Raw genomic sequence first — 56,841 nt, 5'->3', positions numbered from 1 at the left:
GTGTAATTGCCGGCCAGCTCCGTTTTCGCTCCCGTTAAGCTTTCATGCTTTCCGGAGCAACGCCGCGAGAATGAGCGTCGCTGATCTGACGATCTGATGGTATAATGAATGGCAAAAGTCGAATCGACTCGAACATTCGTGGAGGCAACCTTGAACGTATCAGAGCTGTTATTCGGGCCATACGCCCGGTTGTATGGTTATGCCGGCAGTCTGGTCATGCTGACCATGATACTGGTTATGTCGGTCCGTCTGTTTACAAGCCGCCGCCGCAAAGCGTATTTGTCGCTTACGGCTTCCGTGCTTGTCTTCCTTGTTTACTACGTCGTCATGATCGCAGGTTCGCTGTTCGGAGCGCAGGACGAAGCGCGGCTCGACCTGGCGGCGCAGACGATCCATGTCGTCGCTTTCATTATGATGAACCGGGCGATCTACCAACTGTATAATTCAACACAAAAACGCCATCACCTTTATTTTTATGCATCCTTGCTGCTCACGCTGCTGCTCGCCTTGTTCCGGATATTCGTTCCTTCCTTGTTCGAAGGGGCCCCGGAGCAGCTCGCCGAGCTCGGGCGCATCGGACCGGACGTTTATTTGCTGCTGCTCGTGTTCATCTGCTTTATCTTCATTCCGGCGCAGATCGGGCAGATGAGAAGGTATCAATTCGGACTGCTCGTTTTTTTCTCCATCCATCTCTCGTATTTAATCAACCGGTATATGCTGGAGACGCCGTCGCCCGTCCTTACGTTCGTAGAGCTGTATGCACCGCTGCTTTATTACTTTATTCTGTTCATGCTTTTTTTTGAACGGATTGTCGAATTGATGCAGGCCAGCATGCATTCCGCGATTACGGACGGTTTGACCGGCCTGTACAATCGGCGCTATATGCTTAGTAAGACCAACCAATATATCCGCCTTGGGTATCCGGTAAGCGTGTTGTTCAGCGACATCGACAACTTCAAGAAGCTGAACGATACTAAAGGCCATCATGCTGGCGACGAGGCGCTCAAGGCGGTTGCCCGGATTATGATGGAGGAGAGTGAGGAGATCGGCTTCGCCGGGCGCTTTGGCGGCGAGGAGATGGTCGTGCTCGTTACGGATCCGTCCATCGATATGGGCAAATTCAGCGAGAAGGTGCGCGGCCGCATCGAAGCCGAGACCGGAGTCACCGTAAGCATCGGATACAGCAAAACCAAATCGCGGGAGGACGACGTATCCGCGGAGCAGCTTATTGCCCAAGCGGATCAGGCGATGTACAAAGCGAAGACGACCGGGAAAAATAAAGTCGTCAAATTCACGGTAAGCCTCGGCAATGCGGCCAAATAACAGACGCGCCGGTCCTGCCAGCGGCAATCGGAGCATCCACACGCCGGTTTTAACCGATAGCACCCTAATCGATCCCGAAACTATTACAGAGGAGACTACCATGACAGAGCTGCCGCAAGCTTTTATCGGACGAATACGCGACCAGCTCGGCGAAGAAGCCGAAGCTTTTCTTCATAGCTATGACGAAGCACGTACTTACGGATTGCGGCTGAACCCGCTCAAGCTGGACAACCACGCCGGGGACGAGCCGATTCGCGAACGGCTGAACGCGCTATTCCGGCTATCGCCGGTTCCGTGGTGCGAGGAAGGTTATTATTACGACGAAACCGCACGGCCCGGCAAGCATCCGTTTCATCAGGCCGGCTTATATTATATTCAGGAGCCGTCGGCGATGTCCTCCGCAGAGCTGCTCGCTCCGCAGCCCGGCGATATCGTGCTCGACCTGGCCGCAGCCCCGGGCGGGAAAACGACGCAAATCGCGGCAATGATGAAAGGCCGGGGCTTGCTCGTCACGAACGAGATTCACCCGGCGCGCGCCAAAATATTGTCGGAAAACGTGGAACGGATGGGAATCGCAAACGCGGTTGTCGTGTGCGCCGCCCCCGATGCGCTCGCCCGCAAATTTGCCGGCATGTTCGATAAAATCATGCTCGATGCGCCGTGCTCGGGGGAAGGCATGTTCCGCAAAGACGCGGAAGCGGTGAGCGAATGGTCGCCTGATCACGTGACGATGTGCGCAGCCCGGCAACTGGATATATTGAACAGCGCAGCCGTTATGCTGAAGCCTGGCGGACAACTCGCCTATTCGACTTGCACATTTAACTGCGAAGAAAACGAAAACGCGATCGACTCGTTTCTCGCCGGACATCCGGACTTCCGCCTCGTTCGCACCGAACGGCTGTGGCCGCATCTGGTGCGTGGAGAAGGCCATTTTGTCGCCCTGCTGAGCAAAAAAGGGAATCTGGAAACTAGCCGGGAAAACGATTATGCGGCGGCTAACCCGAAGAAGGAGCGGGGCGGTAAATCGTCCGGCGCCGCCGACAAAACAGTGCGGGAAGCGATGACGCTCGCCAGCGGCTTGCTCGAGGACATCGTGCCCGGCTTTACGCTGCCGCCGGGCGAGCCGGTGCTGTTCGGCGAGCAGCTTTACTGGCTTTCGGCAGCGCCCGGTTGTCCGCTTCGGCCAGCTCATCTGGACGGCCTCAAAATACTGCGTCCCGGCCTTCATCTCGCTTTGCTGCGCAAAGGGCGGGCGGAGCCGTCGCATTCACTGGCTATGGCGGTGCGGGCGGACCAATGCCGGAGCGTGATGCGGCTGGACGTGAACGCACCCGAAACGGAAGCGTATCTTAGAGGGGAAACGATTGTCGCGGGCGGTGAAGTGTCAGGCTGGACGCTCGTAACGGTGGAAGGTTATCCGCTGGGGTGGGGCAAGGCAAGCGGAGGACAGCTGAAAAATCATTTCCCGAAAGGGCTGCGCAAACAGGGGGGATAAAATCCCCCCTGTTTGGCCTGTTATATATTGGACCCACCGACTGGCTTTAGTGATACGTCTCCGTCTCATACCAGATGTCGTCGACCAGTTTATTCGCTAGAAGCATCGATAAATTTAGAGTGTCGTAATCTTTTTCCTTATCCAGCTCCCGCATGAGCAGGGCTCCGATCCATTCGCGTTTGTCCAGACTTTCCGGATCGTGAAAATCGATAAATCCCGTCAGCTCGCGGCGGCTCACGTCGATGGTCGCCTGCGCAATCGGCAAGCCTCCATGAGACTGCTTGTACAGATCGTAAGTAAGCGTATCGCCGTCGTCCCGGGTCAGAATGACCGAGTAGTCAAGGGCGCCTGTGCCAGGCTGTTCCGCTGTGTACTCGCTTAGGCCCGGCTCGTCCTCGCTCAACAGATCCTCGTGTGTCAGCTCCAGCGTTTCGACCACGACACCGTCCGCCAGCATCTCGATATAAAACGAATCCACCTCGTCAGGATCAAAATCGGCAACAAGCTGTTCGATGAGCGACTCGGCTTCTTCCTCCGACGGGCCGATCTTCCAGTCGACCTCGGCCGTCACATCGGTCCCGCTTAGCAGAGCGAACGCCTCCGCCAGCCATTCCCCATCCCCGCCATAGAAATGGTACTCGATCCGATTGCGGCTTTCACCTACGACGACAAGCTCCCCGGAGTATAGCTCCTCTTCATCGTCATCGTTCATCAGCATCGTATCGATCTCGTCCGGCTCGACATCTCCGAGCCATGTATCGTCGTCGTCCTCGAACAAAGCCCGGTCGTCCAACAGCTCATCCCCATCCGTTTGATCCCCGAATGATATCATAAGCTCGTAGGAGCTCCAGGTCACGATCACTTCACAGTCTTTGGCACCAAGCGCCTCCGTCAAATGCCGGATATAGTTTTGCGCCGCTTGTACCGCTTCCATTTTCCATTTGCCTGCAAGCGATTCCCGCTCGAGCTGGACGGAGCCGGCCAAACGCCCGTTCTCCCGGTATACCAGCGTCATCATCCCAACGAAACGCCCGTCCAAGAGCAGTTCGGTAACCTCCCCGCCGGCCGTCTTCAGAGCAGGCCTGAGCGCGATATTCGTCATGACTCCATTCTCCTCTCGAGGTTGTTGCTGCATAATATGCGGAATTGGCCCATTTTCTATGCGTCCGGGCAGCTGTCCGTATCTAAAAAGGAGGCTTCACAATATGATGGAGTATGCCGAATGCGGAAACCGGCTATCCAGGTAGCCCAAAGATAACCTTATCGGTCCGCATTCGGAAAATACCTTCATATGGGGAGGAATTGCAGGTGTCTGGTATTGGCTTCGGTACGACAACCGCCGTTATACTTGTACTGTTCATCCTGCTCGTAATCGTATCCCGCGGGTTTTTGTACTAATAACGGAACCTAGTTCTCCAATCAAATCGATTTTATAAGGAGGTTATCCTATGTCCGGAGTAGGAGGAGCATTCACGTCCACTGGTGTCATTCTCGTACTGTTCATTTTGCTCGTAATCGTATCCCGCGGGTTCTTGTACTAATATCGCGGGAAAAATAAAGGGGCTGTACGCCGGGCTTCAAGCCTGGCGTACAGCCCCTTCTTCTATATCATCAGAAAACGTACCGGTTCAGAGCGACATAAACGCCCTCTTCGTTGTTCGAGACCGTAACCGCATCGGCTGCCCGCTTCACATCCTCCGGCGAGTTATCCATTGCGATGCCGAGCCCGGCATACCGGATCATCTCGATATCGTTGTAATAATTGCCGATAGCCGCAACCTCGGTCCGGTCGATGCCGAGGGATAGCGCCAATTCTCGCAAAGCGCTTCCCTTCGTAGCGTCCGGGTGCATCAGATCGATGAAGTAGTCGCCGCTGCGGAGCACGGTAAGCGGCAGCCCCAGCTCCGCCCAGTCGTGCTCGGCCCGGTCGATGGCCTGTTTATCGCCGAACACGGTAAATTTGACCGGCCGCTCCGGCAATTCGGACATAGCGGCGATCCGGGTCGGCTGGAGCATATATTTGTCATACATACCGGCTACTTCTTCGCTGAGTTCTTCGTCCACGTACAGTTGGAACGGCGTGCAAACGTCATAATGCAATCCGTTGTCGCGGCAATAAGCGAAGACCGCGTCCAGTTCACCGATATCGAACGTATAGTTGTGAACGATATGCCGGTCCTGCGAGCGGACCGTAGCCGCCCCGTTGTGCGTAATAATCGTTCCTTCGAGGCCGAGCCGCTCAAGGATCGGCAGCGTGTTCACCGGAGAGCGGCCGGTGCACAGCACGATCGTCGCCCCTCTATCCGCAACGTCTCGAACCGCGCGAATCGTCCTTTCCGTCAGCTCGTAACGGTCGTTCAGCAGCGTGCCGTCCACATCGAGCGCAATCAAGCGATACTTCATTCCTTCCTCTCCCTCTCTCTGTACGTACGGGCTATCCTCCCTAGCTTCAAACGCCAGCCCTTTAACCGGAATGATTCTTAAGCAGCTCGAGCTCGTCCTCCGTCAGCTCCCGGTATTGTCCTTCCGCCAGATGCTCGTCGAGCAGCAGCGGTCCCATCGAGATGCGCTTCAAATAAACGACTTTTTTGCCGACCGCCTGAAACATCCGCTTCACTTGATGAAACTTCCCTTCCATTATCGTCAGTTCGATTTTGGCAACGGTCCGGGCCATGGGATCGCCTTCCTTCAAAACGACCAGCTTGGCCGGCATCGTCCGGTAGCCGTCGTCGAGTACGACGCCTTCCTCGAACGCCGCTATGTCGGCTGCGCCGACAGCCCCCTCCACCTCGGCGAAATACGTTTTGGGCACATGCTTCCGCGGCGACAGCAAATTGTGCGCCAGCTTGCCGTCATTCGTAAGCAGCAGCAAACCTTCCGTATCTTTATCGAGACGGCCGACCGGAAACGGCTCGAAGTGGCCGTATTCGTCCGCCAGCAGATCGAGGACGGTCCTGTCCCGGCTATCTTCCGTCGCCGATACGACCCCTTGCGGCTTGTTAAGCATCAAATAAATGAATTCACGGTACACGACCCGCTCGCCATCCACCAGGATCATATCCAGCTCGGGATCGACCTGCAAACCGCTGTCTTTGACCGATACATCGCCGATTTTCACCGCTCCTTGTTTGACGATGCGGCGTATTTCGCTTCGCGTGCCGTACCCCATATGCGCCAAAATTTTGTCAAGCCGTTGTTTTTTCCCCACCTGTAATCCCCTCTCTGGCCTCGCATGAACATGTATTTCGAGCTTAGCGTTCAAAAAATGATCATAATTTTAGTGTTGTACCCGGAAGGAAACAGAGGGGAGCAAGTAGAATTTTATATTTCTGTCTGCAAAAAATACTGTATCCGTTCCGGGGGGATCACGTGAAAAAGCTGCTCATTTATTTAGGCATTATCGTCGGACTATTCGTCCTACTTTTCATTGTAAATCATCAAAGCGAAAAGACAAAGGAGCAAGCCCGCGTCAGCCAAATCGATCCGGCCATGAACGACAAATCGAAACAGCTTTACGGTGTGGAAGCCGTCAAGCTCAGACCGGAGACGCTCGCTCAGCTCGGCGATGCGAACTACCAGAACATTATTAAAACGGCCGATCTCAAGAGCGATCTAAGCGCCAAAAAAGATATGTTCGTCTACTATTTCCAAACGACCTGCCCACACTGCATCGCCACTACGCCGATACTGAATCCGATCGCCAAAACGGCGGGCGTCGATCTGAAGCAGTTCAATCTGTGGGAATACGAGGCGGGCTGGAACGAGTTCAACATCAAGGCAACGCCGACGATTATTTATTACAAAGGCGGCAAGGAAGTGCTTCGCATGGAAGGCGGCATCAGCCATGACGGACAACCCGGTTATTCCGCCGACGATTTCAAAAAGTTTTTCGAGGAAGCGAAGAAAAAGTGACATGCCAACAAGCGGCCAATTCCTTTCGGGGATTGCCGCTTTTTTGTATGTAAACCGGGGTTCCGTTTACGGTTCTTGTTGTTTCGCGGGCGGAAACGCTTTAAGCTCCTCGACCATCGCCGCTAGTTCGGAATGCACAATCGCAATATCCAGATCGTAAAACTCGCACGGCTCCTCATCGATGTTCAGCAGCTTGTCCAAATACGCTTCCGCATCGGCGACCAGCTTGCCGAGATCGATCCCCATCGTCTGCCGCGGATAAAAGCTCAGCTTCTCGATCCCTTGCGAGAACAGCTTGATGGCGCCTCCGACATTGCCGTTCCGGTGGTGATACAGCGCGACCGCCACTTGCAGAAGCCCCTGGTACAGCGGATTGCGCCCTTCCTCCAGCCACAGCTCCTCCATCACCTCGTGGCACTCGAAATAGTCCCGTTCGACGTTGAAATAGTATATAAAATCGACAAACAGCAGATCAAACCCGTTCATCTCCGGCCTCCTTCGACGTGTGAAATGGAAGCGAAGCCCTCACTTTCCGGCTAACGTCCGAAAAGGGGGCTTCTGTGCCTCTGCTTCCAAGCGTGTGCGGGTACTCAGATCGTATCCGACTTTTTAGCGCGCAGCGCCGCTTCCTCTACCTGCACCGCCAAAGCCCGCATGCCCATTATATCTTCCGTTTCCCACAGCTCGTTGAATTTCAGCTGGAAGCCCGCAGCCTCCCGCACGCGATGGTAATAATACAAATCCTGAATCTGGTTCAGCAGCTTCGAAACCAGGTTCGAATTGTCCTCGAACAGCCGCTGGGCATCCATAATTTCGTCGCGGATATGCGACATTTCCTGATCGAGCGCGTAAGCCGCTTCCGCCGCCTTTTGCAGCCGGTGCTTGACGTCCTCGGGCAGCCTCTCGCGATGCTTGTAGCTCAGCGAATGCTCGATCGTCGCCCAAAAATTCATCGCTAGCGTACGCATTTGGATTTCCGCCAGCACCGTTTTTTGACCGAGCGATGTTTGGATCGGATATTCGATAATAATATGGTAGCTGCGATAGCCGCTTTCCTTATAATTCGTAATATAATCTTTTTCGTAGACGACGGACATATCTTTACGCTGCCGAATGAGCTCCGACAAGCTTTGGATATCCTGGATGAACTGGCACATGATGCGGATGCCCGCTATATCCTCGATTCCCTGCTCCAGCCGGTCCATCGGAACTTGAAGCCGCTTCGCCTTTTCCATAATGCTTGAAATACGCTTTACTCGCCCCGTCACGAATTCAATCTGCGAGTATTCTTCGCGGGCTTTCATTTCCGTGCGGAGCGTCTTGAATTTCACCTTCAGCTCCTCGACCGCCTGCTCGTATGGAATCAAAAACTTTTTCCAATCCCTGCTGTCCATACGACCGCCTCCTGAACCCGTTGTCATGCTTTTACACCGGATCCGACCGCTTCGGAAACATGCCGGAATCCGTCCCGCTCAAGCAAGCCGCGCAAGCCTTCGTTCAATTCGCGCAGAAGGCCGGGCCCTTTGTAAATAAGAGCTGTGTACACCTCCACGAGACTTGCTCCGGCACGTATTTTTTCATATGCGTCTGACGCTGTGAAAATGCCCCCCGAGCCGATAATCGGCAGCTTGCCGCCGGTCTGCCGGTATACGCGGCGCACGATATCCGTCGAACGCTCGGTTAGCGGCTTGCCGCTCAGGCCCCCGGTTTCTTTCGCATTCGGGTGGCGCAGCCCTTCCCGGCCAATCGTCGTATTCGTGGCAATAACGCCGGAGACGCCGCTCGACACAAGCGACTCTACCATATACTCCAGCTCGGTTTCCGTTACGTCCGGCGCGATTTTTACAAAAACGGGCTTCAGCGGCAGCTTGTACGTTTTGCTCGCCTTGTCCATCTCGTCCTTGACGGCGCGAACGAGGCTTTGCAGCTCGGCTCCATGCTGCAAATTGCGCAAGCCGGGCGTATTGGGGGAGCTGATATTAACGACAAAGAAATCGCCGTACGGATACAGCGTCCGCACGCATTTGCGATAATCGTCCTCAGCCTGCTCGTTCGGCGTATCTTTATTTTTGCCGATATTGACCGCAACCGGAATACGGACCCGGCCGGCCTGCTTCAAGTGAGCGGCCATCGTCTCCGCGCCTACGTTATTAAAGCCCATCCGGTTCACAAGCGCGTCATCCGCAGGCAGCCGGAACAGACGCGGCTTATCGTTACCTTGCTGCGGTCTGGGGGTAACCGTGCCGACTTCCATGAAACCGAAGCCGAGAGAAGCGAAGCCGCGTACCGCCGCGGCATTTTTGTCGAGCCCGGCCGCAAGCCCGACCGGATTCGGAAACGTGATTCCGCACAGCGATACGGTCGTAGCCGGATCGCTCTTCACGCCGCAAAACGTATGGATGAGCGAGGACATGCCGGGCACCCGGCTAACGGCTCCCAGCCCGTCCACAGTCAAATGATGCGCTTTCTCGGCGTCTATTTGAAATAAAATGGGTTTTGCCAAATTGCGGTAAATCATGCAGTACACTCCACCTTATTGTAGACTCTATCGATCAGTTTATCCGTTTCCGCGGCAAAAAGAAAGTCCAACGTTTCGGGAAGCAGCACTGAAGAACGCCTCCAACGCTCGTGCAAACCCTTTCATTGCGAATTCCGATTTGTTATACTATTCTGAAAAGGAAGAGGAAAGGTTGATCCGCGAATGGCGAACCGGAAACCGAACTACATGCAGCGCAAACCTAAAAATGAAATGAACAAAAAGGCGATCGTCTGGGTCGCCTCCGTTATCGGCGCGATCGTGCTGCTCATGATCGTGCTGCTCATCTGGAATCCGTGACAGCCGCGAGGTGGCAAGCGAAAAACTCCCTGCGCCCCCTTTCCCTGACCAAGCCTCGTCTATCGTGTTACGGCAGGTACAGGGAAAGGGGTTATTGCGCTTTAGGAAACTGTAAAGTCCGGCAATCTGCTGTCAGTCCAGCCATTTGTACGTTTTGTTAGGATTCGTCTCGTCCGCGGCCGGCGGCAGCCGCAGAGCCGCTTCGGCGCGATTCGCCCCAGAGGGAATATCCAGCTTGTCGCCGATTACAACCTTCGTTCCTTTCGGCACGAGGTCGAACAGCTCTTCGACGTCGGGCGTCAGCATGCGTATGCAGCCGAGCGACTTGTCCTTGCCGATGCTGGAAGGCTGGTTCGTCCCGTGTATAGCATACAGCGTATCCGAAAGCGTCATGCCCCTGCTTCCGAATGTTCCGTTGTCGCGGCCGTTCGGATTGCGCACCTTCTCGGTAATCGTAAACTCTCCTACCGGCGTCCGGTCGCCCCCCAAGCCGACCTGATAGCTGCGAACGACAACGCTTCCGCTAACAAGGGCAAGCGTATGGGTCGTTCTATCGATCAGAATGCGCATCGGTTCCTTCAGCGCCTCATCCGACGTCAGCAGCGGCGATGCGGCGGGCGACGACGGTTGCCCCGTTTGTCCGGCTTGTCCGGCTTGTCCGCCCGAACCTGCGCTCGCCGCTCCTCCGTCTCGCTTGCCGCCTGTAGCCGGCCCTTCTTGCCGCTGTCCCTTCCACCGATCGAAATAGGTTTTCATCGCCGGCGTATAACCGGACAGCCAGTTATCCGGATAACTCCGGGCTAGCTGCTCAATCGAATCCGGCGTTTTGCCGTTCACCGCTTCATAACCGGCTACAGCGGAACGGACGATCAACTGCTGGAGCTGGGCGCTTTGCCATTCTTTGTATCGGATCGCGGCCAATGCCCCAGCAGCCGGCTCGCACTGGCATGTCTTGGCATCGTAATAGGTCAGGCGCGTGCCGGCTGCCGTATCCGAGCGCTCTGCCAGGACGACCGGACGAACCGGCGACGGCCACAGGAGCCATTTGCGCCCCCCGTTCCAGTCGGGATCGGCGAGCAGCAGCGACTCCGCTTTTGTTTTCGCTTTATCCTGAAAACGGGTTAACAGTTCCCCGATCTGCCCCGTCCGGCTTGCTCCAGGACTGTCTCCTACCGTATAGACGACGTCGAATGCTTCGCCTCCCATATGGGCGAGCAGCGCCTGATTTGCTTCAAGTCCGGCCTCCAGCACCCCGCTCGCTTCCGAAACTGCGGATGTTCCGGAAAGCGGATCGGACTGAACCGGAATATAACTTCCGAGCAGAAGCAACAGGGCGACGACGGCCGTTTTCCACCCGGCTCGTTTGCGTCCGGTTGCCGCCGTCTCCCCGGCGCCGTTCGCATCGGCTGCTTGATCCTCCTTGGAGCAGTGCGGTAATTTATTCTCGAACGCGCTGAATACTTCTCCCGCTTGCTGGAAGCAATAATTCGCTTTCCCTACCTCGCCTTTGGCCATATATTGACGGCCCAGCAAATACCAGGCCATTTTATTGTTCGGATGCTCTTTGATGTAATCTTTCAAATATACTTTATCTTCCGGCGGCGTTTCCATTCCGGGTTCATCCCTCCTGTATGCGCGGGTCGTCCGCCATCCCGTTTCTACTATATATAGAAGCTGCCGGCGCTGTACTCAAACAAACGCAAGTAACTCTACCAGTATTATCGGTCAGGCTGATGCCGTTTTGAAGGGACCGTTTCGCCCAAAAAAAGAAGAAGCCTGTCGAAAGGACAGACTTCTATCGAAAACATAAACAGATCCGGCTTATTGGCCGTCCGTCTTGTCCCGCAAAATAACCGTGCGGGTCGATTCATTCCACTCTACGTCCAGGCCAAGCTCTTCGGCAAAAAAGCGCACTGGCACAAATGTCCGGTCATCCTTGATGTATGGCGCAGCGTCGATCTCTTTCGTAAGCCGGCTTCCGCCATTCACCGTTTTCACAAGCTCGGACTTGTCAATCGTCAGCCCGATCGTTGTGCCGCCCTTGCTTAAACTTACGCTGCGTGCTCCGGTTTCCGCCTGCTCCGCAAATTTAACGTCGAAGCCGAGCCCTTCGGCAATAACCCGGACCGGCACCATCGTACGGCCGTTCGATAGTTCCGGCTGCGCGTCGAATTCGATCAGCCGCGTGTTGTAGACCACCTTGATCGTTCCGTCCGCCTTAACCCCCGCCGGCAGCTCGTAGAAAGCGACTTTTCGGATCTTGTTATTGTAGGCGTCGGCCACAAGCAAGCTGCCGTCCGACGTCACCGCTACGTCCGAAGGATGGTGCAGTTCTGCGTTCCGTTCCGTACCGTCGCTGCTACCGGCTTGATCGTCCCCGGCAACCGTACGCACAATCCCGTCCTTCAAATAACGAATCGCGTGATTGAGACTGTCCGCAATAAGCAGTCCGCCATCTTTCGTGACGGCCAGCCCTCTCGGGAAATTGAACTTTGCCCCTGCCGCCTTGCCGTCGGCAAATTCTCCCGTTACATACAGTTCCGATGCGCCATATTTGACAGCCGTGCTGCCGGCAACGGTCGATACCGTATTGGTGGCCAAATCGATGTAACGGATTACTTGGTTGCCGGAGTCGCTTACGAACAAGTTGCCTTTCGCATCGAAGGCCAGTCCGGTCGGTTCATTAAACTTCGCCGACGAAAGGGCGCCATCTGCAAAGTCGCCGGCCGGTACGTACTGCCCCGGCGCCACCTCGACAGAGCGGGTGGATTTGGAGTTCAAGGTAGACACCGTGCCGTCAGGCGTGATTTTGCGAATCGCATGGTTGAGCGTATCGGCTACGTATAAGGTGCTGTCTGCGGCAACGGCGATATCCTGGGGCGAATAAAACGCCGCCTCCTTGCCTTTACCGTCTTTGCTGCCGAGTACTCCGTTTCCGGCCAGCGTTGTGACATCGCCATTCGTTTCGATTTTGCGGATGGCATGATTTTTCTCATCGGCCACATAAATGTTGCCTTTGCTGTCTGCGGCGAGTCCCTTCGGCTGCTGGAAAACGGCTGCCGCCGACTTGCCGTCGAGCAGAGCACCGATCGGATAGTTATAGGCATCCTTGCTGATCGTGATACCGGCGAAAGTGGTCACCTCATCCCCGGCGATTCTACGGATCAAATTACTGCGGGCATCGGCTACGAGAATCGTTCCGTCCTTCAGCGGCAGCACGCTCCACGGAGCGCGGAACGTCGACTCCGCCGTTTTGCCGTTCGCTTCACCCAAGTCGCCTTTTCCGGCAAATGTGGAAACTCCGGCGAGCAGTTGCCCTTCTCCGCCGACCAAAGCTTGGTCGATGCCGGCACCAAAGGCCGTCGTTCCCCCGAGAAGCAAGGCTGCGGCAAGCAGCGGCGCCGCTATAAGCTTCAACGATTTTTTCATCGGTTTCTCCTTTGCTCGTTTAGTCTAGTAACCGGGCGCTAGTAAATGCATCAAATCGGTTAAATCGTTTCCGTCGTGGACACCATTTTGGTCGATGTCAAAGCGATATGCGTTTTTGGCGAACCAGACCAGATCCGCCAGATCGAACTTCGAAGGATCGGGCGAACCGGGGCGGGTAACGGATACGACCGAAAGATTCGCCTCCCCGCCCTGCACCGGATCGACTACGCTTGTCGGCACGAGTGTAAAAGGGAGACCCATTTCGTTTTCATAGTAAAAATAATTCGGTATTGTCGATACTTTATTCGGCATGAAGTGTACGAACGTAACCCGCCCCAGACTATCCGAGAGGTGGGGAGTGTCGATATAGTAATTTCCCTCAATATGTTCTTTCGAGTAAACAATCTGGCCGTTCAATTGTACGTTCGATTCCGGTAAAGTCTTAGTGAGCGTCACCGTGTACAGATCGGACGGCGAGAAGATGGTCTCTTCCTCCGTAATCGTTATAAACCGTACGTCGTTCCCGTTCTGTAGGCGAAGGATTGGATTTTCCCCATACTTCGCATAATAATACAATACCTGATTTGCCGGTTGTTCGGTCACAGAGTCCTCATCCGGGTAACCATTCAAGGAGTCAACATTAGTATGGTAGTACAGATTAGCCGTCGGATCAAATCCTTTGGCTACCGTTTTGTATACGGATGAATACTCCATACCGGGAGGCCGATATCCTACAAAGAATGAATCTTCGATCAGATTGTTGTTCAAGAGGAGACCATAGATCCGATTCCCTTGTTCAATCGATATGTTCGGGATGAATGCGCGACCGTTTACGAGATTCGCTTCCCCAAGCAGTGTTCCAGTCGAACCCACAATACGGGCTGCGCTGTACTCCTGCATTTGCGATAAATAAATATCGAATTGGCTCGGAGGAGTTGTCGGATAAATCCACTGATACAACCTGGTGTCCCAAAATGTAAAAGAGTTCTTCTCCTTGTAGTAAATCCCTGGTGTATTCATCCAATAAGGCAATACGGCAAAATGAAGCTCGGCACCGAGAAAACCCTCCACTTCGAACACAATCTGGCTTCCTGTCCTAGTGATTGGCTCAATCTCTTGACTAACACCGTTTTGAACTTTAGACATTACGGTCGATTCGGGATTATAGTCTTCCGTAATATGCAGAGTCACGATGTAATTGCCTACACCGTCCAAAAGGACCGTACTTGTATTATAGCATTTCGGGTTGGGTGCAGTATTGGAATATACCGAAATATAAACCTGATTCGCTACACTGCTGCAATTGATAGTCGGCTGCTCAAAAGCACTAGCTTCTTTTGCGCCAAGCAAGCCGAGCAAGGGGAGCATCCCCAAGGTCAGCGTCAATATAAGGACGAAGGATAACACTTTCGAATGAGTCTCTAGTCGATGAATCAAAGCTATACCCCCATTCCCATTCTCGGCTCGATCCAATATTCGAGCGAAGCCGGCTGATAGTGTAGGCCCTCAAGCTTGGTTCCGTTTTTGTTCATAATAATTACTTTCTGGATCGTAATGGCGTCATGGATTTCCGGGTCTTCAATGTACATGTCGATCGCGTACAATGGTATGCGGACCAGCACCTTCTCGCCAGTAATTCCGCTTATATTGCCTGGATCGGAAGCAGCCGAGGCGTACGCCGTAACGACGTATATGATTTCGGACGTATACTCGCTTTCTGGGTTGTCATTATCCGGCCTTACGCCCATTGTGCTAGCGCTGTTGACAGTCGAGAATACGTAGTCAGTTTCCTTATCGTAATACTCCGTCATTCCAACTTCGTTAGATTCTCCAACCCATTTTATTCCTTCGCCCAATCTCAAGTGCAGCTCGATCGCATAGAAGCCGTCTGCCGCATACGGGAAATCGCTCATAACCACACCCAAATCGAACCAATCATTGCTTCTGAGCTGTAGCGGCTCTCCTGCCACAAAGCTGACCTGCTGGTTCGGCACTACCTTCAAGCCTATGTTCCGCTGCGATGCCGGTGCGTTCCGCTGAATCTCAACACCGGGTACAGACCTCGGATCGCTCTCGTTACCGGCCTTATCGATTGCCACAAGCTGCAGCGTGTACGAACCGTCATTCAGGCTGAACGGAATTTCGACGTAATCCGCTTCCGTGGTCCCTTTTCCCGTTGCCGAGCCGAGCAGTGTCTGTCCATTCCGTAATTCGATCTTAGCCCCATCTTCCCCTTTAGCCCTGAGCACAAGCGGAATACCGGAAGTGAACACCCGAGGTTGATTTTCATCCACCTTCGGCGCATCGGGTCTAATGGTGTCTACTTTGAACTGCACCGTCTTGGATGTTATCTTCCCTGTCGTGTCCATCGCCGTTACCGTGAACCTGTTGGGCCCTTCCACCAGATTCGTGACGGTAAACTCCACATCGGTCGTCATTCCGGCACCCGGCTTCGTTTCCAGTAATGTTGCATTCGGCCCTTCGCCTTTATACAGGCTAATTTGATTGCCCTGCGCCGTTCTGGCCTTAATCGTCTGCTGATTCGAGCCAACTACTGCTTCACCGTTTGGTTGTACCAAAAGCTCAGGCTCCGTCGTTACCAGCTTGAACTTTACCGTCTTCGTCGCAATATTGCCGCCTGCATCCTTTGCCTTTACTGTGAACGTGTTGAACCCTTCTGTCAGACCTGTGACGATAAACTCCACGTCAGTCGTCATTCCGGCTCCCGGCTTCGTTTCCAGTAATGTTGCATTCGGCCCTTCGCCTTTATACAGGCTGATTTGATTGCCTTGCTCCGCTCTGGCCTTAATCGTCTGCTGAGTCGAGCCAACTATTGCTTCACCGTTTGGCTGTATCAATAGCTCGGGCTCCGTCGTTACCAGCTTAAACTGCACCGTCTTCGTCGCAATATTGCCAACCGCATCCTTTGCCTTTACTGTGAACGTATTAAGTCCTTCAGTCAGACCTGCGACAGTGAACTCCACATCGGTCGTCATTCCGGCTCCCGGCTTCGTTTCCAGTAAGGTTTCGCCTTTATACAGGCTGATTTGATTGCCCTGCGCCGTTCTGACCTTAATCGTTTGCTGATTCGAGCCAACTATTGCTTCGCTGTCCGGCTGTACCGAAAGCTCGGGCACTGTGGTAATCAGCTCGTACTTTACCGTCTTCGACGTAACATTACCTGCCACGTCTTTTGCTGTTACTGTGAATGTGTTAAGTCCTTCGCTCAAGCTCACCGCAAAGCTTACTTTCACATTCGGTCCAAGTCCGGTTTTCGTATCGAGCGGTGAAGTCGTACCATCCTTAAAAATCTGTACGGTCGAGCCTTGCTCGGCATAAACGGAAATTTCCTGGGCAATACTGTTTACCGCATGTACGCCATCGCCCGGGTGGATTACGCTCAAATCAGGCGGCATTCGATCAACAGGCGTTTCTCCGCCCGTACCGTCTCCGCTTCCTTCGCCATTATCGCCGGGCGCTGTGGTACTTCCGCTACCGCTTCCACCGGTTCCTGGACTGCCGCTTCCACCGCCGGCATTGCCCGGCAAGCTTTGCGAGATGCGCTGCTGTTCAGCCGCATTTCCCTGCTGCTGACGCTCCCGTTCGGCCATCAAACGTTCCAGCAGCTCTTTGTTTTTCTGCAGATTTTGCTGCTGCTCATTCCGCCGCTGCTCGAGTTGACGCTTCAAATCTTCCATCCGCTGCTGTTTCTGCTTGAGCAGCTCCGGCTTTAAACCTAAGGACGGATCGAACGGTTTCGCATGTTCCAGATCGATCGGGTCATTTTGCAAGCTTTCATTCGCCTTTTTGATCAGTTCCTGAACTTCATTCCGAGGAAGCTTGCTGGACTGAATAGCTTCGTTCGCAATACCTGCAATCAAGCTCGTCAAGTTACCGCCGAAATTTTGTAGATCGTCTGGGTTGTCCAAAACAAGGCCATTATTCAGATCAATTTGCTTTGTCCCGTTCTGCAAATCATTCACGAACTGGCTGTTTTCTTCCCGAATTTGCTGAATCGTCGAAAGCAGCGCGCGAATGATTTCCGGCGACGCATTCGCAACGAAATCGCTGATGTCGAGCGGTGCTACATTTTCATTATAGTCGTCAGCATTTCCGAGGGATTGTAATATTTGCTGACCCGGATAAATGAAGGCGGGACCAGAGCCGGATGTCCCTGCATTCGGCGAAGCTGTCTCCAAAATGCCAGACAGCATAAGTGCGTTCAGCTGTCCCATTCTCATTTCGATATAACCGTTCGAACCGCGTACGCTCATGACCGCTGTCGGCGTCGACACTTCAAACTCGTCGTCCGCATTGACGAGCTTTTTCACTTTAAACCAAAGCGAGCCCGCCCATACGCTCAGCTTCGATTTTTTTCCGCCTTGGGCGTCTTCGACCAAGGACGATATGTACAGCTCCGTATTCGGCCCGATTGTGACCTCTTCGTCCATGTCTACGACTTTCAGCACAATGCTGGAGCCCTCTTCCGTACGAATATGATCGCCCTGATTCAGGCTCATATCGTCAAAAGCCCGATACTCGGTCGAGCCGCCTGCTTTCGTCACCATAACAGTGCCCTTAACGCTGGATACGATCGCGGCCCGGCTCTCCTTCGCCATAGCAGCCCCGGAGAACAAACCGGACAGCATACCGAGCAGCAGCGTAAGGCATAGCGTGATCGGCAGCATTTTACTTATTTTCACTGGTTCCATCCCTTTCCTTGCAGGAGTAAACTCGCACCTCTATTCGGCAGCCGCCGATTTGTCTGCGAGCACCTGATAGATCGTTATCGGCAATTCCTTCCCTTTCACCTTGATTTCTCCCATGCTTTCGATATCGAACAAATGCTTGACGCGCTCATAAACATGATCGCTGATCAAAATTTGTCCCGGCTTGGCGTTCGATTCCAAACGGGCCGCCAGATTGACCGTATCTCCGATGGCCGTATAGTCAAGGCGGAGATCTTCGGAGCCGATATTGCCGACGATAGCCGGACCGCAGTTGATGCCGATGCCGAAGCGGACCGTAAAGCCCAGCTTCGCCATGAGCCTCTCCTCCAGCATCGCCGTTTGCTTCTTCATTTCAAGAGCAGCTCTTACGGCCATCTCGGCATGATTGTCATACCGGACCGGCGCCCCGAACATCGCCATGACCCCATCGCCGATAAACTTGTCGAGTGTTCCGTTATATTTGAACACCGCTTTCGTGCAAACATCCAAGTACTCATTCAAAAACTGGATGACCTGCTCGGGCTCGAGTTTTTCCGAAAGCGTCGTAAATCCGCGGATGTCTACGAATATTAATGATATATCCATCCGTTCGCCGCCCAGCTTCACTTCTCTTCCGCTTGTCAGCATTTGGTCGACGACCGCCTTCGGCACAAAGCGGCCGAAAATGCCCGTTACCCGATTGCGTTCGCGGCGCTCCTCCAAATAATGGCTGACTATCGACCAGACGTACAACAGCATTATGGCAAAAAGCGGATAAAAGATCGGTATGTATAAATGCATGACTTCATTCACTATGACAAAAACGAACATGTAGCCTATAAACAATCCGAGGAATAAAAAGAATGCCGCTTTTCCTCTGAATCTATGAAACAGAAACGTTCCTAGCAAAACGATCAGAGCGATAACACCAATCCCGACCGGCTTGCTTGCTTCGTGCCAAAACTTGTTTTCCAGTATCGACTGGACCATGTTGGCGTGAATTTCAACCCCGAACATTTTGATCGAACTGCTCATCGGTGTCATAAATTCGTCCTGCATGCCCGTCGTATACGGTCCGATCAGCACGATATCGTTCTCAAACGATCTGGCATCCACCTTATCGTTCAAAACATCGCTGAACGAGAACGAATCGTAGCCGGTTCTCAAGTCTTTCTCCTGTCGCGGAGACGTGTAGTACTGAGTAATAATCTGGTTTCGGGCATTCGCCGGGATCACCTGCGAGCCGCGATACCATTTCCCTTCACCTGAATCCCATCTCACCCGCTCCTTCTCATCCAGCGCAAAATTGGCCAGCTTCACGCTGAACGCTTCTACAAGCTCGCCGCTTTTCTCGGGAAGTCCTATAATAAGCCTTCGAACCTTATCGTCATTGTCCGGGAATACGTTAACGTGGGCCAATTGGCTTCGCGGCGCGCGAATGGCGGCAGTAGGAACTTCGATGCGGTCGTACTCGAGCAAATGGTCAGCCTTCTGTTTAGCGGGGAAATTGAAATTAACCGGCAGCACTACATTATTATATTTGGCCATAACGGCCGCTAGCGCCTCGTCCTGTTTCGGGTCCTTGCTCGGCTCCGGGATCATGACGTCAAGCCCGATCGCCTTGGCCTTGCCTTGCTCCAGCTTTTCGATTAATCTGGCGTATACGGAGCGGTCCCACGGAAACTGACCGATCGTATCCAGCGATTTGGAGTCGATTTTAATAATTTTAATGCGCGTGTCCGGCTCGCGCTGCATAACAACCTTCGAGCTGAGCGCATCGCGCAGCGGATTCTCGATATAGTGGAACGAACCTCCCGTTCCGGTTGTATAAGTCAGAGCGGCGAACAAAAAAATAGCCGTCATCGCAACGACCATCGTTTTCCAGTTCTTTCGACTCATCCGATTCCTCCTCGTTTGGCGTGCAGGCGTATGTCGATAGGGACTATTCACCACTCTCCTACCCTAATCTATTGTAAAACCGATGACATTTTATAGCAACGCCCGATTGCGGAATACCGACTTTATTTATCAATTTTTGGGTCTTTATGTCTAGCAACATGTCGAAAATAGGCGAATTCTGAAAGTGCCGTCCAAGCAAACGATAAAAAGGGCAGGCTCCGTCAAGCTCGGAAACGTTGTCCGGCTAATGGCCACTTTCCCCGGTCTCAATTAGCGGAAGCAAAAGTTCCGCTATGGACGACGGAGTGCCCCGATCCGGAGCAATAGGGGAAGCAAAAGTTCCGCTATCGCCATCTGTTTGCCCGCGCGGAACCTGAATTTGGGGCCATAAAGGAAATATCGCTTCCTTTATACCAATGTAGACGGCCCGTAAATCACGATAACGGAACTCGCAGTTCCGCTGGGGCTGTGCCGTTTGCAGCGCTCCCCTTACCTGGAGGCAGGCGAGCGGAAGCGATTGTCGAAAATACCGATTTACCTTTTAGCGAACTTCCGCCTTCCACAATAAGAAAACGTCTATCGACGCATTTCAAGGATGAGCGATTAGCGGAAGTTATTATTGGTAAAGAAATTCGTATTTCGTGTCGCTTTAACGCTTTACCGAACTTAAATTTTCTTTAACAATCACAAAAAAACCTTTTCCTCAGGAAAAGGTTTTGGCTGCGCTTCTTAGTTAAACGGTGTGTCGGCAATTTTGATGGAATCGGTAGGACAGCCATCGGAGGCGTCTTGCAGATCGTCGTACAGATCTTCCGGGATTTCCGTTATGCCCAGGTTGTTGTCGCCGTCAAAAATGACTTCCGCAAGACCTTCGTCATCGTAGTCATAAATGTCAGGGGCCGTTGCCCCGCACGCGCCGCATGCGATGCATGTATCTTTATCTACGAATGTATACTTCGCCATGAATGATTCCTCCTCAGTTTATAACTCTATTGTCCACTATAATACAAAACGTTGTAAAGTTCAAACGTAAAGTCATCCTAATTATGCCTTCTCCTGTAAGGAAAGTTCACGAAACTTGTAATTGAAAATGGTTATCAGAGAAACATGGATCGATGAATATGCAGGGTTACTCGACCGCGTTTTAGCGGATGTTTCTCTGGGTAAAGAAAGCCCCACTTCGCTCTAAATATTGCCAGCGAAGTTAAGCTTTCTTTAACGAACAGAGAAACATGGATCGATGAATATGCAGGGTTGTTCGACCGCGTTTTAGCGGATGTTCACTCGTCCAATCCGCGCTCGCGAAGATGATCCATTTGCAGCGAAGTGCCCCTTCGCTTGTGATTGCGAATCCAGGCGGAGGGATCGTTCCCGACCATGCCGGCGGTCAGGATCGCGTCCTCTCCGTACTTGTCGCGAATGCGGTCCATCGCTTCGTTAAGCTGCTCCTTCTTCGGCTGCTTCTCGTATTCGAACAAATCGAGCTGAATGACCGTATTTTGCTTCGGCTGCAAGCTTTGCAGCGTTACGCCGAGAAGTCGCACCGGCTTGCCGACATCCCAGTGGGCCGCGAACAGCTTGACGGCTATGCGGTGAATATCGTCGGCGTTTTCCGTCGGCACCTGGATCGTCTGCGCCCTCGTGATCGTCTTCATATCCGGATCGCGGATCGTAATCTGCACCGTGCCGGCGACGAGCTTTTGCCGCCGCATTCTTCGCGCGACCTGATCGGACAAGTTGAGAAAAACGCGGGAAATGTCGGCCAGCTCGGTGACATTTTTCGGCAAAGTCGTCGTATGGCCGATCGATTTGCTCTGCTCCCGCTCCGGATTAACCGGGGAATCGTCGATTCCGTTCGCGGCCCGTTTCAGCCAAGAGCCGTATACGCCGAAGTGTTTCACCAGAAACGATTCACCCGCCGCCGCCAGTTCGCCGATGGTGCGAATATTCAGCTTGCGCAGCCTATCGCCCATCCGCGAGCCGATGCCGTACATGTAAGAGCACGGCTTATCCCATAGCAGCTTCTCCACATCCCGCTTGCGCAGCACCGATAACCCGTTCGGCTTCTTCATATCCGACGCCATCTTCGCGAGCAGCTTGTTCGGGGCGATGCCGATCGAACACGGCAGATGCAGCTCGTCGCGGATGCGATTCTGGATAAGCGCAGCGATCTCGATCGGTGTGCCGAACTGTTTGGAGCCGGTAATATCGATAAAACATTCGTCGATGGACATCGCCTCGACAAGCGGCGAATAACTGTAGACGATCTGCATAAAGCGCCGCGAAAATTGCCGGTACAAGTCAAAATCCGGCTGAAGCACGATCAGCTCGGGACAGATTCGCAGCGCCTGACGAATATGCATGCCCGTCTTGACCCCCTTCGCCCTGGCCGGGTACGAAGAGGTGACGATAATGCCTTTGCGCAGCTCGATATTGCCGCCCACCGCCAAAGGCTTTCCTTTATATAAGTCCGGCTCTACCGCCTCGTGAACCGAGCAGTAAAACGCGTTCATGTCGATATGCAAAATGACCCGGCCGTTTCGAGGATAAGAGCCGTCCCGATTCGTTTGCTCGGACATCTTTGCCAACCTCCACCGCTTTGAGCGCGAATATCCGCGCTTTCGTAAAAGACGTTATTCCAAGCATACGACTTTTAGGAAAACACTTCAACTTCGAGACGTAAAAGTGCTATAATGAAAGGAATGCAGCGCGGCTTTACGCTTCATGAATGTGAAGGAGGACGTACGATGGCAACCCCTGTAACCATTTTCGACACGACCTTGCGGGACGGGACGCAAGGAGAAGGAATCAGCCTTTCCGTCGAGGACAAGTTGAAAATCGCCCAAAAGCTCGACCATCTGGGCGTTCATTATATTGAAGGTGGCTGGCCGGGAAGCAACGGCAAAGATATTGAATTTTTCCACCGCTCGAAGGAACTGAACTTGTCCCAAGCGAAAATTACCGCCTTCGGCAGCACCCGGCGCAAAGACTCAAACGCGGAAACCGATCCAAACTTGAACCGTTTGATCGAATCGGGCGTATCCGTCGCCACGATCTTCGGAAAATCGTGGGATTTTCACGTTCATACGGCGATCCAGACGACGCTGGACGAGAACTTGAACATGATTTACGATTCGGTCCGTTATTTGAAAAGCCGTGGACTGGAAGTCATTTATGACGCCGAGCATTTTTTTGACGGTTACAAAAACAATCCCGAGTACGCCCTGTCCACCATTAAAAAAGCGGAAGAAGCCGGAGCGGACTGGATCGTCCTGTGCGATACGAACGGCGGCTCCCTGCCTGGTGAAGTGACCGAGATCGTCGGTCTCGTCTGCAGCACGCTGAAGACGCGCGTCGGCATTCACGCCCACAATGACTGCGAACTCGGCGTAGCGAACAGCCTTGCGGCGGTACAAGCCGGAGCCCGTCAAGTGCAAGGAACGCTTAATGGTCTCGGAGAACGGTGCGGCAATGCCAATCTGTGCTCGGTCATTCCGAACTTGCAGCTCAAACTGAACTACAGCTGCATTTCCGACGAGCAATTGCAAAGCCTGACCTCGGTTGCCCGTTACGTCAGCGAGATCGCCAACATGAACATGCCGGTGAACCAGCCTTACGTAGGAGCAGCCGCATTCGCGCACAAGGGCGGCATTCACGTCTCCGCGATTATGCGCCACGCGAAAACGTACGAGCATATCGTCCCGGAACTGGTCGGCAACAAGCAGCGCATCCTCGTATCCGAGCTGGCGGGCCAAAGCAACGTTCTCGCCAAAGCGCAAGAGATGAATCTCGATATGAACAACGAGACGACCCAGACAAAGCAAATTATCGAGAAAATCAAGGAGCTCGAGCATCAAGGCTACTCGTTCGAAGGGGCGGACGCTTCCCTGGAGCTGCTCCTGCGCCGCGCTTTCGGCGATATCCCCGACATGTTCACCGTCGATTCGTTCAAGCTGATCGTAGGCAAAAACGGCGGGGCCTCGATTTCCTCCGAAGCGATCGTGAAGCTTCAAGTGAACGGCGAATCCGTCTATATGGCGGCCGAGGGCAACGGACCGGTCAATGCGCTGGACAACGCGCTGCGCAAGGCGCTCGTTCAATATTACCCGGATATCGAACAAATGCATCTGTCCGACTACAAAGTGCGCGTTATTAACGAAAAAGATGCTACGGCGGCCAAAGTCCGCGTTCTGATCGAGTCGACCGACTTCGACAATACATGGAGCACGGTCGGCGTTTCCGAGAACGTTATCGAAGCAAGCTGGGAAGCATTGGTCGACAGTATCCGCTACGCCTTAATCGGCAAAACGAGGATCGACAACCAGACAGCATCGGCCGAAAGACTCGGTATCGTCAATCACTAGGGGTTCGCCGCATACAAGTTAACAAATAAAAGCTGCTGAAACGGACATAATCCGTTCAAGCAGCTTTTTCTGTTCTTGCAATTGGTTTACGATTCGATCAGCCGTTTGATTCGTTTCTCCAGCTCATCCGGATGCAAAACGCCGAAGCCTTCTTTAATAATCCCGTTCTTGTCGACCAGAAACGTCATCGGGATCCCGTTAACCCGGTATAGTTCTCCTACCTTGCCGTCGCTATCGAGCAGCACGGGAAATTTGAACTCAAAATGCTTGACAAACGACTTGATGTTGTCCATCCGGTCGCTGGCGGTCATGTTTACCGCGTAAAAGTCGATCTGATCTTTATATTTATCATATAGCTGCTTCAAATCCGGCGCTTCCAGCTCGCAAGGTCCGCACCAGGAAGCCCAAAAATTGACGAGCAGCGGCTTCTCCCGCGTGCCTCCGACTTCGTATACGTTGCCGTCCAGCGAAGACAGCTTGAACCCCGGGGCCAAATAATTCGGTTTTGGCGCAGCTTCCTTCGCGGACGCTTGACGATCCTTGGAGGCTATATTTTGATAAATGGCAAAACCGGCCAACAGCACAACGGCAACTAGAATCAATACGTTACGCTTCATCTTGGTTCCCCTTCTTGTAGGTTCTTGTCGCAAACCGTAGACCGCACATTCCAGCCTACTCTCTATATTATCGTCTTTGCTTGCCGATTTCCATTCCCCAGGTGTCGTAATCCGTATATTTTGGCAAAAAGAAACCGAATGCCCGCTTTCGGCGGAGGTCATATTAACGGTACAAATGCCTTCAAGAGGGAGACGCTCATGGAAAAAACCAAAACGCGCAGGCTTGCGATATCGTTTCAAAGCGACATTCCCGATACCGAACAGGAGACGAATGCCGAAGCCAAGGACAAGCAGCCGGACGAATCCGGCTCGAAGGGGCGCCTGCTGGAATTTCTCGCTATCGCTACCGTTCCGATGGTTCTTGTGCTGGGCAACTCCATGCTTGTTCCAATATTGCCGGATATGCAGGAAATACTCGGAATCAGCAAATTTCAGAGCAGTCTCGTCATCACCTTATTTTCGTTCGCGGCGGGCCTGTTCATTCCGGTTCTTGGCTACTTGTCCGATCGCTTCGGACGCAAGGCGATTATTATTCCTTCCTTGATCGTTTATGGCGCGGCAGGCATACTGGCCGGCTTTGGAGCTGTCTGGAAATCGTACACCATCATTATCGCGGCGCGCGCCATTCAGGGGCTGGCGGCGGCGGGAACGGCTCCGATCGCGATGGCGCTGGTCGGCGATATGTATAAGGGAGCAACCGAAAGCAAAGCGCTGGGGCTAACCGAGGCATCCAACGGCGCGGGGAAGGTAATAAGCCCGATACTAGGCTCGCTGCTGGCCCTTATCGTGTGGTACGCCGCCTTTTTCGCCTTTCCGTTATTTTGTGCCCTTTCGCTCGTCGCCATGATTTTTCTCATCAAGGAACCGAAGCGGGAGAAACAGCCTCAGAAGCTGAAGGAATATATCGAGGGGATCAAATCCACATTTAAGCAAAAGGGCCGCTGGCTTATCACCTCGTTTTTCGCCGGATCGCTCGGGCTGTTTATTTTGTTCGGCGTGTTGTTTTATTTGTCCAACGTCCTCGAGAAAGATCCTTACAATATAGATGGCGTGAAAAAAGGTCTCGTTCTCGCCATCCCGCTTCTCGGCATGGTTACGACGTCCTACATTACGGGCAGCGTCATTAAGAAAAACGGCATTTTGATGCGCTGGCTGATGAATATCGGCTTGATCCTGATGACCGTATCGCTCGGAGCGTCGATTTTCTTCTTCAAAAACTTATATTTGTTCATCGGCTTGCTGACCGTCAGCAGCATCGGCACCGGTCTTCTGCTCCCCTGTCTGAACACGATGATAACCGGATCGGTCACGAAGGAAGAACGCGGCATGATTACCTCGCTTTACAGCAGCTTGCGTTTTCTCGGCGTAGCCGCCGGCCCTCCCCTGTTTGGCTGGATGATGGGGGTGTCCGACCGGATCGTATTCATATCCGTATCCGCTCTGTCGCTGCTGGCGTTAGGTCTCGTCTTTTTTATGATTAAACCGGACAAGCAGGTGAACTGAATCCATCTTCACAACAAAAAATCGTCTGTTCCGGCTTGACGGAGCAGGCGATTTTTTAAAGCTCTTTAGGTTACAGCATACTTTGCACCGTCCGCCCTAACTCCTTATAATGAAAAGGAAAAATCGGAAGGAGCGCTGTCCGGTGCAACATATCGAACGAAGCGTGCTGCAAGCGATTGCCTGGCACTGCCGGAGGGAACTACCGCGCGAAGGCTGCGGAGTGTTACTCGGCTCCAGCCAAACCCATTCGGCGAATCCCGCCGTCATCACGGCATGGACACCGATCGCGAACCGTGCGATTAATCCGCTTGCGTCGTTCCGGTTCGACGAGGCGGAGTGGATCGCCGCCTTGTATGCCGCCGAACGGGACAGTCTGAGCGTACTCGGCCTGTTTCATTCGCATCCGCAAACGGAGGCGTATCCATCCGAAGACGATATTACCGGAACTGCGTGGGATCGGATGAGCTATTGGATCATTTCCTATGCCCCGCCGTACTCTCCGGACTCCCCAAATGTTCGGGCCTACTGGCTGAATTCTGCGACGAATCGAATCGTCCCTTGCCCCTATAAGCTTTTTTAGCGGCTTAAAAAGTCGTACAATTCTCCAAGCGTCCGCACATCCCGCCTAATCGTCTCGCCAAGCAAACATCTCCACAGCTGCGCTGTCATCTCCGCGTCGCTAAGCGCATGGTGGCGGCCGTTCACCTCAATGCCATAATCGCCTAGCAGCGTATCCAGATCGTAGCTGCCCCGCTTCGGCTCAAGCCTTTGAGCCAAAATCAGGCAGTCGATGAAACGATGGGACAAGTTGACCTTCGATGTTTTCCACAGCGCTGAGTTCAAAAAATGCTTGTCGTGTCCGCTTCCGTGAACGACCAGCACGCGGTGGCTGACGAACTCCAGAAACTGCTTCAGCACTACGATCAGCTCCGGAGCGCCAGCAGCTTCCTCGTTTCCTATCCCGGTTAGCCGAACGACGGTATCGGGTATCGTTTTTTCCGGCTTCACGAGGCTGTAGTAGATCTCCGATTCCCGCACATCGTCGCCGACCATCGCCACCGCTCCGACCGATATGATCTCATCGCCGTTATAAGGGGAAAATCCGGTCGTTTCCAGATCGAAAACAACTGTTTCCAGCTTTTGCAGCGGAATATCGTACATGCTGTTTTTGCGCTGCTCCTTCATAACGGAGCGGATAAAGGCCATTTGCTGCGCGCTTTGCGGATTAAACATCGACGTAACGGCAGGCGTAATGCCGCCCATTTTGTACAATCGCCAAAACTTGGACATACTGCTCATGCCGAACCGCCCCGTTTCTTTGGCACGGCTTCGATTATTTTTTGGACGGTTCTGCCGACCGCCTGCTGCAGCCCGCTTCCTGCACGCAAGCACCGCTTCAAGCGGCGTTTGTTCGTCTTCGTAAGCGTCTCAGGATCGAGCATGCCGCGCGAGGAGTAAATATCGCCGTTTTTTTCGTGTTGTGCCATAGAACGCAGCTCAAGAGCGATAACGAACGCCTCACGCCAGCGCTCGATAAGCTCAGCCGGATAAGCGTTATTGGACTCCAGGGCATCCAGTCTCTCCAGCGTCGACGAAGCCGTTATCCCGTTTACAAGGGCAAGCAGCCGGATTCCGTTTACTAGCGGAATATAAGCTCCGTATTTGACATCGAAGGAGCCTGCATCTTGTCCGTACCGCTCGGTAATGATGTTGCCAAGTACCCCGAGCGTAATTTTGTGATGAAGCGTGTTTTGCAGCATATGCTCGAACAGCGCCGGGTTATCCGTCGTAAGGCTCCTATACTCGCCGCGAAGTTCGTCTGCGAGCTGCCGGTCACCGTACAAGCAGCGCATATCGGCAATCATCAGTAAGTAACGTACGCTCTCCCACTCCGGATCGGAGATCCATTCCTTAAGCATGTCGCCCCACTCAGCTTTCGTTTTGCGCCACTGCGGATTCGTGCACAGCACGTTGCCGGGACACGGCGGGTACCCCGCAGCTTGAAGCCACTCAAACACGCGTTCCGCCAATTGGCGAAAATACGTCTCAGCCTCGCCTCGCTGATCCGGCGGCGGCTCGGCGAATACGATCGCATTATCCTGATCGCTCCAAAGCGTCTGCTCCATCCGCCCCGCACTGCCAACTGCGAGGAACGCATACGGAACGGGCGGCGTGCCGTACCCTTCCAGACGAAGCGTCTGCTCGGCAAGCGCGATCGTCCCGGCAATAAGCCGGTCGTGAGCTTCGTTCATGCACCGGTTCCAATCCGTTACGTCGTCAAACAAGGAGGGCCGGAGCTCGAAGAACATCCGGTCCCTCAGTCCGCGCAGCTGTTCGGTGCTCACCGCGTTATAGATCGATACGTCAAACCGTTCCATCCAAGAAAACTCCATATCGCCCGGTTTCACCCCCGACAAACGCGCCATGATCGCTTACACAACCAGCGTTTCGGTGCCGCTGCCTGATTTTTTCATTTGCTCCGGATAGCCGTACGTGCCGTGCTCGCTGATGTCCAGCCCCATAATCTCTTCTTCCTCGGTGACGCGAAGCCCCATCGTTTTCTTCATGACCCACAGGATCGCATAGGAAAGCACGAACACGAAGAGGAACGATACCGCTACGCCCAGCGCCTGAATGCCAAGCTGGTGCAATCCGCCGCCATAGAAAAGTCCTTCCCGGCCTACGCCCACAATTTCAACAAGACGCGGCGAGGCGAAAAAGCCGGTGGACAAAGAGCCCCAAATACCTGCAATGCCGTGAACCGAAAAGGCGTAGACCGGATCGTCGATGCCCGCCTTCTCGAACCATTGCGCCGTGAAAAAGGTGAGCGTTCCCGCCACGAGACCGATAACGACCGCTGCCCACGTTTCGACAAAGGCGCACGAAGCCGTGATGGCAACCAGCGCCGCAAGCACGCCGTTCAGCATACTCGGGATATCCGCCTTGCCGAAGTAAAGCCAGGATACGAGCAAAGCCGCCACGCCGCCGGCCGCAGCCGCCAGATTCGTATTCATCGCGATAAAGCCGAAGAAGCCGTCGTTAACTGCCGTAAGCGTACTGCCTGGGTTAAAGCCGAACCAGCCGATCCATAAGATAATAACGCCGAGAACGGAAAGCACCTGGTTGTGGCCGGGAATCAGATTCGGCTTGCCGTCTTTATTATATTTGCCGAGACGAGGTTTCAGCAGCAGCGTTGCCGCCAGCGCAGCAGTTGCGCCCTGCAGGTGAACGACCGTCGAACCGGCGAAATCCTGCTTGCCGTGCTCGGCGAGCCAGCCTCCGCCCCAAATCCAGTGCGCCACGAACGGGTAGATGACGACCGTAAACAAAATACCGAAGACGAAGTAAACCGACAGTTTCGCCCGCTCCGCGAAGCCGCCCCAGGCGATGGCAAGCGCTACACCTACGAAAGCGAGCTGGAACAGAAATTTGATGGCGCCAGGTACGAGCGAAGCGGATAACGAAGCGAAATAAGTTGTCGTTTGCTCCTCTGTGCCGTCAAAGAAAAATCCGCCGAATCCGATCAGCTTGTTTAGACCGCCCCCGTCTCCGAACGCGAGACCGAAGCCGAATGCCCAGAAGGCGAGACCGGCGATGCCGAACGTAAGAATCGTTTTGCCGGCGACGTGACCGGCGTTTTTCATTCGAGTCGAACCCGCTTCCAGCAGAGCGAAGCCGGCTTGCATGAAGATAACCAGGATCGCCGCCAGCATGACCCATACGGAGTCTACAGCGAGATGGAGCTGCCCGGCAGACGGCTCACCTTCCGCAAAAGCCATCACCGGAAAAGCGAATAGCATTGTCAGGCACAGTAACAGAACCTTCTTCATTGCGAATTCCACCTTTTGTGTTAGTTTTAATAACATACTACGAATGCTTTAGTGCCATTATACGCGCGAGCTCATGAAAAGACAATAATATTTTTAAAATAAATGTTAAATATCCATACATTAGCCCAGGTTATTCATAGGATTGTTCGGTTTTCATTCAGATATGTAAGGTTTATTATCTTTTAGTACTTTGCCGCGATCTTCCGAGATCCTGGTCACCCGCTGCCAAAAGCATGACGTTTGACTGTACGGTTTGCTATGGTTTATGATGAGGCTAGAGGAAAATGCGGCCCGTTTTACGTTGTAAGACGGTCTGCCAGAAGAGGTGAATCGGATGGGGTTATGAAGCATTATCGGATTGGGGAGCTGGCGCGTCTCGCGCAAATTAGTTCGCGGACGATCGACTACTATACGAAGCTCGGTCTCATTTATCCGGAAAAACGATCAAAAACGAATTATCGGCTGTACACAGATGAAACCTTGGCTCGTTTGAAACGTATAGAAACGATGAAGCAGGAAAAATACTCATTAGAAGAAATCAAAGCCAGCCTGGATGCGTGGAATAAAGTAAGTCAGGATGAGGCTGTGACAGAAAAACTCACATCACTTGGCCTGCACCTGCGACAGCTGGAGCGTGAAGTAAAGGAGCTGAGCCCGCTTTTGGCCGAAATGAAGCCGCGGCAGGCAAAGTACGCTTTCAATACGATCGCGGCCCAGAGCGCCGCCTGTATCGATGCGCTTCTTCTTCTGCTGGGCAAGGGGCCATTTATGTAAAGGAGGAAGCAAATATGTTTTTTCACCCAATGGATTTCCTCATTATCATCGCCTTCGTCGTTTCGATCTGGGCACAATTTCGCGTCAAGAGCACATTCAACCATTGGGCGCAGGTTGCGAACAGCAGTGGTATGACCGGATATGATGCGGCCCGCAAAATGCTTGACCGGAACGGCCTGCACGATGTTCCGATTGAAGCGGTGCCTGGCGTGTTGTCGGACCACTACGATCCGATTCACCGCGTTGTCCGGCTGTCCGAGCCCGTTTATTACGAAAGATCGATTTCCGCCGTTTCGGTTGCTTGTCACGAAGTCGGCCACGCCATTCAGCATTCGGTGAACTACCCGATGCTGGTCGCACGGCACCGCATGTTCCCGCTCGTCAATATTACTTCGGGCATTGCGCCGCTGCTGCTGCTGGCCGGATTTTTCTTCCAAATGTCCGGACTGCTGCTGCTCGGGATCGTATTTTTTTCCGCAGCCGTCGCTTTCCAGCTCATTACGCTGCCCGTCGAGTTTAATGCGAGCAATCGCGCGCGCGAACTGATGGTGTCGGAAGGCTTTATATCCAACGAGGAAGAACGCGGCGTCGCCAAAGTGCTGAATGCGGCCGCTCTGACTTATGTAGCCGCAGCCCTGATCTCGCTGCTCGAGCTGCTGAAGTACATTATGATTTTCACAAACCGCCGCGAATAATAACGGCTGCTCGCGTATACGAAGAGAGCTCCCGCGCGTAAGGCAATCGCCTCTCGCACAGGAGCTTCTTTTTTGTTCCGGAAACTTAACGAAGCCGGAAATAGTCGAACAAAAACTGCTGAAACATTTCGGCTACGATCGGCAGCTTATGCCCCGACTTGCGGATGAGCCCGATCGTACGCGTCACATGCGGCTCCGTCACCTTCACTTTGACGGGCATGAGCGGGCTGATCTGCGTAAGCGCCATTTCCGGCAGCAAGCTGACCCCCATGCCGGCGGCAACGAGCCCGCGGATCGTATCCGTCTCCTCGCCCTCGAAGCCGATAATCGGCGTAAAACCCGCCTTGCGGCATGCTTCCCAAACGATCGTGCGAAGCGAGTAGTTTTCGCTGAACAGCACGAACGAGTCGTATTTGAGCTGTTCGAGCCGGATCGAGGAATAGTCGGCCAGCACATGACTGCTCGGCAGTATGGCGTACAGTTCCTCCGTCAGCACCACTTCGCCGACAACTTGATCGTTATTTTCCGGATAAGGGGAAATAAACGCCATATCCACATCGCCCCGGATCACATCGCGAATCAGACTTGAGAACGTCCCCATTTTCAGTCTGAATTTGACGTTCGGATGGTCCCTGCGAAAATCGGCTACGACGGAAGGTACAAGACTGATCCCGAGCGAATGCGGAAAGCCGAGACAGATTTCGCCAAGCTCCGGATCGAGAAATTCCTTGATTTCGCCGACTGCCTTCTCCAGCCCGGTCAGCAGTTCCTCCACCCGGCCGAGAAACAGCTTGCCGACCGGCGTAAGCTGCAAGTTTCTCCCCTTCTGCACGAACAGCTGAAGACCGAGTTCCTCCTCGAGCTGATGGATTTGCCGGCTAACCGCCGACTGCGCGACATGAAGCTCCTCCGCCGCTTGCGTCACATGCTGCTTGCGCGCCACTTTTACGAAATATTGCAATTGCCTTAGCTCCACTGCGGTTCTCCTCCAGCCCATCTCTTCGTTCGCTCTGTTTCCCGGTCAGAAGACGCCTACCGCCTGCGCAGCAGTGGCGTAAACAGCAGAAACCCTCCAATGAAGCCGCCGATATGCGCATAATAATTGACTTGGGGGATGAGAAACGTATAAATGAATCCGACGACGACGATCGTTATGATCGTCGAGGACGACTGCTTGTCGAGCGCTTTGCGGAAGAACAGGAAGATGAACAAATACGCCGCAAAAACTCCGTAGATGGCCCCGGACGCGCCAACGGATACGATCGTATCCGGTCCTTTGTAGAACAGGATCGTCGCCAGATTGGCGATAAACCCGCTGCCCAAATAAAATAGCATATATTTCCACTTGCCGAGCATGCGCTCCAGCGGAGGCGCGAACACAAACAACGAGAAGCTGTTAAACAGCAGATGATCGAAGCCGCTGTGCAGAAACATCGACGCTAAATACCGCCAATACTCTCCCGAATAAGGGGAATCGTTCACAAGCGCCCCGAAGCGGACAAGCGTCTCGATATTTTTCGTACCGCCTGCGAATTCCATCCATACGTACATGATCAGCTGTATCGCCAATACGGCAGTTGTAATCGGATACCAGCGCGTATACTGTTTAAAATTTTCGTATCTTAAAAAAAGCATAACCTATCCCCCGTAAAACCCGCAGGTTCGATTGTATCTCCCCTATCATACAACATGCATCCGCCGTAAGCCAAATACGCTTTGCAGGCGGCGGAATAATGACCGAATCCGGTGGGAAGCTATAAGCGAAAGGAGTTTATAACCTATGACAGACGAAGCGAAAAAAAGCTTAAACGAACATGCGGCAGAAGTTGCAACGCATCATTTCAACGTTTCCGATTACGAAAGTTCCTCCGAAACGGCTCAAGGTATTGCGATCACGCACGAACAATTAAACGACATGTATGCGATCGGAACAAGCGACGACACTACTGGCAACGAACGGGAAACAGAAATGGGAAGACGGTAAGTTGTCCCGCTGTTTGCAGCAACAGGCACACATAGATAAGCGGTCGTCTACAGAATATAACGTTGTAATTACACCTTACCGAACAGGAGTTGACGACTTGAAAAAAGCAGCAGCTTCTCTCGCTCTTGCCGCAGCATTGACGTTATCCGCAGTTCCGGTTTTGGCTATGGATTCGACAGCGACGACACCGTCCACCACAACGACGCCGAACTCGGCAACGACGCCGGGCGTGTATGGCTCTATGCACAACACGACGTCGAACAGCATGACAAATCCGATCGGCACCACGGATACTAGCGTCTACCCTCTCGGCAACCGAAGCACGACCGATATGACGGGTACGACCGGCACTACCGGTATGACAGGTACAACTGGTACAACTACTGGTACAACCGGCACTACCAGTACGACCGGTACAACTGGTACAACTACTGGTACGACCACGAGAGCTCACACGACCGACAATTACCGCACAGGAACAGACGGCTATACGGTGAAGAACTATCGCGCTTATGCAAACAACGCCAATACGACAAACTGGAGCTGGTTGGGCCTTCTCGGCTTGATCGGACTTGCCGGATTGTTCGGACGCGGCCGGGCTCGCGACGAAGTCTAAACGCAAATACCGGTCAAGGCGTTTTCGCAGCCAAACAATCGCCCTGCGGGGCGGTTGCATACATATACGATTTTACCCATTTGAAAAAGGCGATTTATTGGACAACCGCAACAACCTTCCGATATAATTAGAGGCGGTGACGATGTTAACTCTCTCATTCGGTAGGAGGATGAAATTACATGGCAACATTTAAAGGCAATCCGATCACACTGGTCGGCACGCAAGTTAACGTGGGCGACAAAGCTCCAAACTTCACGGTAAGCAAAAACTTGCTGACCGATGTAACGCTCGCCGACTATGCAGGCAAAATCAAGCTGATTAGCGTCGTGCCTTCTCTCGACACGGGCGTATGCGATCAACAAACGCGCCGTTTCAACGAAGAGGCTGCAAGCCTTGGCGACAACGTCGCCATTCTGACGATCAGCGTCGATCTGCCGTTCGCTCAAGCCCGCTGGTGCGGCGCTGCCGGCGTGGACAAAGTGGAAACATTGTCCGACTACAAAGCCAAGTCGTTCGGACAAGCATATGGCGTTCTGATCGAGGAGTTCCAATTGCTCATGCGTTCGATCTTCGTCATCGACGCAAACGACACTGTGCAATATGTCGAATACCTCGGCGAAATGACCGAGCATCCGAATTACGAAGCTGCCCTTAACGCTGTCAAAGCGCTGGCATAAGTTTCGATACATAAGAAGAAAGCGGCCGGGAATCCGATTCCCGCCGCTTTTTCATTTTAATTGTCCGATTTATAGGTAGACAGCCTCTGATCGAGCAGTTTGAACAATTCCATGATCGTTCGGTAATTCGATCCGAGATCGCCGAGCGAACCGCGGGATGCCGAGTAAATATCGACTGCGGATTTTATCGGGTTGATCGAGAACAAGGTGATCGTTATATCTTGAGTCCGGCCTGTCATCGTCCGTTTCGTGACGACAATTTCTCCGACATTTTTCACTTCGTGCAGAAGGGTATATTTCGGCAGCTTTTTAAGAAGCGATGTCACTTCCTCCCAAAGCTTGTCCTTGGAAAGCTTGTAGTACCTCGTCTTGAGCGCCGGATCTCTTGCTTTGTCGCCCGTTACTTCGTGACTGCGGATAAGACCTATCAACGTTCTCTTCAACAAAAGCAAATCCCCCCTGTTTCGTTCAGCTTTGTCCATTTTCTCGCGCTATATTCCATATTAACATGCTTTCCTTTAGAGAAAAAGTTTTTTTAAGGGACTTTCGGCGCAATTCCATACAAAAGAAGCCGGTCATCGACCGGCCTTGGCATATAAAAAGGAATAGTTCCAAAACTTGGAATCAGTCAATCGCTTCGATCTGTACCTGCTCCAGCAGACGATCGATGTCCGCTTCGACGACGTGCCCGGCCTGCGCATTCAGCGCGTTCGCCGTTCCGGCCGCCGTCGCCAGACGAAGCGCCTGCTCGATCGAACGGCCCGCCGCTAAGGCGACCGCCATCCCGGCCACGAACGAATCGCCGCTGCCCACCGGATTAACCGCCTCGATCCGCGGCGCCCTGATGCGATACAGCCTGTCGTCATATCCAGCCAGCGAACCGCTCGCCCCAAGCGTGACGACCACGCAGCCGATCCCCATCTCCATCAACTGTTTCACGCCATCGTGCAGATCCGATTCCCGCTCCGGCTTCCGCCCTCCAAGCAGCTTCTCGATCTCATCCTCATTCGGCTTAATGAAGAACGGATTGGCCCGGACACCTTCCACCAGCGCATCTCCGCTTGTATCCAGGAAGGTTTTGGCCCCTTCGGCTTTCGCAATCCCGATCAGCTCCGCATACAGCGAGGACGGCGCGCCCTTAGGCAAACTGCCGGAAAAAGCGACAATCGCCGATTCCGCCGCAAGCTGCTTCACCTTGGCCTTCATCGCTTCTATAGCGGCTGCTGTCAGCACCGTCCCCTGCTCCAGCACTTCCGTGGACGTGCCGGTACTTTTGTCGATCATGTTCAGGCACAGACGCGATTCGCCATCGACCGCGACGAAATCGTTATCGAGTCCGGCTTTCGTCATCTCGTTTACGATAAACTGACCGTTGCTGCCGCCGACAAATCCGGTCGCCTTAACGGCGCCACCGAGCTGCTTCGCCACTCGCGCCACATTGATGCCTTTGCCCCCGGGCACGCTAATCATCTCGGCGACGCGCGATACTTTGCCGAGCGGGAATGATTCCATCACATACGTTTTATCGATGGCCGCATTTAACGTTACGGTTGTAAGTAGAGACATTCGTCGCCGCATCCTTTGCTTTCCCGAATTCGATTAACGGAAATCTTTTGCTTTGCCGAAGCTGCCGCACAGACGCATTTTTTCGATCGCCGCTTCCTTGAGCGCTTTTTTGGCTGGAACCATATATTTCCGCGGGTCGTTTTCTTCCGGATTTTGCGCGAAAATCGCTTTGATCGCATCGGAGAATACGATCCGCAGCTCGGTCGCCACGTTCATCTTCGCCATTCCGAGCGAGACAGCCCGGCGCACTTGCTCTTCCGGTATACCCGATCCGCCGTGAAGCACGAGCGGCACGTCCACAAGCGAAGCGATCCGCTTGATCCGGTCGAAGTCGATTTTCGGCTCGCCCTTGTAGATGCCGTGCGCCGTGCCGATCGCCGGAGCAAGCGTAGGTACGCCCGTCAGCTCGACAAATTTCACGCATTCCTCCGGATCGGCCATAAGCGCCTCGTTATCGGCAACGACGATTTCGTCTTCGACGCCGCCTACCTTGCCTAGCTCGGCTTCCACGTTGACGCCTGCCGGCCGCGCTACTTCCACAACGCGCTGCGTCTGTCTTACGTTCTCGTCGAACGGGGAATGCGAGGCGTCGATCATAACCGATGTATAACCCGCGCGGATACAGCGGACGATCAGGTCGAATTCGGTACAGTGATCGAGGTGAAGCGCGATCGGAATGCGATTCATATTGGAGGCAACCGTAGCGGCGGCGGCAATATATTCCGGACCCAAATGCTTAACCGTGCCGACGGTGGACTGAATGATCAGCGGGGATTCCGTCTCGACGGCCGCTTCTACGACGGCTTGAAGCATCTCCAGCGTGTGTACGTTGAAAGCGCCGATACAATACCCGCCGGCGCGAGCAGCTTGAAGCATAGGGGTGGACGATACAAGTGGCATAATGAGTTCCTCCCAAAGTTCTGTTTCTTTTTCGACTATTTCGTTTCGTTTTGTTTCTTTTTCTATTGTAGCCGATCCTTTAAACGGTGACAATTTATTTTTTGCAGCCCGCAGTTTACGTTACGATGAGCTGAATGCCAAGATCGCGTATCCGGTCGCAGGTGCGGGCATCCAACTCCCTGTTCGTCACCACTTTGTGGACAACGGATAACGGCGCCACATGGGAAAAAAACACGCGCCCGAACTTGCTGTGATCCGCGACGACGATTACTTCCTTGGCGATCGAAATCATGTTTCGGTCCATATTCGCTTCCGACAAATTCGGCGTCGTCAGCCCTTCCCGGAGATCGAAGCCGTCCACGCCCAAAAACAGCTTGTCCACCCGGATACTCGCCAGCGTGCTTTCAGCCAGCGGCCCGACGAGCGCATACGACTTCGGCCGCAGCTTGCCGCCGATCAGAATGACCTCGAAGTCGGCGTAATTGCCGATCTGCACGGCAATGTTGGCCGCATTCGTAACGACCTTGAGCCCTTTTTTGCCGGCCAGCTTTTTGGCCAGCATCATATTGGTCGTTCCCGCCGTCAGCAGCACCGCATCCTCATCGTTCACGAGTTTGGCGGCCGCTTCGGCAATCCGTTCCTTCTCGGCGACAAGCGCTTCCTCTTTCTCGGAAAACGACTTCTCGTGGGCCACCTCGCTTACCCGGGAATGAAGCGCCATCGCCCCGCCGTGCGTGCGAACGAGCAGCTCCTTCTCCTCCAGCTTTTCGAGATCGCGCCGTACCGTTACCGGCGATACGCCGAGGGCGTCGCTCAGCTCGGCTACCGTCGCTTTCCCGTCGCGATTGACCAGTTCCATAATGCGCAAGTACCGTTCTTCCGCAAACATGCGTTTCCTCCTGCATAGCGGCCCTCTGTTCCACGCGGGCAACTTCATAATTTGGTTCGTTCCAGTTCGTTTCTGATCGTTTCACTTTCCAGTTTACCAGTGAACGCGAAATTTTGCCACCGGTATGACGAAACACTACGCCATCAGCGGCCGCCGGCGGAATTGGCGCTTCCGCAGGCAGCCGCCAACGCTGAAAAAAACGGCACTCCTCCCCCGCAGGGAAGGCTGCCGCCTGTCAATTTTCAGTATCGTTTTTCGGTACGAGCTCGTAAATGCGCCCGGATTCCAGCACGTCGATCAGACGATCCAGCCAGTCGTAATACCGCAGGGCACCCTCGATCTTGTCCAAATCGCGGGATAACAGATCGTGCAGCTTCCCGTCGCCGCCCTCGGCCTCCGCCTCCCTCAAGCGCCGCAGCTCGGCCTCCGACCGGCGAAGCGCGGTCACGTTTACTTCGATCGCCCGCCGCCATTCGATCGCGAAATAGTCCGTAAACGTCTGGTGCCAGTCCGGCTCCGCCTCGTACAAATCTTTGCGGGCGCCCTTCTCCCATACTTTATGAACCATCTTCAGATCGAGCAGCATCCGGACGCCGGTGCTCATGCTCGTCTTGCTCATTTCCATTTCCTTGCCCATTTCATCTAGTGTCATCGGTTTATCCGAGAAAAAGAGCATGCCATACAAGTGACCGACCGATTGCGTCACTCCGTACAAATCCATATTTTTGCCGATCGCTTCGATTATGCGTTTCCGGGCTTTTTGTATCGTTTCGATATGCGGTTCGGACAACCCGTCTAACGGTTGCATCGTTCTCGGCCTCCCATCGTTCTATTTGTATTGTATGGGATGCGTTTCCTGTTGTAAAGGAACGGATTCGGCAGGATGTTTCCGAATAAGCGAGCATTCGGCCGTAAATTACGTACAGTTTTTTCTGTACGTTCTATACATAAAGTTTTTTATGTTGTAATTATGTCCAACATCGGATTACAATAGAACAGTAAGTTTCACGGAAGACGTGAATGACAATCGAATAAGGGGGTGCTCGCATGGCAATCATCGAGCTGAAACAAGTCAGCAAGCTGTTCGGTTCCGGGTCGCAGCAGGCGCAGAGGCTGCTGGACGAAGGCTGGACCAAAGAAAAGCTGGCAAAAGAGAAGCAGCTCGTGCTGGCCGTCAATCGGGTTAGTCTGCAAATCGGCGAAGGTGAAATTTTCGTCATTATGGGACTGTCCGGCAGCGGAAAATCGACGCTGGTGCGGCTGCTGAACCGTCTGATCGAACCGTCCGCCGGAGACATACTCGTACGGGGTCAGGCCATTACGCAGATGAATGCGTCCGAACTGCGCGAGCTGCGGCGCAAAACGATCGGCATGGTGTTTCAAAAATTCGCCCTGCTCCCGCATCGGACGGTCTTGTCCAACGTCGAATTCGGCCTGGAAATTCAAGGTGTTCCGAAAAAGGAACGGCGCGAGAAGGCGCTGCAATCCCTGCAGCTCGTCGGTCTCGACAATTGGGCGGACAAAATGCCGGATGAGCTGAGCGGCGGTATGCAGCAGCGGGTTGGACTCGCCCGGGCGCTCGCGAATGATCCCGAGGTGCTGCTTATGGACGAGGCGTTCAGCGCGCTTGACCCGCTCATTCGCCGCAGCATGCAGGATGAGCTGCTCGAGCTTCAATTAAAAATGAAAAAAACGATCGTGTTCATTACTCACGATCTGGACGAAGCGCTGCGCATCGGCGACAAAATCGCGCTCATGCGGGACGGAGCCGTCGTTCAGGTCGGAACGCCGGAGGAAATCATGATCAATCCGGCTAATGAATACGTCGAACGGTTCGTAGAGGATGCCGATTTGTCCAAGGTGCTTACCGCCGAACACGTTATGAGACGGCCGGAGACAATCGCTCCGGACCGCGGGCCGCGCGTCGCTTTGCAGCTTATGCGCGAGGTCGGCATTTCCAATCTGTTCGTCGTCGACCGGCAGCAATTGCTGATCGGCGTCATTTCCGCCGACGATGCGGCGGAAGCGATGCGCGCGAACAAAACGCTAAACGAAGTCGTCAACCGCGACGTGCCGACAGTGTCGCCGCAGACCGTGCTGAACGATCTGTTCGAGCTGTGCGGAACGTCCAGAGTGCCCGTTGCTGTCGTGAACGACGCCGGACGTCTGGTAGGCGTTATCGTTCGCGGCGCCGTGCTTGGAGCTTTAGCCGGGCAAATCCCGGGAAAGGAGGCGAACGCCGATGATCCCGAAACTGCCTCTTGACCGGCTGATCGAAACCATCGTCGATTGGGTTTCGGATCATCTGTCCGGCTTGTTCGATGCGCTCTCTACGGCCATCGGCGGCCTCGTCGACGCGTTCTCGTTCGTGCTCCATGTCGCCCCTTCCTACGTACTGATCGTCCTGCTGGCGGCGCTGGGCTACAAACTCGGCAAATGGCCGCTCGCCCTGCTTTCGGCTATCGGACTTTTACTGATCGTTAATCTCGGCTACTGGGACGAAACGATGGATACACTGGCGCTGGTGTTATCGTCCGCGTTCATCTCGATCGTGATCGGCATTCCGCTCGGCATTTTGTGCTCCAGAAGCAGAGCTGCGGCGCAAACGATTACGCCCGTGCTCGACTTCATGCAGACGATGCCGGCTTTCGTTTATTTGATACCGGCCGTCATGTTTTTCGGTCTCGGTGTCGTGCCCGGCGTTATCGCCTCCGTCATCTTCGCCGTGCCTCCGACGATCCGGCTTACGCATCTCGGCATCCGGCAAGTGCCGGCGGAGCTCGGCGAAGCGGCCGACGCTTTCGGCTCGACGCCGGGCCAGAAGCTCGTAAAGGTTGAGCTGCCCTTGGCTTGGCCGACCATAATGGCCGGTATCAACCAAACGATCATGCTGTCGCTGTCGATGGTTGTCATCGCTTCGATGATCGGGGCGCAAGGCGTCGGAGCTTCCGTGTACCGGGCCGTGACGCAGATCAAAATCGGCGAAGGCTTCGAAGCCGGCCTCGCGGTCGTTATTGTTGCCATTGTGCTGGACCGGTTTACCCAGCGTTTGATGAAATCGAAACCGAACAAGTAAAGGAGACTGATATTCATGAGGTTTAAAAACACGAAAACACTGCTGCTCGCAGCTATAACGATAAGCGCGATGCTCGCCGGCTGCTCCGACAAAGGATCAACCTCCGGCGGCGCTGCCGGTGAAAACTCTAACAGCAAACCCGTAGCCGAGCAGGTCAACCGGCAAATTATCGGTATCGATCCCGGCGCGGGCATTATGAAATCGGCGAACAAGGCCATAGCCGATTACGGCCTGAAAGACTGGAAGCTGATCGAAGGCTCCGGCGCGGCCATGACGGCGGCGCTCGACAAAGCGATTAAGGACAAAAAGCCGATCATCATTACCGGCTGGACACCGCATTGGATGTTTGCCAAGTACGAGCTGAAATATTTGGAAGATCCGAAGTTATCGTTCGGCGGCGAAGAGCAGATTCATACTGTCGTGCGCAAGGGGCTGAAGGCCGACCAGCCATCCGCTTATACGGTGCTGGACCGGTTTGAATGGACCGCGGACGATATGGCGGCCGTGATGAGCGCGATCCAGGAAGGCAAAAAGCCGGAACAGGCGGCCAAAGACTGGGTCGACGCCAACAAGGATAAAGCGGATAAATGGACGGAAGGCGTAGACAAAGCTGACGGTAAATCGCTGAAGCTCGGCTATGTCGCCTGGGATTCCGAGATTGCCAGCACGAACGTAGTGAAGGCCGTTCTCGAAAGCAAGCTTGGTTACAAAGTAACGGCGCTTCAGGTCGAAGCTGGTCCGATGTGGGCCGGAGTCGCCGGAGGCGATACGGACGCGATGGTCGCCGCTTGGCTGCCGACGACGCACGAAGACTATTTGAATAAATATAAAGATAAAATCGAGGATCTCGGCCCGAACTTGAAAGGAACGAAAACAGGACTTGTCGTGCCGGCCTATATGGACATTTCCTCGATCGAGGATTTGAACAAATAAGCGGCAACGAAAAAAGCCTCGCGGCACAAAACGTGCGCGGGGCTTCATTTTTGCGTACGGAAGGAAGTGCGTCTATCCTTTTCGCTCATTTCCTTCGGCGGCAATTCTCACAATATCCTTGTTCGGCAAGTAATGCAGCGTGCGAATATGGCGGATCGTCCTTGTCTGCGCCCGCATGACGAGCGAGTGCGTCTCCGCACGCTCTCCTGGCATATAACGCACCCCTTGCAGGAAGCTGCCCGAGGTGACTCCCGTTGCGGCGAAGATGACGTCCTCCTTGCCAACCATATCTTCCATCGTCAGCACTTTATATGGGTCGTGCAGCCCCATATCGACGCAGCGCTGGTATTCGGTCGCATTGCCCGGCATAAGCCGTCCTTGCAGCTCGCCGCCCAAACATTTCAGCGCCGCCGCGGCAAGCACGCCCTCCGGCGCTCCGCCGGAGCCGACGAACAGATCGATGCCGCTCTCGGGCATCGCCGGCGCTATAGCCCCCGCCACATCTCCATCGGTAATGAACTTGATGCGTACGCCGACTTTCCTCAGCGTACGAACGATCGCCTCGTGCCGCTCCCGGTCGAGCATCATCACCGTAAGCTCGCTCAAGTTTTTGCATAGCGTCCTCGCTACAAGGTCCAGCGTTTCTTCGAGCGGCGCGTTAATATCCACCTTGCCCGCAAGCGCAGGGCCAACGGACAGCTTTTCCATATACATGTCGGGAGCGTGCAGCAGATGGCCTTTATTCGCAATCGCTAGCACCGAGATGGCATTGTCGAGGCCGCGGGCCACAATATTCGTTCCTTCGAGAGGATCAACAGCGACATCGACCTCAGGCCCGTTCAGGCTGCCGACCTGCTCGCCGATATACAGCATGGGCGCCTCGTCCATCTCGCCTTCGCCGATCACAACCGTACCATTGATCGACACCGTATCGAACATCATCCGCATCGCCGTTGTGGCCGCAGCGTCGGCTTCGTTTTTCTTTCCCCTACCCATCCACTGCGCTGCGGATAAGGCCGCCATTTCCGTCACGCGGACGACTTCAAGCGCCAGTTCTCTCTCCATGCCTGCTCCCCCTAGTCCAAATTCTCTCCTCTCCATATATTGTATCACTTTTAATAAAAAGAGTGTATTATATACCGAAAAAATATATTTATGCTACACTCTTTGTTGTTCGGTTTATTTGCAAAAAATATGTCTGCCGATTTGCTTAATTTGCGGCCGAGTCCAGATCCAGGCGGAAGTTGCCGTCTCCGGGTTGAAGTAATAAAGCGCTTCGCCCGATGGGTCCCATCCGTTTACCGCATCCTGAACCGCTTTGGCCGCCGTATCGTTTGGAGTGAGCCAGATTTGACCGTCTGCTACCGCCGTGAACGCTCCCGGCTGGAATATTACGCCCGATACCGTATTCGGAAACGAGGAGCTTTGCACGCGATTGAGGATGACGGCTGCTACGGCCACCTGGCCGATATAGGGTTCGCCTCTCGATTCCCCGTAAACGGCATTGGCCATCAGCTTCAAATCCTGGCTGCTGAAGCCGGAATTACCCGAAGGCAAGCCTCCCCCTCCGCCGCTGGTTCCTCCGCCTCCGCCACCAGTCGTGCCTCCCGTGCCACCGGATGCTCCCGGCGCCCAATTTTTGGTCGCGTTCCACAGCATGACCTTCGTTTTCGGTCCGACGACTCCGTCTACCTTCATGCCGAATTTGTACTGGAAATCGCGGACGGCCCGGTCTGTTTGCCAGCCGAAATCGCCGTCTATGGGACCTCTGTAATAATCCAAATAAGTTAAGCGCCCTTGAAGCTCATACACATCCGAACCGTTCGAGCCGTATTGAATAACCTGATTGCTGAACGAGGATACGACTTTTGGCGCCATCCACGAGACCGCTGCGATAGTCATTATGATTGCTACCGCGAAAACGGCCTTTCTCCATTTGTATGCTGACAACACAAACACCTCCATATGCTGTTAGTATGAAGGTGTTGCGCGCTTTCTATTCCGTTTTAGCCAGCCGTCGCCGGGTTAGTTCACATCTGCTACAAGCGGGCCCGCCAGCTCGCGAAGGAAAAACAGTTTGCCCGGCAGCGTCGGCATGAAGGTAGACGGCAGCCACATATCCGGACCATGCCGGAGCGTGATCCATAGCGACATGCCCTGCCATTGCATGCCCCGTCCGAGCGCCCCATCGCAGCCGCCGATAATCCGGTCGGACTGCAGGAACAAGCCGGGTCCGATCGTATTGGCGCGGCAAGGAACTAGCGTGGTCCGGCTTTTGAAGCTTGTGATCGCGTTCTGCTCGATCGTAAGCGGATGAAGCTGCGCGCCGATCCGGTGCGTTTCGCTTCGCCAAGCCGCCTCGCTTTCGTACTCTTCGGCAAAATGCGGCTCCCAAAAGGCGATATGCAGCATCCGGCCAATCCCGAATACAGTAATCAGCTCCGCCCCTTCGGCCTTCAGAGCGGCGATTTTCCCGGCGTATTCAGGCAAGTTGGTTTTGGTTGCGAAATTGCGCTGCTCCATAGGCACGGTCAAATGGCCGAGCGGACCATAAAACGCCTGCTCCATCGCATACTGAAACGCGCCCGGGTTGGACGGCTCCAGCGTTCGGCCTTCGGCGTCGCTCCATTCGTCCATATTGAAGCCGTATACATGGGAGCAGCCGACGTTCCACTCCTGCAAAAAGTATACCGCCCACTTGTACATGCCCATCGGTCCTACCGGCAGGATAATCGCCAGCTTTTTGCCAGCTTCCCTTGTCCGGCGAATGTTCTGGGCGATCTCGTGCCCCATCATCATGTCAAAATCGTACACGTTCTCGCACACGACCGGAGCAAATTCGCGATGCCAGAACGATTGGCGCTCCGTAGCCGCCTCGGCCGGATAACGGCAGCAGCGATCGATTCTCTCCATATCCCAGCCCGCCGGGTAAAATGACTCCAGCAGGGAGCCTTTCACTGTCGATATAAAATCCATACTTATTCCCCCAAAAGTGAAGTAATCCATCGTTGCTTATTCCAATCTCAACCATACAATCAAGGCAGCAGACGGGTAGTCGTCAGACGAGGCCACGCCTTGCACTGGACGAAACCCTCCGCATAAGCGGCTCCGCACTGGAGGCCGCGGAATTTCGAAACCGTGCGCACAAAGTCGAGAAAATCGATGCCGTCGTGCTCGTACAGCCATTTGATCTGGCTTTCGTGAGCGGCGTTCATCGCGATTTTCGTTTCGATCGTATCGGTAATATCGACGTATTCCGTCGGCAAAAAGCCGACTCCTGCCAGCGTATCCATATAATAAATCGGCGATGGCTTCAGTCCATCCGGCACGGCGACCTCTGTGACGTAATGCGGCACGGTAGCGGCGAAACTGGCATCGAACACCGCTTTGGATACTTCCATATGGTCCTTCATGTAATCTTCCGGCGGATGCGTAATGATTACGTCGGGCTGTACCGTGCGAATCACGTCTACAAGCTTGGTGATCAGCGTATCCTGATCCGATTTGACGAGCAGATCGTCCACATCCATACTGATAACCTTAGCGCCGATCAGCGCACCCGAGCGCTGCGCCTCGCCCGCCCGTATAAGCCGAAGCTCCTCAGGGCCTATGACCTTGTGTCCTTTGTTGCCGTTCGCTACGTGCACCATCGTGACATTATGCCCGAGCGAAGCGTATTTGGCCAGCGTTCCGCCGCAGCCGATCTCCAGATCGTCGGGGTGACAGGCAATGGCAAGTACATTCATCGAAGTTCCTCCTTAGCTTGTGCCGGTCCGTGAGCGGCGGCGATTTCGCGCAGCGCCAGCCGGAGCGATTCATACCCGTCTTGCAGTGTCGATACATCGATTTCACGGCCCGAGGTCAGGCAATCCAGAAAATAACGCAGCTCGTTGTAATAGCCGCCGAGACTGGAAATATTGCCTCCGCTTGCCCCTTCTCCTGCTACACTTTCCTCCAGCGCCGGCTCGAGAACGGCTCCGCCTGTTTCATAAATGCGCAGCGACGGATTCGCCGCCGAGCTGAATACGGCGGTCGCCCGCTCGAAGCTGACCCGATACGCCATTTCGAACGGAAACGTCTCGGGGTAGTCCCATCCGCCTTCGAGCGAAACAACCGCATCGCCGTACCGGTACAAACTGAACACATGCCCGTTGGCCCCATCCCGCTTAACCGCTTCCGCCGACAGCCGGTCCGGCTCGCCGAATAGGGAGCGCACGAAGTCGACGTCATGCACATGCAGATCAAGCGCGGCCGAGCCGCTTTTATCCGGATCATGCAGCCAGCCGTTCCACGCCCAGCCCGGCTTCGGACTGATCCGTTTAAAGACGCCGGATAACAGGCGGCCGTATTCGCCGCTATCCGCCAAACGCTTCAATTCCATATATTCCGGCCAAAAACGGATGCAATGGCCGACCATCGCCTTCGCTCCGGTTTCGCGCTGAAGGTCCAGCAGCCGCTCCGCTTCATGCAGGCCAAGACATACCGGCTTTTCGACAAAGACGTTATACCCTTTCTTCATCGCTTGTGCCGCCGTTTCACAGTGCAGATAGGTCGGCAAACATATATCGACGGTGTTCACGTCCGCTTCCCGGATCAGCTCGTCCGCCGACGCATACACGTCCGCACCGAACAGCTCCGCCAGCTTTGCCGCCCGCTCCGGCTCAGCGTCCGCCACGGCCGTCACCTGAAAGTCGCCCCGTCCGGCCAGCGCTTGGTAACAAGACGCGTGCATCGATCCCATAAACCCCGCACCGATCAACCCGATCCGGATCATACCGCATCCCCTTCCTCTCGCGCCCCAGCCAGAATGGCATCCATCGCGCCGGATGTATTAAAAATAATTTGTTCGGGATAATGCCGATACGGCGGAATCATTTCCGCAATTACATAATCCGAATATCCGATTTCGCGCAGCTTGCGCATTACAAGCGGATAATCCACATCACCGGCAAGCAGGTCAACGAAGGCGGATAACCCCGCCCCGCTGCGACGGAAGTCTTTGAAATGCACCTTTTTGATGCGACGGTTCAATATTTTGATCCAATGCTCGGGATAACCGGTCAGCAGCGTGTTGCCCACATCCAGATACGCTCCGACCCAGGGAGAAGCGATGCTGTCGATAAAATTGCGCATTTCGAGCGGTGACAGCAAAAACTTATTCCAGACGTTCTCCACGCCGATCGACACCTGCGCCGCCGCCGCTTCGGCAGCCAATCCCGCAAGCGCTTCCAACGCGTTATCGTAGGCGACATCGTATTCGGTTACATCCAATCCCGGTATAAAATCGACACCGACGCTGCCCGGCACCACGAGAATCGTATCCGCTTGCAAAGCCGCTGCGACTTCGAGCTGACGCTTCACAATATCGATCGCCTTGTCCCGGTTCGGCTTCGATTCGCTCGTGAGCGCATACGACCAGCCGAGCCCGCACGCCAGACTGCTGATGCCGATGCCTTCGGCTTCCGCCGCCAGCCGTATTTCCGCGATCTCCTTTTCCCCGCTTTCCAGACTGAGCGGTCCCGTTTCCGCGAGCGCCAGCTCGATCCCGTCGAAGCCGGCCCGTTTGGCCAGCCTGATGCAATCCGGGATGGACATGCCTTCCGGGAACGACCATTGGTTGATTCCTTTTTTCAAGCAGCTCCTCCCCTTTCGGACGAATCTTGTTCCTTGTATCCATCGTACCGATACGGCACCGCGAAATCTTTACCGAAACTAATCGAATATTTAACAAAACTATCGTTTGCTGCTTTTCCCGCCGCTCCATATCGAATAAGATGGTAGTGGAGCGCACCACACCGACAACGGAGGGCGAAATATGGAATTTAAAAAAACTCCGCTCGAAACCGTGTTCGGAGTGACCGACCTGATCTCCCTGCATTACTTCGAATTTGCCAATGACTTCGTGTTCGAGGGCGAAGCGCACGATTTCTGGGAGCTGCTGTATGTAGACAAAGGCGAATTTGAAGTAATGGCCGACTCGGTCGGATACGTGCTGAAGCAGGGCGACCTTCTGTTTCATAAACCGAATGAATTTCATTCCGTCTGGGCAAACGGCAAAATCGGGCCGAACATTATCGTCGTCTGCTTCGAGTGCCGCTCGCCAGCAATGAGCCTGTTCGAAAACGGCCTGTACAACCTGACCGATTACGAGCGGAACTTGATCGCCCATATTATGAAAAACGGCTTTGCCGCCTATTACCCGCCGTTCGATCATCCGCGCGTGCACGATCTGGTCAGACGCGAGGATGCGCCACTCGGCTGCGAGCAATTGCTTCGCAACCATCTCGAGCTGCTGCTGTTAAGTCTCGCTGCGCGAAGCGGCGAATCGCTTCCACAGTCGAATCGGCTATCGTCAACGGCTAAAGAACGCAGCGAGGACGAGCTCGTCAAACGGGCGGTCGCTTATATGGAGGAAAGGCTGGCGGACAATTTGACGCTTGAGGAGCTTTGCGCGCGGTTTCATGTCGGACAACCCCGCCTGAGCGCCCTGTTCAAGGAAAAACGGGGCCAAAGCGTGATGAAAACATACAAAAGCTTAAAAATCGAACGGGCAAAGCTGATGATCCGCGAAGACAAATACAACTTCACGGAGCTGGCCGAGAAGCTGGGGTACAGCAGCATTCATACGTTTTCGCGCCACTTCAAGACCGCCGTCGATATGACGCCCACTGAATATGCCAAAACGGTGAAGGCTCGGATTTTATAGCCGGGCCCGTTGCCGCCTTTGTGCCCAAAACCAAAAAAACCGGCCTCCGCAGCGGAGAACCGGTTTCTCTTATTGGTAAAGGAAGAACAACAAAAAACCCGCATATGCCGTTCGATTCTCATGTTTCAAACCCGCTCTCGCAGGTGGGTGTCCGCAGACGCCTTTTTGAAGTCCCCTTTTGAGGGCATGTCAGCCGGGCGTACTTATTGAACTCCCTAGAAACACTCATTGGTTCAAAACAATCGAAAACCGTGACGTACATCGCAGGATGCTTTTGTTGTTGTACGTATATTATAGGCTTATCGGCCGCAAAAGTAAACCGCGGTCCTGCATTTTACATGGTTACCATGATTATCGCGCTCTATCCTGTTCCTTCTTACCGCGATCGCCGGGCTTTTGTCCATCTGCCGAAGGCAGTCCGGCAGGGCTGTCCGGCTTGTCCGTTTCGCGATCCGTCCGCTCTTCCTCGTCGTTGTTCTCTTCGTCATTGCTCTCTTCGGCCTCGTTCTCCTGCTCCTTCTTCTCCGTCAGCGTCTTCATCCGGTCATAAATCCGGTAGAACGTCCAGAACGAAACGAACGCGATCAGGCTTGCCATAAAAAACGGGATCAGAAACGTAAACTTGGTCAGACTGACGTACAGGATAATCCCGCTGCAGACAAGCAGGAAAATCGTCATCACCGGATTGCCAATCGTGATCAGAAACGAATTTTTCACGATTTGCCAAAACTTCATATGGAAGTGAACCATAATCGAGAAGTGATGGAGCACCGCCGCCGCCAAAATGAAGGCAAGCACGACAAACAAAACGGACAATAAGCTTAACGTGCCGGATTGACGCAAGTAAAAGGTGTAATTGACATACAGCAGCACGGACAACAAAACAAAAAACAGGCCGCTGAACATGCTTTGCTTGTAATTTTCCTTATAGGAACGGAAGTATGTCTTCAACAGCGCAACGTCCGTATCGCCCATCACCCATTTGCGAGCGACGGCAAACATGGCCGCCGTAGCCGGAAACAGCGTAAATGGCGATAAGATCGCGCAATAAAGAATGATCGTTCTTATAAAAGAGGAGGCAAGGTTCGGGTCCTCAAACATCGCCGGACTGGTCCATATGAAAAATCCTCCGATGAGGACTGGACTTGAACAAATTACCCACAACACGTTAATAGCAGAAAAACGCATAATCCATTCCGATATTCGGTATAAGCCACCCATTAACCCGCGAAATTCCAACCTTGAGTCCTCCCCCTGGCACCTGCTGCTCTGATTGTAATTATGATTACTATACTATGTTATGCCCCAAAAAGAAAGCGAACCGCCTGGCCTGCGGCGGCACACTCCCTTCTGATGCTGACCGCTCCATGGAACGGAACCGAGACTTCCGCTATGGCCAGCCACCCCATTGCGAAAAACCCTCTAAATCGAAAGAAGACCTGCCTCAGCGGGCAGGTCTTCACGACTATTAGCTGTTCACAAATTCCGAATTGCTGTCGGATTTGCGGGAATCGTCATACTTGCGGGCGCCGCGATCGCTGTCGCGGTAATTTCTTTCACGATCGTCACGGTTGCCGTAGCCGCCACCGCCGCCATAACCGCCTCTGCTGTCGCGACGGCCGCGGTCGCCGCCGGAATACGAGCGATCGCTGCCGCCACGGTAACCACCACCGCCGCCTTGCCCGCGACCGCCGTCACGGACGTAGGAGCCCGGCATTTTGCGGCCGGAGTTGCGAATATCCGGACGACGTTTCTTGGCGCGAAGCGGATCTTCCGGAGTCAACTCGATCGACACGTCTTTTTTGTCGCCAGTAAGCAGTTTGAGCGATGCCGCCAGCAGTTGAACGGAATCGTATTGGTCCAACAGTTGGATCGCGATGCCTTTATATTCGGCAAAATCGTCCTGATTGACGACTTCGATGATGCGCTCGGCCGTAATCCGCTGTTTTCCTTCGATTGCTTCCGCCAAGCTTGGCAGCGGCTTGCGAGGAATACGATGACGGGTTACTTTTTCGATAAAGTGCAGATGGTCGATCTCGCGAGGCGTAACGAACGTCCATGCCGCGCCTTCGCGTCCCGCGCGGCCGGTACGGCCGATCCGGTGCACGTAGCTTTCCGGGTCTTGCGGCAGGTCGAAGTTGATAACATGCGTAACGCCGGACACGTCAAGTCCGCGAGCAGCCACGTCGGTAGCTACGAGAACGTCGATGCTGCCGTCGCGGAATTTGCGCATTACGTTATCGCGCTGGTTTTGCGACAAGTCGCCGTGAAGCCCTTCGGCGGAATACCCGCGCTTTTGCAGCGCTTCGGACAATTCGTCGACACGGCGCTTCGTACGGCCGAATATGATCGCAAGCTCCGGCGATTCCATATCGAGCAGACGGGACAGCGCTTCGAACTTTTGCTTCTCGTGCACTTCGATGTACGATTGGGCGATCAGCGGGGCGCTCACTTGCTTCGGAATAACCGAAACATGCTCCGGCTCGTTAAGGAATTGCTTCGCCAGACGTTTGATGTTTTCCGGCATCGTAGCCGAGAACAGCATCGTATGGCGCTCGGAAGGAACAAGCTGGAGAATCGACTGGATGTCTTCCATAAAGCCCATATCGAGCATTTCGTCCGCTTCGTCCAAAACGACAGTGTTCACGCTGTCGAGCTTGATCGTTTTCCGGTTGATATGGTCAAGCAGCCGTCCCGGGGTACCGATAATGATTTGCGGCTTTTTCTTGAGGGCACGAATTTGCTTCACGATATCTTGCCCGCCGTAGATCGGCAGCGAACGAATGCCTTTGAACCGGCCCAGTTTGCCGATTTCTTCCGCAACCTGGATCGCCAGCTCGCGGGTCGGACACATGATAAGGGCGACGATACGCTCTTCCGAAGGCTCAATCCGGCTTACGAGCGGAATGCCGAAGGCGGCTGTTTTCCCTGTACCGGTTTGCGCTTGTCCGATCAGGTCTTTACCCTCAATAGCCAGAGGTATCGTCTTCTCCTGGATCGGCGTCGATTCTTCAAATCCCATTTCTGTAATAGCCCGGACCACTTTCGCGTCCAAGCCGAACTCGCTAAATAATTTCAAATGGTTCTACTCCTTTTTACTTAGGGTATCTGGATCCCTGAAAAATTTTGATTTACCCTTAAGCGCGACCTGCTCTTATCCGATGGTTTAGTATCTCTTTCCTTATATACCCGTTTCATACGGGGCTCAAATACGGACCCGATCTCGTTATTAGAAAAGGTATGAGCGGGTACCATCGCCGACTCATTCCACTGGCAGCCGAACTTAAGAATATCTTTTATATCTTACCACAAATCAAGATGTCATTTCCAGCCCTTTCGTGCAGAGCACCTTCAGGCCGGAGACGAATCGTCTCTCAAACAAGGATGTCCCGCAGCCCGGCCGTTAATACACTTGTCGATAATTGTTTATGAACGAAACCGATTGACGAATGAATCGTATAACATCATAGTAATCAAGAGAGCGAAATGTTCGCAGCGCAGCAAAAGGAGCGATTAGCCATGTCCATTTTCAAACGAATCGCAGCAATTCTCCGCAGCAATAAACAGCCGCAGCCGTCCGTTCAGTCGGCCGCCCCTACGCTTGAGAGCATTGCCGTCGGCGATATTGTAAGTGTAGATCTGGAGGAATACGTCGTGTCGGGCAAGGTCATTTACGCCGATCCGGGGTATGCCCCGCATCGTTATGCCTATTACTTGCAGAGCGGCAGGGACATCCACTGCCTGATCGTGGAGAAAGGCCGCACCTTCCAAACGTTCATGTGCCGTTTTCTTGAAGGCGGGCTGGACGATCCGAACGACGTGCCCAAGACGCTTACGATTGACGAAGACGTTACCTACGAGCTCGAATCGAACCGCACGGATCGCACGCAGACGCAGGGCAATACCGATTTCCGCAGCGGCGATCAAGTCGAAGTTTGGCGATATTTTGCAAGCGAAACCGATCACTTTTACCTGCAATGGCAGGATGGCAAATTTGTCGCTTTGGAAGGAACTCTGATCCCATCCAGCGAAGTTAAAATTATGAAGTCGAACCGAGTACCCCAGAAGTGACGAAATTTTGCGAATTTCGCCTTTCGTTTCACTGGGATCATAAGCTAAAGGCAGGAGTTGAATGTCCATGAAACGTTGGAACCGCTGGGCGGTCTGGATCAGTATGCTCCTTGTCGTCGCCCTGTTGTCCGGATGCGCGAATGCGGCCAGCTATGTAAAGGATTCGTATCCGCTCGTCGATATGGACGGCAAAGGGAAAGCGGCGGCTAAAGTATACGAGGCGGAAGGCAAAACGGTTCCCGAAGTGGCGAAGGAGCTATCCGCTCAGGAAAAACCGCAAGAAACAAGTAAAGAAGATCCGGAGCAGATGTTTCTTGTCTACGACAACCGGATCGTCAATTTGCAAAAAAATCCGGAGAAGCCGGAAAATACACTGATCGAAATCGATACGATCGAATACGCAAAGCAGCATTACGACTCTTCGTTTCTGGAAGGCTACGTAACGGCGACCATTATCCAGTCGATATTCGGAAACGGCTGGTGGGATTCCAGCTACAAAAAATATTCGACGCCGTATAAAGGGTATTCCTCAACGCCAAAAGCGTCGACGTCCGCTTCGAAACCTAACGATGACCAAAAAAGTCCGACGACGAGCGACCGTTCCGGGTCGTTTACGACCAAAGGCAACGTTTCGTCCGGCAGCAGCACAAGCAGCGGCAGCACGGGAAGCACAAGCGCAAAGCCGGGCACAAGCTCCGGCACAAGCAGCTCGGCGAGCTCCGGTTCGAGCAAGTCGCCCAGCTCCGGCTCAAGTTCAAGCACCGGCTCCAGCAAATCCAGCTCGGGGAACTGGTCGACATCGTCCTCGTCCTCCAGCTCGAGCAGCATCCGCAAAAACGACGGCTCGACCCCTTCGGCGACAAAATCGACGAAGCCCAGCACGTCAAGCCGCTCCGGCAGCTTCTCTACGAAGAGCAGCGGCAAACGAAGATAACGGCCTTATCCGAAGCGCCTCCTTCCGCGGGGGCGTTATTTTTTGTTTGCTGCCGTCCCATAATGGTAATCCTACCAACATGGAGGGATTGTCATGATCCGCTTGAACGACCTATTCGATGTGGTGAAGATCGCGGTAGCCGCCGTCCTGATCGCAGCCGGATTCAATTTGTTTCTAATTCCGCATCAGCTCCTGAGCGGAGGGTTATCCGGCATTTCGATGATGATCGGCTACTTTACCGGCTGGAATATCGCCCTTTTATATTTTCTGATTAATCTGCCCGTGCTCGTCTGGGGCTGGATCGATATCGGACGGCGGTTTATCGCCCTCAGCATCGTATCCGTTCTGCTTACGTCCTGGTTCATTCAGATCATTCCCGAAAACTCGGTCAATTCCGATCCGATTATCGGAGCGGTATTCGGCGGCGTGCTGATCGGACTCGGCTCCGGCATCTCGCTTCGTTCGGGCGGCTCGTCGGGAGGGTTCGATATTATCGGCTCGATCCTGACGCACCGGTACGATTTTCCGCTGGGCATGCTGCTCTTCGGTCTGAACGGCGCCGTTGTGCTCGCTCTTGGCCTCGTTCTCGGCTGGGATGCCGCCCTCCGCTCCATGCTGGCCATCTTCATCGCCGGCAAAGTCGTAGACACGCTCCATGTCCGGCATATCAAAGTAACCGCGTTCATCGTAACGAAAGAACGACAACAAATGACGGAGCGGCTGCTCGTCCTTCCGCGCGGCGTAACGCTCATCCGTACGGAGGGCGCCTACAGCCATACCCCCCATGATATGCTGATGACGGTGACGACCCGTTATGAGCTCGCGGAGCTTCGCAAAATCGTCAAGGAAACCGATCCGAAAGCGTTCGTCAACATTGTCGAGACGGTCGAGGTCATCGGACAATTCCGCAAGCTTCGCTGACTTCCAAATATTAGGCTTCGAAAATGGCAAGTTACCGATACATTTCGATGATGAGTGTGGTATAATGAGATTGTAATTTCATAGGTTCTGGTTTGAACGCCTCACAACTTCATAATCTTTTCGTCTTTTTTTGACCGATTCGCTCGCAAGACCGATTCGAAAAAAACACGGAAAGGTGATGCTCATGGAAACGGTCAAATTATCCAGGATTGTAATGAAATTAACGCCTGACATGTATCCCTGCTTGACGTCCACCGAGCTTGACATCGATATCGTGCTGAAATACGGGTTCGATTCGCTGGAAGCGGAAGACGCGCTTGACATTGTAAAAATGAGTATTTCCGAATATCAAAAAGACGCCCTTCTTCATTGAAGCGGCGTTTTTTTAATGAGTATATTCCCTGTCCGCCTTTACCCGACCTAAGACCAGGTTCAGTACCGCCCGCAGTCTGTTTTCGTGACCGCCGAATCGGGTTAAGCTGTACATAAGAATCGATGCGACGGAAAGAAGGGTTACAATGAAGGACAATTTTTTTGAGATGCGCCCCCACGCTCCCGGTCCAGCACAAGCTCCTTACGGTGCCGGCCCCGCAGCCTATCCGGGCCACGGCGTAAAACTGCCGCTGAAAAGCAAGTTTCTCGCCACCTTATTCTCGATGTGCGTGCCTGGAACCGGGCAAATGTACGTCGGTGCGGTAGCGAGAGGCATGTCGATCATGCTGCTGCTCGTGCTGGACATCGTAGCCATCGTGTTTTTTGTGAACGGTCCGGCCCAAATGGGCGTACTCCCAGTCACACTGCTGTCCCTTCTTATCCCGGTGCTGTACTTCTATAACGTATTCGATGCGGTTCACCAGACCGATGCGATCAATCGCGCGATCCAGATCGGTCTGCCTTATCCGAATCCGTCGGCGTATCCGAACTCGAACGAAAGCAATCTGCTGCTCGGCTTCATCGGCGTTGTCGTCTTCATCTGCTCGCTGTCCGCGTTCGGCGGCCGGTGGGACGGCTTGTTCACGATCAACACGGCGATTGGCGGAGCGGTGCTGCTCGTAGGCGGAGCGTACTTCATCTTCAAGGAGATGCGCGGCAAAAAGTAACAGTAGGAATGTCTTTAACGATAACCAGCCAAACAAAAAGCCGTCCCGATCAAACCGGGAAACGGCTTTTATTTGCTGTCGCCGGAATTGCCTCGAAGCTGCCGGGACATGCGCAAAAAATAATCGACGGCGCGAACCGCCCGATCCTTCACCTGTGCGGAAACGGGCTCGCCGTCCTCGTCGAACTGCCGGTTTTCTCCCCCGATCGAAATCCACTCCGGACAGTTGATACCATGCACGGCCCGTACCATAACTTGCAGCTGCTGAAGCGGACTGACGCCTACGGCTCCGCCGGTCGAGCAAACCGACAAGACGACTTTTCCGTCGAAATGATCGAAGCCGAGATGATCGATCGCATTTTTCAGCACTCCGGATATGGAGCCGTGGTAATCCGGCGTACTGAGCACGATCGCATCCGCGCGCAGCATCGCTTCCTTGAGGGCGGCAAGGTTCGCGTCCGGAGGATTCCGGTTGTCCGGCGTAAACAGCGGAACCGGCCGGCTGTACAAATCGAACAGCGTAACCGAGCAGTCTCGGTCCTCGAGCCGTTTGGCGATATAACGACACAGCTTCGTGCTTGTAGACGCTTGCTTGTTGCTTCCAGCAATGATGGCGACCTTCATGAACGACCCATCTCCCTCTCCCGTCATTTCACATACATTTTAGTTAATTATATTAAGTAAGTCAATGAACGGTGAGGGAAATGCAACCTGATCCGATTGCCCTGCGAAGACGCCGAAGGGCAGCTTAGGCACAAAGCGCCGTATATAGTATAATGATGGAAGCACCATATGTATGGGATCGGAGGCTAGCTCATGCTGCATATCGGCGACAAAGCGCCCTTATTCGAGGCCGACAGCTCGCAGGGGAAAATCCGGCTGCAAGACTATATCGGCAAACAGCCTGTCGTGCTTATCTTTTATCCGATGGACGAAACACCCGGCTGTACGGCTCAGCTCTGCGCCGTGCGAGATAGCAAAAAGCTGTACGAATCGGCCGGAGCCGCCGTTTTCGGAGTTAATCCGGGTTCGGCGGAGCATCATAAACAGTTTGCGGAGCATCACGGCTTCGATTTCCCGATT

57 protein-coding genes and 1 other RNA gene (1 of these 58 cut by a window edge) are annotated in these 56,841 nt (G+C 53.9%); 24 read left to right on the top strand and 34 right to left on the bottom strand.

Annotated elements, in window-relative coordinates; translation table 11 throughout:
- Nucleotides 1-108: 108 nt before the first annotated feature.
- Together D7M11_RS11080 and D7M11_RS11075 are read left to right on the top strand one after the other, a co-directional pair.
- Nucleotides 109-1,323: a GGDEF domain-containing protein gene (locus D7M11_RS11080; RefSeq protein ID WP_120747260.1), complete on the top strand. Its 1,215-nt coding sequence runs from the start codon at nt 109-111 to the stop codon at nt 1,321-1,323.
- A 100-nt stretch (nt 1,324-1,423) separates the two neighbouring features.
- Nucleotides 1,424-2,818 (top strand): RsmB/NOP family class I SAM-dependent RNA methyltransferase, encoded by a 1,395-nt coding sequence (locus D7M11_RS11075; RefSeq protein WP_120747259.1) that lies wholly within the window; start codon nt 1,424-1,426, stop codon nt 2,816-2,818.
- 46 nt (nt 2,819-2,864) lie between these two features.
- On the opposite strand, the gene D7M11_RS11070 is transcribed toward D7M11_RS11075, so the two are convergent.
- The gene (locus tag D7M11_RS11070; protein WP_120747258.1) at nt 2,865-3,920 is read right to left on the bottom strand and encodes a hypothetical protein; all 1,056 of its coding nucleotides are present in this window, start codon (nt 3,918-3,920) and stop codon (nt 2,865-2,867) included.
- A gap of 200 nt (nt 3,921-4,120) precedes the next feature.
- Between D7M11_RS11070 and D7M11_RS37325 the strand changes: the two genes are divergently transcribed.
- Entirely contained in the window at nt 4,121-4,216 is a 96-nt protein-coding gene (locus tag D7M11_RS37325; protein WP_420818046.1) for a YjcZ family sporulation protein, read from the top strand.
- A 50-nt stretch (nt 4,217-4,266) separates the two neighbouring features.
- Nucleotides 4,267-4,359: a sporulation protein YjcZ gene (locus D7M11_RS11060; RefSeq protein WP_120747256.1), complete on the top strand. Its 93-nt coding sequence runs from the start codon at nt 4,267-4,269 to the stop codon at nt 4,357-4,359.
- Between the two features lie 70 nt (nt 4,360-4,429).
- On the opposite strand, the gene D7M11_RS11055 is transcribed toward D7M11_RS11060, so the two are convergent.
- Both D7M11_RS11055 and D7M11_RS11050 read right to left on the bottom strand, forming a co-directional pair.
- Nucleotides 4,430-5,221, bottom strand: a complete 792-nt coding sequence (locus D7M11_RS11055) for a Cof-type HAD-IIB family hydrolase (RefSeq protein WP_120747255.1) — start codon at nt 5,219-5,221, stop codon at nt 4,430-4,432.
- 61 nt (nt 5,222-5,282) lie between these two features.
- Nucleotides 5,283-6,026 (bottom strand): pseudouridine synthase, encoded by a 744-nt coding sequence (locus tag D7M11_RS11050; protein WP_193556170.1) that lies wholly within the window; start codon nt 6,024-6,026, stop codon nt 5,283-5,285.
- A gap of 161 nt (nt 6,027-6,187) precedes the next feature.
- On the opposite strand from D7M11_RS11050, the gene D7M11_RS11045 reads away from it, so the two are divergent.
- Nucleotides 6,188-6,730: a thioredoxin family protein gene (locus D7M11_RS11045; protein ID WP_120747254.1), complete on the top strand. Its 543-nt coding sequence runs from the start codon at nt 6,188-6,190 to the stop codon at nt 6,728-6,730.
- 66 nt (nt 6,731-6,796) lie between these two features.
- Here the strand turns inward: D7M11_RS11045 and D7M11_RS11040 are convergent, their stop codons facing one another.
- The 3 genes from D7M11_RS11040 to D7M11_RS11030 all read right to left on the bottom strand — a co-directional run bounded on the left by D7M11_RS11040 (nt 6,797) and on the right by D7M11_RS11030 (nt 9,248).
- The gene (locus D7M11_RS11040) at nt 6,797-7,216 is read right to left on the bottom strand and encodes a DUF309 domain-containing protein (protein WP_120747253.1); all 420 of its coding nucleotides are present in this window, start codon (nt 7,214-7,216) and stop codon (nt 6,797-6,799) included.
- 104 nt (nt 7,217-7,320) lie between these two features.
- The gene (yjbM, locus tag D7M11_RS11035) at nt 7,321-8,124 is read right to left on the bottom strand and encodes a GTP diphosphokinase (protein ID WP_120747252.1); all 804 of its coding nucleotides are present in this window, start codon (nt 8,122-8,124) and stop codon (nt 7,321-7,323) included.
- A gap of 23 nt (nt 8,125-8,147) precedes the next feature.
- Nucleotides 8,148-9,248, bottom strand: a complete 1,101-nt coding sequence (locus D7M11_RS11030; protein WP_120747251.1) for a quinone-dependent dihydroorotate dehydrogenase — start codon at nt 9,246-9,248, stop codon at nt 8,148-8,150.
- A gap of 183 nt (nt 9,249-9,431) precedes the next feature.
- On the opposite strand from D7M11_RS11030, the gene D7M11_RS37735 reads away from it, so the two are divergent.
- A complete protein-coding gene (locus tag D7M11_RS37735; RefSeq protein ID WP_275671684.1) occupies nt 9,432-9,566 on the top strand; it encodes a hypothetical protein in 135 nt (44 codons plus the stop codon).
- A 132-nt stretch (nt 9,567-9,698) separates the two neighbouring features.
- On the opposite strand, the gene D7M11_RS37730 is transcribed toward D7M11_RS37735, so the two are convergent.
- From D7M11_RS37730 to D7M11_RS10995, 7 genes are all read right to left on the bottom strand, one after another.
- Complete coding sequence (locus D7M11_RS37730) at nt 9,699-11,177, bottom strand: L,D-transpeptidase family protein (protein WP_120747250.1); 1,479 nt, start codon at nt 11,175-11,177, stop codon at nt 9,699-9,701.
- Between the two features lie 210 nt (nt 11,178-11,387).
- A complete protein-coding gene (locus D7M11_RS11020; RefSeq protein ID WP_120747249.1) occupies nt 11,388-12,995 on the bottom strand; it encodes a stalk domain-containing protein in 1,608 nt (535 codons plus the stop codon).
- Between the two features lie 24 nt (nt 12,996-13,019).
- A complete protein-coding gene (locus D7M11_RS11015; protein WP_193556169.1) occupies nt 13,020-14,381 on the bottom strand; it encodes a hypothetical protein in 1,362 nt (453 codons plus the stop codon).
- A gap of 53 nt (nt 14,382-14,434) precedes the next feature.
- Entirely contained in the window at nt 14,435-17,707 is a 3,273-nt protein-coding gene (locus D7M11_RS11010) for a FecR domain-containing protein (RefSeq protein WP_120747247.1), read from the bottom strand.
- Between the two features lie 30 nt (nt 17,708-17,737).
- Entirely contained in the window at nt 17,738-19,603 is a 1,866-nt protein-coding gene (locus tag D7M11_RS11005; RefSeq protein ID WP_120747246.1) for a CHASE2 domain-containing protein, read from the bottom strand.
- A gap of 729 nt (nt 19,604-20,332) precedes the next feature.
- Nucleotides 20,333-20,566 (bottom strand): ferredoxin, encoded by a 234-nt coding sequence (locus tag D7M11_RS11000; protein ID WP_120747245.1) that lies wholly within the window; start codon nt 20,564-20,566, stop codon nt 20,333-20,335.
- 317 nt (nt 20,567-20,883) lie between these two features.
- Nucleotides 20,884-22,182 carry a DNA polymerase IV gene (locus tag D7M11_RS10995; RefSeq protein ID WP_120747244.1) on the bottom strand — a complete coding sequence of 433 codons (1,299 nt, stop codon included), beginning with the start codon at nt 22,180-22,182 and terminating at the stop codon, nt 20,884-20,886.
- 168 nt (nt 22,183-22,350) lie between these two features.
- Here D7M11_RS10995 and cimA point away from each other — a divergent pair, with 168 nt between their 5' ends.
- A complete protein-coding gene (cimA, locus tag D7M11_RS10990) occupies nt 22,351-23,967 on the top strand; it encodes a citramalate synthase (RefSeq protein ID WP_120747243.1) in 1,617 nt (538 codons plus the stop codon).
- Between the two features lie 86 nt (nt 23,968-24,053).
- Here the strand turns inward: cimA and D7M11_RS10985 are convergent, their stop codons facing one another.
- Nucleotides 24,054-24,584, bottom strand: coding sequence for a TlpA family protein disulfide reductase (locus D7M11_RS10985; RefSeq protein ID WP_120747242.1), 531 nt, complete (start codon nt 24,582-24,584; stop codon nt 24,054-24,056).
- Nucleotides 24,585-24,782: 198 nt separating this feature from the next.
- Here D7M11_RS10985 and D7M11_RS10980 point away from each other — a divergent pair, with 198 nt between their 5' ends.
- Both D7M11_RS10980 and D7M11_RS10975 read left to right on the top strand, forming a co-directional pair.
- Complete coding sequence (locus D7M11_RS10980; protein ID WP_120747241.1) at nt 24,783-26,087, top strand: MFS transporter; 1,305 nt, start codon at nt 24,783-24,785, stop codon at nt 26,085-26,087.
- A gap of 142 nt (nt 26,088-26,229) precedes the next feature.
- Complete coding sequence (locus tag D7M11_RS10975) at nt 26,230-26,667, top strand: M67 family metallopeptidase (protein ID WP_158606555.1); 438 nt, start codon at nt 26,230-26,232, stop codon at nt 26,665-26,667.
- Here D7M11_RS10975 and D7M11_RS10970 read toward each other — a convergent pair.
- Genes D7M11_RS10970 through D7M11_RS10960 form a run of 3 tightly spaced genes read right to left on the bottom strand, consistent with a single transcriptional unit; the run spans nt 26,664 to nt 29,917 of the window.
- Entirely contained in the window at nt 26,664-27,377 is a 714-nt protein-coding gene (locus tag D7M11_RS10970; RefSeq protein WP_240041050.1) for an exonuclease domain-containing protein, read from the bottom strand. The two genes, D7M11_RS10975 and D7M11_RS10970, sit on opposite strands and share 4 nt — an antisense overlap.
- Before the next feature lie 5 nt (nt 27,378-27,382).
- Complete coding sequence (locus D7M11_RS10965; protein ID WP_120747238.1) at nt 27,383-28,513, bottom strand: DUF294 nucleotidyltransferase-like domain-containing protein; 1,131 nt, start codon at nt 28,511-28,513, stop codon at nt 27,383-27,385.
- Nucleotides 28,514-28,519: 6 nt separating this feature from the next.
- On the bottom strand, nt 28,520-29,917 hold the full coding sequence (locus D7M11_RS10960) for an ammonium transporter (protein WP_120747237.1): 1,398 nt from the start codon (nt 29,915-29,917) through the stop codon (nt 28,520-28,522).
- Nucleotides 29,918-30,259: 342 nt separating this feature from the next.
- Here D7M11_RS10960 and D7M11_RS10955 point away from each other — a divergent pair, with 342 nt between their 5' ends.
- Both D7M11_RS10955 and D7M11_RS10950 read left to right on the top strand, forming a co-directional pair.
- The gene (locus tag D7M11_RS10955; protein ID WP_120747236.1) at nt 30,260-30,691 is read left to right on the top strand and encodes a MerR family transcriptional regulator; all 432 of its coding nucleotides are present in this window, start codon (nt 30,260-30,262) and stop codon (nt 30,689-30,691) included.
- A 14-nt stretch (nt 30,692-30,705) separates the two neighbouring features.
- On the top strand, nt 30,706-31,386 hold the full coding sequence (locus D7M11_RS10950; protein WP_120747235.1) for a zinc metallopeptidase: 681 nt from the start codon (nt 30,706-30,708) through the stop codon (nt 31,384-31,386).
- An 85-nt stretch (nt 31,387-31,471) separates the two neighbouring features.
- Here the strand turns inward: D7M11_RS10950 and gltC are convergent, their stop codons facing one another.
- Together gltC and D7M11_RS10940 are read right to left on the bottom strand one after the other, a co-directional pair.
- Nucleotides 31,472-32,362 (bottom strand): glutamate biosynthesis transcriptional regulator GltC, encoded by an 891-nt coding sequence (gltC, locus tag D7M11_RS10945; protein ID WP_120747234.1) that lies wholly within the window; start codon nt 32,360-32,362, stop codon nt 31,472-31,474.
- A 56-nt stretch (nt 32,363-32,418) separates the two neighbouring features.
- Entirely contained in the window at nt 32,419-33,021 is a 603-nt protein-coding gene (locus D7M11_RS10940) for a rhomboid family intramembrane serine protease (RefSeq protein ID WP_120747233.1), read from the bottom strand.
- Between the two features lie 145 nt (nt 33,022-33,166).
- On the opposite strand from D7M11_RS10940, the gene D7M11_RS10935 reads away from it, so the two are divergent.
- From D7M11_RS10935 to tpx, 3 genes are all read left to right on the top strand, one after another.
- Nucleotides 33,167-33,370, top strand: coding sequence for a YozQ family protein (locus D7M11_RS10935; protein WP_120747232.1), 204 nt, complete (start codon nt 33,167-33,169; stop codon nt 33,368-33,370).
- Nucleotides 33,371-33,467: 97 nt separating this feature from the next.
- Nucleotides 33,468-33,986, top strand: coding sequence for a WGxxGxxG-CTERM domain-containing protein (locus D7M11_RS37315; RefSeq protein ID WP_240041049.1), 519 nt, complete (start codon nt 33,468-33,470; stop codon nt 33,984-33,986).
- 179 nt (nt 33,987-34,165) lie between these two features.
- Complete coding sequence (gene tpx, locus D7M11_RS10925) at nt 34,166-34,663, top strand: thiol peroxidase (RefSeq protein ID WP_120747231.1); 498 nt, start codon at nt 34,166-34,168, stop codon at nt 34,661-34,663.
- Nucleotides 34,664-34,719: 56 nt separating this feature from the next.
- Here the strand turns inward: tpx and D7M11_RS10920 are convergent, their stop codons facing one another.
- The 5 genes from D7M11_RS10920 to D7M11_RS10900 all read right to left on the bottom strand — a co-directional run bounded on the left by D7M11_RS10920 (nt 34,720) and on the right by D7M11_RS10900 (nt 38,826).
- Complete coding sequence (locus D7M11_RS10920; protein WP_120747230.1) at nt 34,720-35,109, bottom strand: DUF1499 domain-containing protein; 390 nt, start codon at nt 35,107-35,109, stop codon at nt 34,720-34,722.
- A 178-nt stretch (nt 35,110-35,287) separates the two neighbouring features.
- Nucleotides 35,288-36,229 carry a 1-phosphofructokinase gene (pfkB, locus tag D7M11_RS10915; RefSeq protein WP_120747229.1) on the bottom strand — a complete coding sequence of 314 codons (942 nt, stop codon included), beginning with the start codon at nt 36,227-36,229 and terminating at the stop codon, nt 35,288-35,290.
- 33 nt (nt 36,230-36,262) lie between these two features.
- Nucleotides 36,263-37,129, bottom strand: a complete 867-nt coding sequence (gene fba, locus D7M11_RS10910; protein ID WP_193556168.1) for a class II fructose-1,6-bisphosphate aldolase — start codon at nt 37,127-37,129, stop codon at nt 36,263-36,265.
- Nucleotides 37,130-37,244: 115 nt separating this feature from the next.
- Nucleotides 37,245-38,018, bottom strand: a complete 774-nt coding sequence (locus D7M11_RS10905) for a DeoR/GlpR family DNA-binding transcription regulator (protein WP_158606553.1) — start codon at nt 38,016-38,018, stop codon at nt 37,245-37,247.
- 235 nt (nt 38,019-38,253) lie between these two features.
- Nucleotides 38,254-38,826, bottom strand: coding sequence for a GbsR/MarR family transcriptional regulator (locus tag D7M11_RS10900; RefSeq protein WP_120747227.1), 573 nt, complete (start codon nt 38,824-38,826; stop codon nt 38,254-38,256).
- Nucleotides 38,827-39,065: 239 nt separating this feature from the next.
- Here D7M11_RS10900 and D7M11_RS10895 point away from each other — a divergent pair, with 239 nt between their 5' ends.
- Genes D7M11_RS10895 through D7M11_RS10885 form a run of 3 tightly spaced genes read left to right on the top strand, consistent with a single transcriptional unit; the run spans nt 39,066 to nt 42,027 of the window.
- On the top strand, nt 39,066-40,283 hold the full coding sequence (locus D7M11_RS10895) for a quaternary amine ABC transporter ATP-binding protein (RefSeq protein WP_120747226.1): 1,218 nt from the start codon (nt 39,066-39,068) through the stop codon (nt 40,281-40,283).
- Nucleotides 40,261-41,094 carry an ABC transporter permease gene (locus D7M11_RS10890; RefSeq protein ID WP_193556167.1) on the top strand — a complete coding sequence of 278 codons (834 nt, stop codon included), beginning with the start codon at nt 40,261-40,263 and terminating at the stop codon, nt 41,092-41,094. The genes D7M11_RS10895 and D7M11_RS10890 overlap by 23 nt, the downstream gene beginning before the upstream one ends.
- 15 nt (nt 41,095-41,109) lie before the next feature.
- A complete protein-coding gene (locus tag D7M11_RS10885) occupies nt 41,110-42,027 on the top strand; it encodes a glycine betaine ABC transporter substrate-binding protein (RefSeq protein WP_120747225.1) in 918 nt (305 codons plus the stop codon).
- Nucleotides 42,028-42,099: 72 nt separating this feature from the next.
- Here the strand turns inward: D7M11_RS10885 and glpX are convergent, their stop codons facing one another.
- The 6 genes from glpX to D7M11_RS10855 all read right to left on the bottom strand — a co-directional run bounded on the left by glpX (nt 42,100) and on the right by D7M11_RS10855 (nt 47,661).
- On the bottom strand, nt 42,100-43,092 hold the full coding sequence (glpX, locus tag D7M11_RS10880; protein WP_120747224.1) for a class II fructose-bisphosphatase: 993 nt from the start codon (nt 43,090-43,092) through the stop codon (nt 42,100-42,102).
- Between the two features lie 114 nt (nt 43,093-43,206).
- The gene (gene sleB / locus D7M11_RS10875; protein WP_420818063.1) at nt 43,207-43,905 is read right to left on the bottom strand and encodes a spore cortex-lytic enzyme; all 699 of its coding nucleotides are present in this window, start codon (nt 43,903-43,905) and stop codon (nt 43,207-43,209) included.
- A 147-nt stretch (nt 43,906-44,052) separates the two neighbouring features.
- Entirely contained in the window at nt 44,053-45,003 is a 951-nt protein-coding gene (locus D7M11_RS10870) for a sugar phosphate isomerase family (protein WP_120747222.1), read from the bottom strand.
- Nucleotides 45,004-45,062: 59 nt separating this feature from the next.
- The gene (locus D7M11_RS10865) at nt 45,063-45,773 is read right to left on the bottom strand and encodes a PIG-L deacetylase family protein (protein WP_120747221.1); all 711 of its coding nucleotides are present in this window, start codon (nt 45,771-45,773) and stop codon (nt 45,063-45,065) included.
- Complete coding sequence (locus D7M11_RS10860) at nt 45,770-46,801, bottom strand: Gfo/Idh/MocA family protein (protein ID WP_120747220.1); 1,032 nt, start codon at nt 46,799-46,801, stop codon at nt 45,770-45,772. The genes D7M11_RS10865 and D7M11_RS10860 overlap by 4 nt, the downstream gene beginning before the upstream one ends.
- Nucleotides 46,798-47,661: a sugar phosphate isomerase/epimerase family protein gene (locus tag D7M11_RS10855; protein ID WP_120747219.1), complete on the bottom strand. Its 864-nt coding sequence runs from the start codon at nt 47,659-47,661 to the stop codon at nt 46,798-46,800. Before D7M11_RS10855 ends, D7M11_RS10860 begins: the two co-directional genes overlap by 4 nt.
- 181 nt (nt 47,662-47,842) lie before the next feature.
- Here D7M11_RS10855 and D7M11_RS10850 point away from each other — a divergent pair, with 181 nt between their 5' ends.
- Nucleotides 47,843-48,733, top strand: a complete 891-nt coding sequence (locus D7M11_RS10850) for an AraC family transcriptional regulator (protein ID WP_120747218.1) — start codon at nt 47,843-47,845, stop codon at nt 48,731-48,733.
- Between the two features lie 91 nt (nt 48,734-48,824).
- On the opposite strand, the gene ssrS is transcribed toward D7M11_RS10850, so the two are convergent.
- The 3 genes from ssrS to cshA form a co-directional block, all read right to left on the bottom strand.
- Nucleotides 48,825-49,006, bottom strand: a non-coding RNA gene (gene ssrS / locus D7M11_RS10845) — 6S RNA.
- A 78-nt stretch (nt 49,007-49,084) separates the two neighbouring features.
- On the bottom strand, nt 49,085-49,921 hold the full coding sequence (locus D7M11_RS10840; protein WP_240041055.1) for a YesL family protein: 837 nt from the start codon (nt 49,919-49,921) through the stop codon (nt 49,085-49,087).
- Between the two features lie 280 nt (nt 49,922-50,201).
- Nucleotides 50,202-51,812 (bottom strand): degradosome RNA helicase CshA, encoded by a 1,611-nt coding sequence (cshA, locus tag D7M11_RS10835; RefSeq protein ID WP_120747216.1) that lies wholly within the window; start codon nt 51,810-51,812, stop codon nt 50,202-50,204.
- 440 nt (nt 51,813-52,252) lie between these two features.
- Here cshA and D7M11_RS10830 point away from each other — a divergent pair, with 440 nt between their 5' ends.
- The 5 genes from D7M11_RS10830 (at nt 52,253) to D7M11_RS10810 (ending at nt 55,759) form a co-directional block, all read left to right on the top strand.
- Nucleotides 52,253-52,804, top strand: coding sequence for a DUF4178 domain-containing protein (locus D7M11_RS10830; RefSeq protein ID WP_120747215.1), 552 nt, complete (start codon nt 52,253-52,255; stop codon nt 52,802-52,804).
- Nucleotides 52,805-52,871: 67 nt separating this feature from the next.
- A complete protein-coding gene (locus D7M11_RS10825; protein WP_120747214.1) occupies nt 52,872-53,738 on the top strand; it encodes a DUF4247 domain-containing protein in 867 nt (288 codons plus the stop codon).
- Nucleotides 53,739-53,831: 93 nt separating this feature from the next.
- Complete coding sequence (locus D7M11_RS10820; RefSeq protein WP_120747213.1) at nt 53,832-54,659, top strand: YitT family protein; 828 nt, start codon at nt 53,832-53,834, stop codon at nt 54,657-54,659.
- Between the two features lie 184 nt (nt 54,660-54,843).
- Nucleotides 54,844-55,032, top strand: coding sequence for a hypothetical protein (locus D7M11_RS10815; RefSeq protein WP_338042485.1), 189 nt, complete (start codon nt 54,844-54,846; stop codon nt 55,030-55,032).
- A gap of 145 nt (nt 55,033-55,177) precedes the next feature.
- A complete protein-coding gene (locus D7M11_RS10810; RefSeq protein ID WP_120747211.1) occupies nt 55,178-55,759 on the top strand; it encodes a hypothetical protein in 582 nt (193 codons plus the stop codon).
- A 68-nt stretch (nt 55,760-55,827) separates the two neighbouring features.
- Here D7M11_RS10810 and D7M11_RS10805 read toward each other — a convergent pair whose 3' ends face one another.
- On the bottom strand, nt 55,828-56,382 hold the full coding sequence (locus tag D7M11_RS10805; protein WP_120747210.1) for an NADPH-dependent FMN reductase: 555 nt from the start codon (nt 56,380-56,382) through the stop codon (nt 55,828-55,830).
- Nucleotides 56,383-56,574: 192 nt separating this feature from the next.
- Between D7M11_RS10805 and D7M11_RS10800 the strand changes: the two genes are divergently transcribed.
- On the top strand, nt 56,575-56,841 hold the 5' portion of the coding sequence (locus D7M11_RS10800; protein WP_120747209.1) for a peroxiredoxin. Its footprint extends 168 nt past the window's final position; only the first 267 of its 435 coding nucleotides appear in the window; it begins with the start codon at nt 56,575-56,577; its stop codon lies off the right edge, out of view.

Origin of the sequence: Paenibacillus ginsengarvi, from assembly GCF_003626695.1 — a bacterium.
GTDB classification, from domain to species: domain Bacteria; phylum Bacillota; class Bacilli; order Paenibacillales; family NBRC-103111; genus Paenibacillus_AB; species Paenibacillus_AB ginsengarvi.
This window is presented reverse-complemented; position numbering and strand designations above follow the sequence as displayed.

Coding starts and splice junctions, on each gene's coding strand:
- D7M11_RS11055 (WP_120747255.1), bottom strand. CDS start 5,221: ATGAAGTATCGCTTGATTGCGCTCGATGTGGACGGCACGCTGCTGAAC.
- D7M11_RS10805 (WP_120747210.1), bottom strand. CDS start 56,382: ATGAAGGTCGCCATCATTGCTGGAAGCAACAAGCAAGCGTCTACAAGC.
- D7M11_RS10935 (WP_120747232.1), top strand. CDS start 33,167: ATGACAGACGAAGCGAAAAAAAGCTTAAACGAACATGCGGCAGAAGTT.
- D7M11_RS11060 (WP_120747256.1), top strand. CDS start 4,267: ATGTCCGGAGTAGGAGGAGCATTCACGTCCACTGGTGTCATTCTCGTA.
- D7M11_RS11005 (WP_120747246.1), bottom strand. CDS start 19,603: ATGAGTCGAAAGAACTGGAAAACGATGGTCGTTGCGATGACGGCTATT.
- sleB (WP_420818063.1), bottom strand. CDS start 43,905: ATGGCGCCAAAAGTCGTATCCTCGTTCAGCAATCAGGTTATTCAATAC.
- D7M11_RS11040 (WP_120747253.1), bottom strand. CDS start 7,216: ATGAACGGGTTTGATCTGCTGTTTGTCGATTTTATATACTATTTCAAC.
- fba (WP_193556168.1), bottom strand. CDS start 37,129: ATGCCACTTGTATCGTCCACCCCTATGCTTCAAGCTGCTCGCGCCGGC.
- D7M11_RS37730 (WP_120747250.1), bottom strand. CDS start 11,177: ATGGAAACGCCGCCGGAAGATAAAGTATATTTGAAAGATTACATCAAA.
- D7M11_RS10985 (WP_120747242.1), bottom strand. CDS start 24,584: ATGAAGCGTAACGTATTGATTCTAGTTGCCGTTGTGCTGTTGGCCGGT.
- D7M11_RS10965 (WP_120747238.1), bottom strand. CDS start 28,513: ATGGCGCGTTTGTCGGGGGTGAAACCGGGCGATATGGAGTTTTCTTGG.
- D7M11_RS10995 (WP_120747244.1), bottom strand. CDS start 22,182: ATGTCCGAGCAAACGAATCGGGACGGCTCTTATCCTCGAAACGGCCGG.
- tpx (WP_120747231.1), top strand. CDS start 34,166: ATGGCAACATTTAAAGGCAATCCGATCACACTGGTCGGCACGCAAGTT.
- D7M11_RS10900 (WP_120747227.1), bottom strand. CDS start 38,826: ATGCAACCGTTAGACGGGTTGTCCGAACCGCATATCGAAACGATACAA.
- cimA (WP_120747243.1), top strand. CDS start 22,351: ATGGCAACCCCTGTAACCATTTTCGACACGACCTTGCGGGACGGGACG.
- D7M11_RS10840 (WP_240041055.1), bottom strand. CDS start 49,921: ATGCGTTTTTCTGCTATTAACGTGTTGTGGGTAATTTGTTCAAGTCCA.
- D7M11_RS10810 (WP_120747211.1), top strand. CDS start 55,178: ATGAAGGACAATTTTTTTGAGATGCGCCCCCACGCTCCCGGTCCAGCA.
- D7M11_RS37735 (WP_275671684.1), top strand. CDS start 9,432: ATGGCGAACCGGAAACCGAACTACATGCAGCGCAAACCTAAAAATGAA.
- D7M11_RS10955 (WP_120747236.1), top strand. CDS start 30,260: ATGAAGCATTATCGGATTGGGGAGCTGGCGCGTCTCGCGCAAATTAGT.
- D7M11_RS11010 (WP_120747247.1), bottom strand. CDS start 17,707: ATGGAACCAGTGAAAATAAGTAAAATGCTGCCGATCACGCTATGCCTT.
- D7M11_RS10865 (WP_120747221.1), bottom strand. CDS start 45,773: ATGAATGTACTTGCCATTGCCTGTCACCCCGACGATCTGGAGATCGGC.
- D7M11_RS10885 (WP_120747225.1), top strand. CDS start 41,110: ATGAGGTTTAAAAACACGAAAACACTGCTGCTCGCAGCTATAACGATA.
- D7M11_RS10870 (WP_120747222.1), bottom strand. CDS start 45,003: ATGGATTTTATATCGACAGTGAAAGGCTCCCTGCTGGAGTCATTTTAC.
- D7M11_RS11020 (WP_120747249.1), bottom strand. CDS start 12,995: ATGAAAAAATCGTTGAAGCTTATAGCGGCGCCGCTGCTTGCCGCAGCC.
- D7M11_RS10860 (WP_120747220.1), bottom strand. CDS start 46,801: ATGATCCGGATCGGGTTGATCGGTGCGGGGTTTATGGGATCGATGCAC.
- D7M11_RS11000 (WP_120747245.1), bottom strand. CDS start 20,566: ATGGCGAAGTATACATTCGTAGATAAAGATACATGCATCGCATGCGGC.
- D7M11_RS10830 (WP_120747215.1), top strand. CDS start 52,253: ATGTCCATTTTCAAACGAATCGCAGCAATTCTCCGCAGCAATAAACAG.
- D7M11_RS10815 (WP_338042485.1), top strand. CDS start 54,844: ATGGAAACGGTCAAATTATCCAGGATTGTAATGAAATTAACGCCTGAC.
- D7M11_RS10980 (WP_120747241.1), top strand. CDS start 24,783: ATGGAAAAAACCAAAACGCGCAGGCTTGCGATATCGTTTCAAAGCGAC.
- D7M11_RS10905 (WP_158606553.1), bottom strand. CDS start 38,018: ATGTTTGCGGAAGAACGGTACTTGCGCATTATGGAACTGGTCAATCGC.
- D7M11_RS11080 (WP_120747260.1), top strand. CDS start 109: ATGGCAAAAGTCGAATCGACTCGAACATTCGTGGAGGCAACCTTGAAC.
- D7M11_RS10890 (WP_193556167.1), top strand. CDS start 40,261: ATGATCCCGAAACTGCCTCTTGACCGGCTGATCGAAACCATCGTCGAT.
- D7M11_RS10850 (WP_120747218.1), top strand. CDS start 47,843: ATGGAATTTAAAAAAACTCCGCTCGAAACCGTGTTCGGAGTGACCGAC.
- D7M11_RS10960 (WP_120747237.1), bottom strand. CDS start 29,917: ATGAAGAAGGTTCTGTTACTGTGCCTGACAATGCTATTCGCTTTTCCG.
- D7M11_RS10950 (WP_120747235.1), top strand. CDS start 30,706: ATGTTTTTTCACCCAATGGATTTCCTCATTATCATCGCCTTCGTCGTT.
- yjbM (WP_120747252.1), bottom strand. CDS start 8,124: ATGGACAGCAGGGATTGGAAAAAGTTTTTGATTCCATACGAGCAGGCG.
- D7M11_RS11030 (WP_120747251.1), bottom strand. CDS start 9,248: ATGATTTACCGCAATTTGGCAAAACCCATTTTATTTCAAATAGACGCC.
- D7M11_RS10820 (WP_120747213.1), top strand. CDS start 53,832: ATGATCCGCTTGAACGACCTATTCGATGTGGTGAAGATCGCGGTAGCC.
- D7M11_RS10825 (WP_120747214.1), top strand. CDS start 52,872: ATGAAACGTTGGAACCGCTGGGCGGTCTGGATCAGTATGCTCCTTGTC.
- D7M11_RS10940 (WP_120747233.1), bottom strand. CDS start 33,021: ATGCTTTTTTTAAGATACGAAAATTTTAAACAGTATACGCGCTGGTAT.
- D7M11_RS11075 (WP_120747259.1), top strand. CDS start 1,424: ATGACAGAGCTGCCGCAAGCTTTTATCGGACGAATACGCGACCAGCTC.
- D7M11_RS10895 (WP_120747226.1), top strand. CDS start 39,066: ATGGCAATCATCGAGCTGAAACAAGTCAGCAAGCTGTTCGGTTCCGGG.
- D7M11_RS10970 (WP_240041050.1), bottom strand. CDS start 27,377: ATGTCCAAGTTTTGGCGATTGTACAAAATGGGCGGCATTACGCCTGCC.
- pfkB (WP_120747229.1), bottom strand. CDS start 36,229: ATGTCTCTACTTACAACCGTAACGTTAAATGCGGCCATCGATAAAACG.
- glpX (WP_120747224.1), bottom strand. CDS start 43,092: ATGGAGAGAGAACTGGCGCTTGAAGTCGTCCGCGTGACGGAAATGGCG.
- D7M11_RS11070 (WP_120747258.1), bottom strand. CDS start 3,920: ATGACGAATATCGCGCTCAGGCCTGCTCTGAAGACGGCCGGCGGGGAG.